The organism is Chelatococcus reniformis, assembly GCF_014640075.1.
In the GTDB taxonomy this organism is placed as follows: domain Bacteria; phylum Pseudomonadota; class Alphaproteobacteria; order Rhizobiales; family Beijerinckiaceae; genus Camelimonas; species Camelimonas reniformis.
The window spans coordinates 262,894-320,564 of record NZ_BMGG01000005.1 but is presented as its reverse complement, the minus strand read 5'-3'; the positions used below and the strand labels follow the sequence as shown (position 1 = coordinate 320,564).

Annotated in this window: 50 protein-coding genes (2 of these 50 only partly in view); 10 read left to right on the top strand and 40 right to left on the bottom strand. The window is 68.0% G+C overall.

The genetic code is table 11. The annotated features are described in order from the left end of the window. From IEW34_RS15255 to IEW34_RS15175, 17 genes are all read right to left on the bottom strand, one after another. Positions 1-575, bottom strand: the 5' portion of a protein-coding gene (locus IEW34_RS15255) for a leucine-rich repeat domain-containing protein (protein ID WP_188610063.1). It extends 253 nt beyond the left edge of the window; 575 of the gene's 828 nt are visible here — the first part of the coding sequence; its start codon is at positions 573-575; the stop codon falls past the left edge of the window. Positions 576-745: 170 nt separating this feature from the next. Further along, entirely contained in the window at positions 746-1,864 is a 1,119-nt protein-coding gene (locus IEW34_RS15250) for an amidohydrolase family protein (protein WP_188610062.1), read from the bottom strand. Positions 1,865-1,979: 115 nt separating this feature from the next. Beyond that, positions 1,980-2,987, bottom strand: a complete 1,008-nt coding sequence (locus tag IEW34_RS15245) for an NAD(P)H-quinone oxidoreductase (protein ID WP_244641999.1) — start codon at positions 2,985-2,987, stop codon at positions 1,980-1,982. A 10-nt stretch (positions 2,988-2,997) separates the two neighbouring features. Continuing rightward, positions 2,998-3,807 (bottom strand): SDR family NAD(P)-dependent oxidoreductase, encoded by an 810-nt coding sequence (locus IEW34_RS15240; RefSeq protein WP_188610061.1) that lies wholly within the window; start codon positions 3,805-3,807, stop codon positions 2,998-3,000. An 11-nt stretch (positions 3,808-3,818) separates the two neighbouring features. Continuing rightward, a complete protein-coding gene (locus IEW34_RS15235; RefSeq protein WP_210324507.1) occupies positions 3,819-5,192 on the bottom strand; it encodes an MmgE/PrpD family protein in 1,374 nt (457 codons plus the stop codon). 111 nt (positions 5,193-5,303) lie between these two features. Further along, a complete protein-coding gene (locus tag IEW34_RS15230; protein WP_188610060.1) occupies positions 5,304-5,996 on the bottom strand; it encodes an ABC transporter ATP-binding protein in 693 nt (230 codons plus the stop codon). Then, a complete protein-coding gene (locus IEW34_RS15225; RefSeq protein ID WP_188610059.1) occupies positions 5,983-6,795 on the bottom strand; it encodes an ABC transporter ATP-binding protein in 813 nt (270 codons plus the stop codon). Before IEW34_RS15225 ends, IEW34_RS15230 begins: the two co-directional genes overlap by 14 nt. After that, complete coding sequence (locus tag IEW34_RS15220) at positions 6,782-7,774, bottom strand: branched-chain amino acid ABC transporter permease (protein ID WP_188610058.1); 993 nt, start codon at positions 7,772-7,774, stop codon at positions 6,782-6,784. Before IEW34_RS15220 ends, IEW34_RS15225 begins: the two co-directional genes overlap by 14 nt. 2 nt (positions 7,775-7,776) lie before the next feature. After that, a complete protein-coding gene (locus IEW34_RS15215) occupies positions 7,777-8,643 on the bottom strand; it encodes a branched-chain amino acid ABC transporter permease (protein WP_188610057.1) in 867 nt (288 codons plus the stop codon). A 27-nt stretch (positions 8,644-8,670) separates the two neighbouring features. Further along, on the bottom strand, positions 8,671-9,894 hold the full coding sequence (locus tag IEW34_RS15210) for an ABC transporter substrate-binding protein (protein WP_244641998.1): 1,224 nt from the start codon (positions 9,892-9,894) through the stop codon (positions 8,671-8,673). A gap of 73 nt (positions 9,895-9,967) precedes the next feature. Beyond that, the gene (locus IEW34_RS15205) at positions 9,968-10,879 is read right to left on the bottom strand and encodes an HpcH/HpaI aldolase/citrate lyase family protein (protein ID WP_188610056.1); all 912 of its coding nucleotides are present in this window, start codon (positions 10,877-10,879) and stop codon (positions 9,968-9,970) included. A 25-nt stretch (positions 10,880-10,904) separates the two neighbouring features. Then, entirely contained in the window at positions 10,905-12,131 is a 1,227-nt protein-coding gene (locus IEW34_RS15200) for a CaiB/BaiF CoA transferase family protein (protein ID WP_188610055.1), read from the bottom strand. Then, complete coding sequence (locus IEW34_RS15195) at positions 12,131-12,607, bottom strand: MaoC family dehydratase (protein ID WP_188610054.1); 477 nt, start codon at positions 12,605-12,607, stop codon at positions 12,131-12,133. Before IEW34_RS15195 ends, IEW34_RS15200 begins: the two co-directional genes overlap by 1 nt. Continuing rightward, entirely contained in the window at positions 12,604-13,764 is a 1,161-nt protein-coding gene (locus tag IEW34_RS15190; protein ID WP_188610053.1) for an acyl-CoA dehydrogenase family protein, read from the bottom strand. Before IEW34_RS15190 ends, IEW34_RS15195 begins: the two co-directional genes overlap by 4 nt. Next, positions 13,761-14,258: a MaoC family dehydratase gene (locus IEW34_RS15185; RefSeq protein ID WP_188610052.1), complete on the bottom strand. Its 498-nt coding sequence runs from the start codon at positions 14,256-14,258 to the stop codon at positions 13,761-13,763. The genes IEW34_RS15190 and IEW34_RS15185 overlap by 4 nt, the downstream gene beginning before the upstream one ends. A 14-nt stretch (positions 14,259-14,272) precedes the next feature. Next, a complete protein-coding gene (locus IEW34_RS15180) occupies positions 14,273-15,637 on the bottom strand; it encodes an MmgE/PrpD family protein (protein ID WP_188610051.1) in 1,365 nt (454 codons plus the stop codon). Between the two features lie 113 nt (positions 15,638-15,750). Then, a complete protein-coding gene (locus tag IEW34_RS15175) occupies positions 15,751-16,593 on the bottom strand; it encodes an aspartate/glutamate racemase family protein (protein WP_188610050.1) in 843 nt (280 codons plus the stop codon). A gap of 317 nt (positions 16,594-16,910) precedes the next feature. Here IEW34_RS15175 and IEW34_RS15170 point away from each other — a divergent pair, with 317 nt between their 5' ends. Next, positions 16,911-17,948, top strand: a complete 1,038-nt coding sequence (locus tag IEW34_RS15170; protein ID WP_188610049.1) for a LacI family DNA-binding transcriptional regulator — start codon at positions 16,911-16,913, stop codon at positions 17,946-17,948. 70 nt (positions 17,949-18,018) lie between these two features. Here the strand turns inward: IEW34_RS15170 and IEW34_RS30915 are convergent, their stop codons facing one another. Next, positions 18,019-25,308: an autotransporter outer membrane beta-barrel domain-containing protein gene (locus tag IEW34_RS30915; protein ID WP_188610048.1), complete on the bottom strand. Its 7,290-nt coding sequence runs from the start codon at positions 25,306-25,308 to the stop codon at positions 18,019-18,021. 160 nt (positions 25,309-25,468) lie between these two features. Continuing rightward, on the bottom strand, positions 25,469-26,245 hold the full coding sequence (locus IEW34_RS15160; protein WP_188610047.1) for a response regulator transcription factor: 777 nt from the start codon (positions 26,243-26,245) through the stop codon (positions 25,469-25,471). Between the two features lie 233 nt (positions 26,246-26,478). Here IEW34_RS15160 and IEW34_RS15155 point away from each other — a divergent pair, with 233 nt between their 5' ends. After that, the gene (locus tag IEW34_RS15155; RefSeq protein ID WP_244642027.1) at positions 26,479-28,560 is read left to right on the top strand and encodes a sensor histidine kinase; all 2,082 of its coding nucleotides are present in this window, start codon (positions 26,479-26,481) and stop codon (positions 28,558-28,560) included. A 423-nt stretch (positions 28,561-28,983) separates the two neighbouring features. Here IEW34_RS15155 and IEW34_RS15150 read toward each other — a convergent pair whose 3' ends face one another. From IEW34_RS15150 to IEW34_RS15120, 7 genes are all read right to left on the bottom strand, one after another. Further along, a complete protein-coding gene (locus tag IEW34_RS15150; protein ID WP_188610045.1) occupies positions 28,984-30,009 on the bottom strand; it encodes an ABC transporter substrate-binding protein in 1,026 nt (341 codons plus the stop codon). Positions 30,010-30,022: 13 nt separating this feature from the next. Continuing rightward, positions 30,023-30,832: an ABC transporter permease gene (locus IEW34_RS15145; protein WP_188610044.1), complete on the bottom strand. Its 810-nt coding sequence runs from the start codon at positions 30,830-30,832 to the stop codon at positions 30,023-30,025. Further along, positions 30,829-31,680, bottom strand: coding sequence for an ABC transporter ATP-binding protein (locus tag IEW34_RS15140; protein WP_188610043.1), 852 nt, complete (start codon positions 31,678-31,680; stop codon positions 30,829-30,831). Before IEW34_RS15140 ends, IEW34_RS15145 begins: the two co-directional genes overlap by 4 nt. A gap of 189 nt (positions 31,681-31,869) precedes the next feature. Continuing rightward, positions 31,870-33,108 (bottom strand): flavin monoamine oxidase family protein, encoded by a 1,239-nt coding sequence (locus tag IEW34_RS15135; RefSeq protein WP_188610042.1) that lies wholly within the window; start codon positions 33,106-33,108, stop codon positions 31,870-31,872. A 9-nt stretch (positions 33,109-33,117) separates the two neighbouring features. After that, positions 33,118-34,680, bottom strand: a complete 1,563-nt coding sequence (locus IEW34_RS15130; protein ID WP_188610041.1) for a Na+/H+ antiporter — start codon at positions 34,678-34,680, stop codon at positions 33,118-33,120. A 24-nt stretch (positions 34,681-34,704) separates the two neighbouring features. Beyond that, positions 34,705-37,191, bottom strand: a complete 2,487-nt coding sequence (locus IEW34_RS15125; protein ID WP_188610040.1) for a FecR family protein — start codon at positions 37,189-37,191, stop codon at positions 34,705-34,707. Between the two features lie 7 nt (positions 37,192-37,198). Next, positions 37,199-38,539, bottom strand: coding sequence for a tetratricopeptide repeat protein (locus tag IEW34_RS15120; protein WP_188610039.1), 1,341 nt, complete (start codon positions 38,537-38,539; stop codon positions 37,199-37,201). Positions 38,540-38,952: 413 nt separating this feature from the next. On the opposite strand from IEW34_RS15120, the gene IEW34_RS15115 reads away from it, so the two are divergent. The 5 genes from IEW34_RS15115 to IEW34_RS15095 all read left to right on the top strand — a co-directional run bounded on the left by IEW34_RS15115 (position 38,953) and on the right by IEW34_RS15095 (position 43,603). After that, a complete protein-coding gene (locus IEW34_RS15115; RefSeq protein ID WP_188610038.1) occupies positions 38,953-39,933 on the top strand; it encodes an aldo/keto reductase in 981 nt (326 codons plus the stop codon). A 318-nt stretch (positions 39,934-40,251) separates the two neighbouring features. Further along, positions 40,252-41,286, top strand: a complete 1,035-nt coding sequence (gene exbB / locus IEW34_RS15110) for a tonB-system energizer ExbB (protein ID WP_210324505.1) — start codon at positions 40,252-40,254, stop codon at positions 41,284-41,286. A gap of 4 nt (positions 41,287-41,290) precedes the next feature. Next, on the top strand, positions 41,291-41,728 hold the full coding sequence (gene exbD / locus IEW34_RS15105) for a TonB system transport protein ExbD (protein WP_188610037.1): 438 nt from the start codon (positions 41,291-41,293) through the stop codon (positions 41,726-41,728). Next, positions 41,725-42,828: a cell envelope integrity protein TolA gene (gene tolA, locus IEW34_RS15100; RefSeq protein ID WP_188610036.1), complete on the top strand. Its 1,104-nt coding sequence runs from the start codon at positions 41,725-41,727 to the stop codon at positions 42,826-42,828. Before exbD ends, tolA begins: the two co-directional genes overlap by 4 nt. Positions 42,829-42,877: 49 nt before the next feature. Next, positions 42,878-43,603 carry an invasion associated locus B family protein gene (locus tag IEW34_RS15095; protein WP_188610035.1) on the top strand — a complete coding sequence of 242 codons (726 nt, stop codon included), beginning with the start codon at positions 42,878-42,880 and terminating at the stop codon, positions 43,601-43,603. 115 nt (positions 43,604-43,718) lie between these two features. Here IEW34_RS15095 and IEW34_RS15090 read toward each other — a convergent pair whose 3' ends face one another. From IEW34_RS15090 to eno, 5 genes are all read right to left on the bottom strand, one after another. Continuing rightward, positions 43,719-44,546 (bottom strand): alpha/beta fold hydrolase, encoded by an 828-nt coding sequence (locus IEW34_RS15090; RefSeq protein ID WP_188610034.1) that lies wholly within the window; start codon positions 44,544-44,546, stop codon positions 43,719-43,721. A gap of 176 nt (positions 44,547-44,722) precedes the next feature. Then, positions 44,723-45,505: a 3-hydroxybutyrate dehydrogenase gene (locus tag IEW34_RS15085; protein WP_188610033.1), complete on the bottom strand. Its 783-nt coding sequence runs from the start codon at positions 45,503-45,505 to the stop codon at positions 44,723-44,725. A gap of 237 nt (positions 45,506-45,742) precedes the next feature. After that, positions 45,743-46,426, bottom strand: a complete 684-nt coding sequence (locus tag IEW34_RS15080) for a hypothetical protein (RefSeq protein WP_188610032.1) — start codon at positions 46,424-46,426, stop codon at positions 45,743-45,745. Positions 46,427-46,434: 8 nt separating this feature from the next. Next, on the bottom strand, positions 46,435-47,346 hold the full coding sequence (locus IEW34_RS15075) for a hypothetical protein (RefSeq protein ID WP_188610031.1): 912 nt from the start codon (positions 47,344-47,346) through the stop codon (positions 46,435-46,437). A gap of 132 nt (positions 47,347-47,478) precedes the next feature. Beyond that, positions 47,479-48,771, bottom strand: coding sequence for a phosphopyruvate hydratase (eno, locus tag IEW34_RS15070; protein WP_188610030.1), 1,293 nt, complete (start codon positions 48,769-48,771; stop codon positions 47,479-47,481). A gap of 174 nt (positions 48,772-48,945) precedes the next feature. Between eno and queF the strand changes: the two genes are divergently transcribed. The 3 genes from queF to IEW34_RS15055 all read left to right on the top strand — a co-directional run bounded on the left by queF (position 48,946) and on the right by IEW34_RS15055 (position 50,564). Beyond that, positions 48,946-49,407 (top strand): preQ(1) synthase, encoded by a 462-nt coding sequence (gene queF / locus IEW34_RS15065; RefSeq protein ID WP_188610029.1) that lies wholly within the window; start codon positions 48,946-48,948, stop codon positions 49,405-49,407. A 91-nt stretch (positions 49,408-49,498) separates the two neighbouring features. Beyond that, on the top strand, positions 49,499-49,957 hold the full coding sequence (locus IEW34_RS15060; RefSeq protein WP_188610028.1) for a nuclear transport factor 2 family protein: 459 nt from the start codon (positions 49,499-49,501) through the stop codon (positions 49,955-49,957). Between the two features lie 19 nt (positions 49,958-49,976). Continuing rightward, positions 49,977-50,564: a TetR/AcrR family transcriptional regulator gene (locus IEW34_RS15055; protein WP_188610027.1), complete on the top strand. Its 588-nt coding sequence runs from the start codon at positions 49,977-49,979 to the stop codon at positions 50,562-50,564. Here IEW34_RS15055 and IEW34_RS15050 read toward each other — a convergent pair. The 9 genes from IEW34_RS15050 to IEW34_RS15010 form a co-directional block, all read right to left on the bottom strand. Then, on the bottom strand, positions 50,559-51,236 hold the full coding sequence (locus tag IEW34_RS15050) for an urease accessory protein UreF (protein WP_188610026.1): 678 nt from the start codon (positions 51,234-51,236) through the stop codon (positions 50,559-50,561). The two genes, IEW34_RS15055 and IEW34_RS15050, sit on opposite strands and share 6 nt — an antisense overlap. Next, positions 51,236-54,337 carry a proton-conducting transporter transmembrane domain-containing protein gene (locus tag IEW34_RS15045; protein ID WP_188610025.1) on the bottom strand — a complete coding sequence of 1,034 codons (3,102 nt, stop codon included), beginning with the start codon at positions 54,335-54,337 and terminating at the stop codon, positions 51,236-51,238. Before IEW34_RS15045 ends, IEW34_RS15050 begins: the two co-directional genes overlap by 1 nt. Next, entirely contained in the window at positions 54,331-54,705 is a 375-nt protein-coding gene (locus IEW34_RS15040) for a sodium:proton antiporter (RefSeq protein WP_188610024.1), read from the bottom strand. Before IEW34_RS15040 ends, IEW34_RS15045 begins: the two co-directional genes overlap by 7 nt. A gap of 11 nt (positions 54,706-54,716) precedes the next feature. Further along, positions 54,717-55,442: a hydrogen gas-evolving membrane-bound hydrogenase subunit E gene (gene mbhE / locus IEW34_RS15035; RefSeq protein ID WP_188610023.1), complete on the bottom strand. Its 726-nt coding sequence runs from the start codon at positions 55,440-55,442 to the stop codon at positions 54,717-54,719. Beyond that, positions 55,439-55,825: a monovalent cation/H(+) antiporter subunit G gene (mnhG, locus tag IEW34_RS15030; RefSeq protein ID WP_188610022.1), complete on the bottom strand. Its 387-nt coding sequence runs from the start codon at positions 55,823-55,825 to the stop codon at positions 55,439-55,441. Before mnhG ends, mbhE begins: the two co-directional genes overlap by 4 nt. Beyond that, positions 55,822-56,187, bottom strand: a complete 366-nt coding sequence (locus IEW34_RS15025; RefSeq protein ID WP_188610021.1) for a Na(+)/H(+) antiporter subunit B — start codon at positions 56,185-56,187, stop codon at positions 55,822-55,824. Before IEW34_RS15025 ends, mnhG begins: the two co-directional genes overlap by 4 nt. Positions 56,188-56,189: 2 nt before the next feature. Continuing rightward, a complete protein-coding gene (locus IEW34_RS15020) occupies positions 56,190-56,450 on the bottom strand; it encodes an MrpF/PhaF family protein (RefSeq protein ID WP_188610020.1) in 261 nt (86 codons plus the stop codon). Next, positions 56,443-56,970, bottom strand: coding sequence for a Na+/H+ antiporter subunit E (locus IEW34_RS15015; RefSeq protein ID WP_244641996.1), 528 nt, complete (start codon positions 56,968-56,970; stop codon positions 56,443-56,445). Before IEW34_RS15015 ends, IEW34_RS15020 begins: the two co-directional genes overlap by 8 nt. 206 nt (positions 56,971-57,176) lie before the next feature. After that, positions 57,177-57,671: the 3' end of a DUF1576 domain-containing protein gene (locus tag IEW34_RS15010; RefSeq protein ID WP_188610019.1), read on the bottom strand. 795 nt of this gene lie beyond the right edge of the window; 495 of the gene's 1,290 nt are visible here — the last part of the coding sequence; the start codon falls outside the window, past its right edge; it ends in the stop codon at positions 57,177-57,179.

Below are 57,671 nucleotides of genomic sequence, written 5' to 3'. Positions count from 1 at the left end.
ATATTCGGGTTATCTGACATCAGATTGACGGCTTCAATCTTCGCGTCGGCGATCTGGATGGAACAGACGCCGCCGCAATTGTTCACGACCTCCTCATCATATCCGGTAATCCCCAGGTGTTCCAACGAGGCGTTGTCGCCGACGAACGCGCAAAGCTTGCCACTACTGTCGACCCGGGCAGACAGGAAGCGCAAAGATGGAAAATTGACTCGCGTGAAATAGATCGGGTGCTTATCAAGCCAGATATAGTCCAGCCTACACGGCGTCCCATCATAGTATTTGCAGCTCGACTTGGTGCCGAACATCGAAAAGCCGAAAGCGATCTCAGGGAAAACGCTGCTAAGCTCAGCGCTGAGCTCGCTTTCAAAATTGATATAGTTCAGCCCGAATTGCTTGAATCTCTCAACCCAGGGCGCGACACGGCTCTTTTCTCTAACCCTGAACTGCACGTTAGCATTTGGGTGATGGTATTGCTCTGCCTCCTCTTCGCCATAGAAGGCAAGCCTTGAAGAGGGGGCCCAGCCCGGTGATGGGCCGATATAGACGAGCTCACTAGCCGCGGGGACCTCAAGCATTCTCCGGAACCTCCTAGCCCTGTGGAACCGTTACCAGATCAGCCCGTTTCCACATAGCCTCCACCCTCTTGCGACAGTCGGAATTTCTGCTGATGGGCAAGGCACCGGCGACCTTCCGCGAGCCGGAAGGACCGGGTCGCGGGCAGGCACCAAGCATTAGATTCTATCCACTAGTCGCGTTCCGACAGACGATAAATCCGCCGCGCGCTTCCACTGAACAGGGCGACCTTCTCGTCGGCAGAAGCGCCGGAAACCATTCTCTTGAAGCCGTTCCACATCGCCGCGAAGCCGATGCCCATCTTGTCGACCGGGAAGTTGCTCTCGAACATGCATCGATCTGCGCCGAACAGCTCGATGGTGGTCAGGACGTAGGGCTCCCAATAGCGCGCGAACTCCTTTGAGCCCGGCGGTCTTTCCAGCTTGAAGTAATCGTAGGCGGCCAGTCGCATCATCATGCCGCCGAGCTTGACGGAGACATTGGGATGCTTGGCGATGTCCTGCATCGCCGCTTTCCATGCGGTAAACACCTCGTCCTGCCGCCCGCCATAGGGGCCATAGCCGAGCGGGCCGCCGAGATGGCACAGGACGATGCTCACGTCGGGACAGGATCGCGCCAGATCGGTGACGTCGCCGAGCTGCGGATGGAACACCCAGGCGTCCAGGGAGAGGCCGAGCGCCGACAGCCGCTGCAAGCCCCGGCGAAAGTCCGACCTTAGGTAGAGGCCCGGTCCCGGGCTGGTGTGGCTGTTGCCGATGACGGGATCGGCATCCCACCCCGCCGCGTGCCGGACGCCGCGAAAACGGCCACCGCCGGCGGCGATCTGTGCCCGCAGCACATACTCGACCCCGTCCTTGGTCAGATCGGCAAACCCGACGATGCCCGCGGCGACGTGCGGCCTGCCGTAACCGCCGCTCTCGCTCATCGCGGCGATGCCGGCCATGAACTCCACCTCGCCGACGGGCGCCATGTCGTCGGGGCCGGCCGCGCGATACATGGCCCGGCACTCGTTGAAGACGGTGGCGACGACGTTGTGCCCGGTCTGGAGGTCGATCAGGAACTCGTCCAGCAGGTAGCGGAAGTTCGGGATGTCCCAGATGTGATGGTGCGTGTCGACGATCTCGAGGCCCGGATCGAGTATCTCCTCCGGTTCGGCCTTCGCCAGCCAGTCCGGCCGCGGCGGAAAGATGCGTCCGAACGGGGTGGGGCCCGGCCCCGGCCCCGTGCTGCTCACCAGCCCGGCGAGGCCCTTGGGGATCGCTGCATTGGTGGATTGACCGTGCCGCGTCATGTGCTCGTCCTTTCCGTGGATCGTCCGGCATGTCCGTCATCGATCCGGCGTTGCCGCCGTGCCGCCGGTCCCGCGCCGTCGCTGGTGTCGCTTCCGTCTCCGCCCCGTTCAAGGATCAGGGACGCAGGAGGATCTTTCCGATATGCGCGTTGCTCTCCAGGAGGGCATGCGCCTGCGCCGCCTCGGCCAACGGGTAGACGCGATGCACGACCGGTTTCAGCCGGTCGTCGGCGAACAGGGGCCAGGCGTGCCGCTCGAGCTCCCTGCAGATGGCGCCCTTCTCGGCTACCGTGCGCGAGCGCAGCGTTGAGCCGGTGACGGTCAGATGCTTGATGATGATCTGGTAGAAGTCGGCCTCGACGCGGCCGCCCGCCTGCTGGGCGATGAAGACGAGCCGCCCCTCGCGCTTGAGCAGATCGAGCTCTTTGGGAATATAATCCCCGCCGACGATGTCGATGATGACGTCGATGCCCCGCTCGCCGGCGAATGCCTCGGCGGCCTGCTGGAAATCCGTACGGCGGTAGTTGATGGCGAGGTCGGCGCCCAGCGCACGGCAGGCCTCGCACTTCTCGTCCGAGCCGGCGGTGGCGATCACGGTCGCGCCGAAGGCCTTGGCGAGCATGATGGCGGTGACGCCGATGCCGCTGGTGCCGCCCTGGACGAGCACGGTCTCGCCGGCCCGCATGCGGCCGCGTTCGATCAGATTGGTCCAGACCGTGCAGAACGTCTCCGGCAACGCCGCGGCGTCGACGAGGGCGACGCCGGCCGGCACCGGCAGGCACTGTTCGGCCGGCGCGACGGCGAACTCGGCATAGCCGCGGCCGAGCAGGAGCGCGCAGACCTCGTCCCCCACGTGCAGCGATGCGACCCCCTCGCCCACCGCCACGATGGTTCCGGACACCTCCAGGCCCGGAATGTCGGTGGGCGCATCCGGAGGCATCGGATAGGTGCCCTGGCGCTGCATGACATCGGCCCGGTTGACGCCGGCCGCAGCGACCTGGATCAGCACCTCCCGGCGCCCGGGGCGCGGCACCGGCACATCGCCGTAGCGCAGCACCTCGGTGCCGCCGGGCCGCTCGATCGCGACGGCTTTCATCGTCGCGGGCAAATTGGACGCGGTCACGAGCGCCTCCTCAGGACTTGTCCATGGCATTGTCGGCCACGAGGACGGCGCCGTTGACGTAGCCTGCCGCGCCGGAGAGGGCGAAGGCGATGAGATTGGCCAATTCCTCCGGCGTGCCCCAGTGCGTGTCGAGCATGCCCTGGTTGCTGGTCCAGCTCAGCCGCTCCGTCTCGGCCTCCTCCGCCGACAGCTGACGCTTGACGATGTCGCGCTCCCACAGCGCGTAGCGCTCGGGCGTGTAGACGTAGCCCGGCACGACGCAGTTGACGCGGATCTTGAAGGGCGCCAGCTCGCTCGCCAGAACCTTCGAGAACCGGATCTCCGCCGACTTGGCCGGCCCCGTGCACGACGACAGCATCGGCGCGCTCGTCACGCGAATGCCGGTGGCGCCGCTGACGTTGACGATCGAGCCGCCGCCGATCTCCTTCATCAGCGGCACGACGCGCTGGCATATTCTGAACTGGGCGAAGAAATTGATCGCCATGCCGTGCAGCAACTCGTCGTCCGTAACCTCGAGGAAGGGCTTGTAGATGCCCGTGCCCGCGTTGTTCACGAGCAGGTCGATGTGGCCGAGTTCCCGGCGAATGAAGTCGGGCAAACGCTCGATGTCGTCCAGCTTGGTTACGTCGAACGGCAAAGTCCGCACCTGGCGGCCGGTCGTCGCCGCGATGTCCGCGGCAGCCTCTCGCAGCGCGTCCGGCCGCCGCGCGGCGATGACCACGTCGACCCCTTCGCGCGCCAGCAGCCGTGCCGTTTCGAGGCCGATGCCCTTGCTGCCGCCGGTCACCAGTCCGGTCTTGCCGGAGAGCCCCAGATCCATGGTGTCACCTCTCAGTTTTGCGTCGTGACCAGGTCGAGAAAAGATCGCAGCGGCAGCTGCCGCTTACCGTCGGCGGCATCGAACGCGGCTTCGGCCAGGCGAAGGCCGAGGCCGGCCGGACGCCCGGCTGCGTCCATGCGCCGGGCGATCAGCGCCGCGCTGGTCGACCGGTCATGGAACAGCAGCGTGCGCGGTGCGTCAGATGCGTCCCGGCTGAGGCGGCGCCCGTCGGCCAGCTCGACCGTCACGGTCGCGTCGTAAGGCCCCCCGTCGTCGTCCGGAACGATCTCGATCAGCGGTACCAGCCTCAAGATGTCTGGATCCTGCCGGTGGTGCTGCGGCTTGTCGTACTCGAGCTCGCCGTAGACGAGCATGGCCGCCGTCGAGAAGGTCATGCTGGCAATTGCCTGAGCCACCCGCTCGAACGGCCCGGTGTAGGCGGTCCCGGGGTACTCTGCGTAATGACGCCAGATCTTCACCTCGACCCGGCGAATGGCGCCGACGTCGGCGATGTCCTTGCGGAGCACGCTGGCGGCGATGACCGCGGACATGTTGTCGCCCAGGGTCGCCCAAGGCTTGGCGCAGGTGTCGCAGATGGCGTCGAGACGAGGTGGGCTGGCCCATTCCGGCGGCTCGCTCTGCAAGCCGGCCAACGACCGCAGCAGACCCTTCGGCCCCTCCAGGCCGGCCGGCGCGCCCTTGACCCCCTTTTGCGCGAGCTGGGCAGCCAGGAGGCCGCCGCGGGCGGCATGGCCGTTCTGCAAGCGCCATTCGTCCGACCCCGCGCCCACCGGCTCCAGCACGCCACCCGTGATGCTCGAGGCGATGCCGATCGCGCTCGTCGCCTGCCCTTCGTCGAGACCCAGGATGGCGGCGCCCGCGGCCGCGGCGGCGACCGTACCCAAGGTCGGGCTGGTGCGGATGCCGCGCTCGATGAGGGCCCGCGCGACGCGCTCTCGGGCGCCGAGCCACTCCACGGCGCCATAGCCGATGGCGATCGCCGTCAGGACCTGCGGCAGCGCCGCATCGATCAGCTCCGCGCCGGTCACCGCAACCGGGATGACGAACGATCCGGGATGCGTCCACGAGGCGTTGTCGGAGTCGTCGTGGAACTGGGCATGGGTCGCGACGGCATTGGCGAGCACGGCGTCGGCCGCGGCGACGCGGGCACCGTCGTTCCAGACCCGCGAAGCCGGCGCGACGGCTGCCGGTAGCTCGGCCATGACCGACCGGGTCGCCACGGTCGTCGGCTCGTCGGTGGCGAGCGCCGCAAGCCCGATCGCATCGAGCAGGCAGAAGGCCGCCTTGTCGGCCGCCGGTCGTGTCATCAAGTTGCCGCCCGAGGCCGCAAAGCGGCCCAGTCGGCTTGTCGGTCCGTCGCTCACGGGCGTCCTCCTCGATCGTTTCGCGTTTCCTTGAATCGCAGAAACGCTCTATCTATTTGATTTGTCGCGCTTTCTTCACGCGCACCGGCGTCCACTTCGCTCGAAAGCGCTCTAGAGATATTCGTCGGCGAGAGCGGCGGCGCGGATCTCGTCGGCCGAGCCGCTTCGCCTGATCTCGCCGCCGCGCATGACGTAGGCCCGGTCCGCCAGCCGCAGCGCCGGGCGCGCCATCTGCTCCGTCATCAGGATGGTGGTGCCCCGGCCCTGCATCTGGCGGACGGCATCGCTGATGCGGTCGATCCATACCGGGGCCAACCCCAGGAACGGCTCATCGAGCAGCAGCAGCTTGGGAAAGGCGCTCATGGCGCGTGCCAACGCGACGATCTGCTGCTGGCCGCCGCTCAGTTGCCCGGCCGGCTGGCGAGCGCGCTCGGCCAGCAGCGGAAACGCACCGCACAGCCAGTCGTAGCGCTCGCGCTTGTCGGCGATCCCGGCGCCGATGGCCCCGGCGAGCACGTTCTCCCGCACCGAAAGAGAGGGAAACACGCGCCGCCCCTCGGGCGAATAGCCGATACCGGCGCGGGCGCGCATGGCGCAGGCCACATTGTCGAGGCTTCTGCCCTCGAAGGCGATGGTGCCGGCGGCCGCCGGCACCATGCCGATCACGGCGTTGATCAGACTGGATTTGCCGGCGCCGTTGGCCCCCACCAGCAACACCGTCTCCGAGGCATGCACCTCGAGCGACACGTCGCGAACGGCGACGATGCCGCCGTAGCGGACACACAGATTGTCAATGCGCAGCACGTGCCGTCCTCCGCGTCGCCGCATCCCGATCGGCTTCGTCTTCGCTCTGCCCGAGATAGGCTTGAATGACGTCGGAGCGCGCCAGCACCTCCTCCGGCGCGCCCTGCGCCAGCACCCCGCCGGCCTCGAGGACAATGAGGCGCGGGCACAGCCTGCGGATCAGATCCATGTCGTGCTCGACGATGAGAATGCCGCAGCCGAGGTGCTCACGCGCATGCAGCACCAGACGATCGATCCGTGTGCGCTCGCGGGATTCGAGCCCCGCTGCCGGCTCGTCGAGCAGCAGCATCTTGGGGTTCGCGGCGTAGGCCATCAGCAGCCCGAGAATCTTCTGGCTGCCGTAGGGCAGGCTGTCGCTCGGCTCGTCGAGCATGGGGCCGAGGCCAAACGCGTCCAGCAGCTCACCGATCTGCGCCCAGGCGACACCGCCGCTGCCGCTGAACCTGATGGCGCGCGTGAGGTTCTCGCGGACCGAAGCCGTGCGAAACGTGATGGTCTGCTGGAAGCTGCGCACGATGCCGAGGCGGCTGACCGCATGAAAGCTCCGGCCGCCGATATTGCCGCCGTCGAACTGGATCGTGCCGGAGCTGGGCCTGAGCATGCCGCAGATGACGTTGATGAGCGTCGTCTTGCCGGCGCCGTTCGGGCCGATCACCCCCAGCACCTCGCCCGGCTCGATGCGGAACGATATGCCGTTGAACACCTTGAGGCCGCCGAACGCCTTCGCCATGTCGCAGACGGCGAGCACGTTGCGGTCCTGCCGCCCGCCGCCCGGCCGGCTCCTGTCAGACGTGGGCATCGGCGACCTCCGGCCTCGGGCTGGCGCTGCGCGGCTTGACGCGCCCCAGCAGGTGTTGGGCGAGGCCGACCAGGCCGTTTGGCGCGGCGGTGACCACGATGATCAGGAGCAGGCCGAAGAAGCCGGCCGAATACTCGCCGTGGCTGCTGAACACTTTGGTCGCCCAGACCAGCAGGCAGCTGCCGACGACGGCCCCCAGGATGGTGCGGCGCCCGCCGATCAGCACGTAGGCGATGTAGAAGACCGAGGACATCGACGTGAACGAGGTCGGGTGCGCCGTCAGCAGCAGATTGACCAGTGCAAAGCCCGCCATTCCGGCGATGCCGCCCGCGACGACGAAGCCGATCGTGCGGTAGTGCCAGGCCACGAGGCCGAGGCTCTGCGCCAGCGTCTCGTTTTCCTCGATCGAGGCGAACTCCTGACCATAGCGGCGCGTCAAGCCCATGGTGACGACGGTGGCGATCACCGCCACGCAGATGCTGACCAGGACGATCAGATGATTGGTGTTGAGAACGAGCGGCCCGAGGGTCGGAGCCGGGATGCGAGGGATGCCGTTGGAGCCGCCGGTCAGCCCCGGCGTCTCGAAGATCAAGAGCTGTAGTATCTCGGTGAAGATAAAGGTCACCAGCACGAAGTAGACACCGCGTAAGCGCAAGACCAGCGCGCCGAGCGGCAGAGCGACGATCGCCGCCGACGCGAAGCTCACCGCAAGCAGGACGACGAGGTTGGTGGCGCCGGCCTGGGCCGTCATCGCCGCCGCATAGCCGCCGATGGCCATGAAGGCGGGCACCGCGAAGGACAGCAGATCCATGCGCAGCATGATGTGCACGCTGAGCGCCGCGGTGACGGCGATCAGGATCTGATTGGTGAGCGACAGGGTGAAGAAATCGCCCGTGAGAAACGGAACGATGGCGAATGCGAGCAGGATGGCGATGCTCAGCCAGTCCGTGAACGCGATGGTGCGAAGCATGTTGCGCATGGTCAAGCCGGCCTGCCGATACGGCCCATCAGCCCGTTTGGCCGCACCACCAGGATGATGAGAACCACCACGAACAGCGCCAGAGCGCCCTTCGAACCGCCGAGATAGACCCGGGAGTAGGCCTCGACGATGCCGACGATGAACGATGCGATCACCGCGCCGCCGAGGCTGCCGAGACCGCCCAGGATGACGATCAGGAACGACATGCCGAGAATCGAGTCGCCGAGAAACGGAGACAGCGTGAGCGTCGGCGTGACGAGCGCCCCGGTGAGCCCGGCAAGCCCCGTGGCCAGGCCGAAAGCGAGCGGAAAGTATTGGGCGGGCCGCATGCCCAGCGCCGTTGCCACCTCACGGTTGTCGGCCATGGCACGCAGGGCCAGCCCGAAGTCGGTTCGATACATCAGCAGATAGACCGCGGCGATGACCGTGGCGCAGACGAGAAGCACGATCAGATTGGCATAGGTGATGTAGATTCCCCCTGATCGCAGCGAGCCGCGAATGGGAAACGAGAAGTCCGCCGGTTCGGGACCGAACACGACGATCAGCGCCGTCGAGATGATCAGGTAGAGCCCGAGCGTGATCATCATCGGCGTCAGGTGATCGCTGACATAGCGATCGATCAGCAGCAGCTCGCACACGTAGCCCAGCAGGGCCGTCACCAGCATTGCCGTCGCCACGGCGGCTGGGAACGGCATGCCGGCGAAGTGCACCGCGGCATAGGCCGCGTAGCCCCCGATCATGTAGAAGCCGCCATGCGCGAAGTTGATCACGCCGAGAATTCCGAAGATCAGCGTAAACCCGAGACTGAGCAAGGCGTATTCGACGCCAAGACTCAGCCCGATGATCGCCGTGGTGACGAGGCCATCCATATGCACGCTCCGCAGCTCGCACCCTGCCTACTTGCTGTCGGCCAGATCCACCGCCGTCACGCCGAGCGACTTGCCGTCGACGATCAGCCCGAGCCCGACGGGAAACACCAGCTCCTGCTGAATTCCGAAGGCGGCCTTGCCCTTCCAGGTGCCCTTGCCGAGGTAGGGGTCCACCGGCTCCAGGTTGTGCAGCGCCTTCGCCACCGCCGGCGCATCGTCGGCCGTCCCGGCGGCGGTGACCGCCTTCAAGACCATGCGCGCCGCGGCGGCTGCCGTGTACAACAAGGTGTTATTCGGCGCGTCCGCCTTCATGACCGTCTTGAAGTCTTTCTGCAGCGCGACGATCTTTTCGTCCTCTGTGGGAACGAGCTCCAGCCAGTAGAAATTCTTGAGCTCCTTGACCCCGCCGGCAGCCTTGATGATCTCGAGCGTGCCCGGCCCGCCCAGGCGTCCGAACACCCCGCCGTAGCCGGCCTCGAGCAGCTGCTTCACCATGGTGGCGCCGTCCGCCGGCGGCGACGAGGCGGTGTCCACCGCGTCCGGGTTCTCGTTCATGATGCGCGTGACCAGGGGGGCGAAGTTGGTCGTCCCCCGCTGGTAGTATTCCTGCTTGGTGCGGATGCCGTCGGCCTCGTAGGCCTTGGCATTGACCGATGCGACGTCGGTGCCGCCCTGGTCGTTGGGCGCGACGACCACGACCGACTTGATGCCGAACTTCTGTTTCGCCGCCGCTACGATCTTCGGTGCCCATTGCGCCGGCCCGGCCAGTTGATGGAAGGCCAGCGGCGTCTCCGGCCCGATAGCGTCCTTGGCGTAGGAGCTGTTGAAGGTGATCTGGCCGTTGCGTTGCGCGACGGGCTTGGCTCCGGTCGCCTCGGGCGAGCCGACCGGCCCGATGATCAGCTTGATGTTGTCGCTGGCCATGGAGTTGGCGGCCGACGCCGCGCCCTCGGCGCTGTACTTGCTGTCGTAGGACATCACCGAGACGCGGCACTTGCGGTCGCCGACCTGAACGCCGCCGTCCGCATTGGCCTGGGCGGCGACAAACTCGACGCCCTGGCGCAGCGCCAGCCCCCACGCCGCGGCCCCCCCGGACATGGGCCCCATGGCGCCGAGCTTGACCTGGCATTCCTGAGCCTGGGCCGCGCCGGACGCTGCCGCGAGCGCGACGATGGCGGCGGCGACATGCAAGCCGTACCCGCCCACCCGCCGGTCGCGGTCGCACGTCTGCGAAAATTTCATCCCGGTCATGTTCCCCTCCCGTGTATTCGTTATGTATTCGAGACCGCTTCTCTTGACTTTCCGCGGCCGTCCGGACTGCCGCCTACATGCCGATGAGGTCCGCCTTCTCGACGATGTTGCGGACGATGCGCACGGTGGCGGCATCGATCATCTCGCCCTTGAAGGTGATCGCGCCGAGTCCCTGCCGTTCGGCCTCGCTGTAGGCGGCGATCATTTCACGGGCCGCGTCGACGTCGGCCTGCTTGGGCGAAAAGGCCTGCAGGGCCGGATCGATCTGCGCCGGATGGATCGCCCACTTGCCCACCATGCCGAGCAGCCGCGCCCGCCGGCACTCCTCGCTGTAGGTCTCGGCATCGTTGAAGTTGCCGAACGGCCCGTCGATCGCATCGATGCCGGCCGACCGCGCCGCGATGGTGATCTTGTGGCGCCCGTAGTGCCAGATGTCGCCGGGGTAGCCGTTGGGGCCGCCGATCGACGCCAGATCGATGCCCTGGGAGGCGGAGTAGTCGCCGACCCCGTAGATCAGCGCTTCCAGCCGCGACGAAGCCTTGGCTATCTCCTCCACATGGATCATCGCGTCGACCTCCTCGATCAACACTTCGAGGCCGATGCGTCGGTCGGTCTTCAGCTTCTTCTCAATCTGCGTCAGCAACGTATCGACGAACTCGACGTCGGTCGCCCGCATGACCTTGGGTATCATGATGAGATCGAGATGCGCGTGGGCATGCTCGACGACATGAATGATGTCCTCGTAGGCCCATTCGGTTTGCAGGTCGTTGATCCGCACGCACCGGGTCTTGCCAGTCCAGTCGAGGCCTTTCAGCGCCTCGACGATCTTCTGCCGTGCCGCAACTTTTTCCTTGGGCGCAACGGCATCCTCGAGGTCGAGGAACACCATGTCCGCCTTGCTGGCCGCGGCCTTGGCCATCATCTTCTCGCTCGATCCCGGGGTCGCCAGCTCGACCCGGCGCAGCCGCTTCGTCTTCCTCGTCATATCCTCGCCTTTCCGACAGTTTGCGTTAGCCGACGATGCCGCGGGACCTCAGGTCCTCGAGCCGCTCGCCGCCCAGGCCGATCGAATCCAGCACCGTCTCGGCATGCTCCGAGAGCATGGGCGCGCGTTTCCAAACCCCGCCGGGCGTCTCGGTCATGTGGACGGGGACGCCGGCGATCGCGAGCGGCTCGCTGCAGCCGGGATGCGGCAGCTCGACGATCATTCTGCGGGCGGCGAAGTGATCGTCGGCCCGGATCTCGGCGACGTCGTAGACCGGCCCGAGCGGCACCTTTCCCCCCAAGCGCTCCATGAGCTCGTGCTTGGTATGCCTGGTGGTGAACTCGGACACGATGGCGTAGGTGCCGTCGGCATTGCGGCGCCGTGCATCCTCGGTGGCGAAGCAGGCATCGGTCGCGCACTCCGGTCGTCCGATCAGCGCGCAGAAGCGGCTCCAGAACAGATCCGTGTGGCAGGCCAGCGTGACGTAGCCGTCCTTGCAGGGAACGATGCCGAAGGGGGTGAGGAAGGGATGACGGTGCCCTTCCGGCCCCGCGATCTTTCCCTGGTAGGAGTGCTGGTAGACGATGCGCTCGCACAGCGCGAGCACGCTGTCGACCATCGACACGTCGACGAATTGACCCCGCCCGGTCTCCCTAGCCCGGTAGACGGCCGCCAGGACGCCGAATGCGCAGAACATCGCCGGCACGATGTCACCGACGCCGGGGCCGACCTTGGCCACCGTGCCGTCGTCGGCCCCGGTGATGCCCATGAGGCCGCCCATGGCTTGAGCCACGACGTCGTAAGCCGGCCAGGAGACGTAGGGGCTTTCGCCCGTGCGATGATCGCCGAAGCCGCGCACCGCGCCGTAGACGAGGCGGGGGTTGGCCTTGCTCAATGTCTCGTAGGACAGATCGAGCCGGTCCATCACGCCGGCACGGAAGTTCTCGATCAGCACGTCGCTGGTCGCAGCCAGATCCAGCAGGATCTGGCGCCCCTCGGGTTCCTTGAGGTTCAGCGCAATCGATTGCTTGTTGCGGTTGACGCTCTGGAAATAGCCGCCGAAGGCACGCGTGCGGTCGTCGGGATGGTAGGGGCCGACGCTGCGCACATAATCGCCCTCGAGCGGCTCGACCTTGATGACGTCCGCACCCTGGTCGGCGAGCATCATCGCCGCATAGGGGCCGGCCAGCATCAGCGTCAGGTCGAGGACGCGCAGACCGGCCAGCGCGCCGGATGAACCCGGATCGGCCATCATCGCCTCCAGTGGCTCCGCCGCTTGACCAGCACGGTGCGCTCGCCCTCGAAGACGACGTCGTCGCGCTGGTTCACGCCCCAATGCCGGAAGGTGACGACCCCGGCGTCAGCGCGGTCGGCCTCCTCTTTCGAGACAACCTGGGTGTAGGCGTACAGCGTGTCACCGTGGAACACCGGCACCTTGAAGCGGATCTTGGTCAGCCCCAGCTCGGCCAGAGCGTTCTCCGAGGTATCCTGGCTCGCCATGCCGACAATCAGCGACGCGGTCACGCCGCCGAACTGAAGGCGCTTGCCGAACATGGTGTCCTTCATCACCACGTCGTCGAAATGGCTCGACGCGGTGTTCATGACCATGTTGGTGATGAGCACGTTCTCCAACGGCTCGATGGTCTTGCCGCGGCGATGCTTCAGCACCTCGCCTTCGGTGAAATCCTCGAAGTAGTTGTTGTTTCCCGTCAGGGCCTGCATGCTCATTTGCTCGGCTTCCCCAGCAGTCTGTCAGAAATGATGCGCAGCTGAATCTCAGACGTGCCTTCGAAGATCTTCGTGAGGCGGGCATCGCGCCAGTAGCGCTCGACGGCGTACAGCTTGGTGTAGCCGGCGCCGCCGTGGATCTGCAGCGCATCGCTGGTCACCCGCTCGGACATCTCGGCCGCCAGGTATTTGACCATCGCGGCTTCGACGTCGCAGCGGCCGCCGTCGTCGATCTGCTCGCAGACGTGGTACATGAGCTGGCGCGAGGCCTCGATCTCGGCCGCCATATGCGCGATCTTGAACCGGATGGCCTGAAATTCGGAGATGGGATTGCCGAACTGGACGCGCTCCTTGGCGTACTTGATCGCGTCTTCCAGGCCGCCGCGGGCAAGGCCGATGGAGCGGGCCGCGGTGTGGACGCGCGGGATCTCGAGCCCCCTTGTCGCGTAGAAGAAGCCCTTGCCCTCCTCGCCCACGAGGTTCTCGGCGGGAACGCGGCAGTTGTCGAAGGCCAGCTCCCAAGTCTTGAATCCGAAGTAGCCGATCTTCGGTATGGGCGCGCCGGACACACCGGGCGGCAGCTCGCCCCGCTTTTTCGGGATGATGAACATGCTGATACCGTTGTAGCGGCGCTCCGGCGTCAACGGCGCGGTTCTCGCCATCACCATCAGATAGTCGGCGCCGTCGGCGAAGGTGCACCAGTACTTGTTGCCAGTAATCAGGTAGCTGTCGCCATCCTTCACCGCGCGGCACGACAAGCCGGAGATGTCCGAACCCGTCCCGGGCTCTGACATGGCGAAAGCACCCAGAAACTCGCCGCGGGCGATGCGGGGAAGATACTGGCGCTTCTGCTCCTCCGACATCTGCTCCCAGCCGATCATGCCGTTGCCGCGCGCCATGATGCTGGCGACGCTCATCCAGCCGCGCGAGAGCTCTTCGGCGACGAGGCAGTATTCGAAGGCGCCAAGGCCGAGGCCGCCATACTCCTCCGGCATCAGAATGCCGAAGTAGCCGAGTTCGGCCATCTTCTCGCGCAGCGCCATCGGGATGTCGCCCTGCTCGGGATCGAGCCGGTTGGCGACCGGCAGGACCTCGCGCATCGTGAACTCGCGGGCCGTCTCCTGGATCAGCCGCCGCTCCTCGCTCAGAATGGTCATGCCGACGCCCCCGCTGGCTTCAATGACACCAGGTTGGTGCGCTTGAAGTCGATGACTTCCTCGCCCCGCTGATTGAACCCGCGGGTGTGCCACGTGCAGATGCCCTGCTTGGGGTTCTTCTCCGACAGCCGGCGGGCATGAACCGAAGAGCGGGCCGTCACCGTGTCGCCGGGATAGACCGGGCGGCGAAAGCTCAGATCCTCGACGCCGAGAAAGGCGCCGCCGTTTTCACTGAGATCCTCGACCGACAGCCCGAACACGGTGGTGAAGACCAGCATGGGATTCACCTGCTCGCAGGGGTGCCCATGCTCGCGCGCGAACTCGACGTTGTAGTACAAGGGATTGAAATGCAGCGTCAGCGTCGAGAAGAGCGAATTGTCGCTTTGGTTGATCGTGCGTCCCCAGTGGTGCACGAACTCGGTTCCGACTTCGAAGTCCTCATACCAATGACCGCGCGGCCGCTCGATCGCCTGCGATCGAAAGTCTATGCTCATCACGATTCCTCAAACTATTGGGCTGACATCAAGGACATCATCTCGTCCAAGCTCTGTAGGCTGCCGACCTTCAGGGCGAGCTCCGCAAGCCGTGCGGCGCGGTCGCGACCAAGGCGCGGCTCGACGAGCGACATGAACTTCGCGCTGAGCCGGGCCTCCTGACGGGCGAGATCCGCGTCCGGAATGCCGCTATCGTGCGCCGCCGTCAGCGTTCGGCCATCCTTGAGGAGCACCGCGGCCTCGCTTCTGGTGATCGGCCAGTCCGGGGTGAAGCGGACCTCGACCCGCTCCCTGAGCGCCACGAGCTCCGGCGCCGTGACGTTTTCTTCACTGAAGTTCTCGGCGCGCGCCGTATCGATGCCGGCGAGGGCGAATGCCGCAAGAATTCGCAGGCTGAACTTCGCCTCGAGGCCGGAGCGGGGCTCGTGGATATTGCACACCGTGTCGGCGCCGGCGTCATGCATCAAGACGATGCCGGCGACGTCGGCCGGCTGTAGGCCGTGGGCGTCCTTGATCGCGCGCAGCGCCTCGATAGCCGCATGCGTCTGGTAGCAGGACGCATGATACTTGAAGAGATTTTCAGTGATGTGGAATGCGCCGGGCGGCCAGATCCGGTCCGGCGCGAAGTCGGACGACTGGGTCGCGGCAAATCCCTGCTCGCATTCGATGACATCGGCGCGGCTTTCGAAGCCGCGCGCCGCAAGCTGCGCGGCGAGTAAGCCGTTCTCATTCGCCTTGCCGGCATGGAACGGCTTGCACATGGTGCCGAACATCGACTTCAGCCCCGCCGCCTGCGTCGCGGCGATGCCCAGGGCCTGCGCCGTCTGTTGGGACGAGAGCCGCAGCAGATTGGAGCAGCCGGCAGCCGACCCCAGGCTGCCGACGGTCGCCGTCACGTGAAAGCCACGGGCATAGTGCCCCGGCGACACCATGTGGCCGACGCGGCAGGCCGCCTCGTAACCGGCAACGAAGCCTGCCACCACATCGGCGCCGGTCGCGCCCCGCGCTTCGGCCAAGGCCAGGACCGACGGCATGACCGCCACGGTCGGATGCCCGACCATTGTGACGTTCACGTCATCGAAATCGAGTGCGTGAGAAGCCGCGCCGTTGATCAGCGCGGCCTGGCGCGTCGACACCTTGCCATTGTGGCCGGCAAGGGAGGCTCGCGGGAGCGCCCCTTCCTCGCGCGCCTGCTCGACGAGGATACGCACGGCCGGCTCGTCGGCCGCCGCGATCGAGACCCCGATCCAGTCCAGCAGGCATTGGCCCGCCAAGGTTACGACATGCTCGGGCAGATGCTCGAAACGCAGCGCCACCGCAGCGGCGGCGATTGCCGATGTCGGCGCCGTGCGCTCGTCCGGCCTGGCCTGTAGGTTCACAGAAGTCTCCCGACGATGAGGTCAAGTGTCGTGCGCGGCCGTGGTGGAGCGGCGCACGGGATTATTCGCACCGCTCCAAGCGTGCGTTGAGAAGTAGTTCTAAGATGTACAGATCACACTAGCGCAGCGTCTCTTGCGCATTTCATCAATATATCCGAGGTCAGCCTTCCGATACCATCTACGATCTGGGGCGATGGCCGCGCATACGCTCCGGATCGGCCCGTTCGCAAGCCGGTGAGCTCCCGCATTCGGGCGAGCAGGTGGGCGAAGCGCAGAAGTGACCCGTAGGAGTCGAGGACTGGCGTACCGTCGATATCGCGCATCCCGTTTCGCACCAGCACGGTGTTGAGCACGCCTTCGGCGGGAATGATCACATCGGCGCCCGCAGCGATCGCGCGTCGTGCCAGCTCCGTGAAGCGGTCGATCAACGCTCTGGATCCCTTGAAGGCTCCGTCGAGCTCGAATTCATCGACCGGCGGATCGAAAGCGGACAGGAAGACGACCCGGTCGGCATAGCCGTAGCTCCGGACCAGCGTAGTCAGGATCCGGACCATCGCACGATCCAAGGTGATGAGCCCGAAGGAACGCCCGACCGCACTGGCGACGATGAGGGAGGTCTCGCAAGAGCTGACCACCGGTATGTCGACGACGCTCCGCGCAAGCTCGAGACCGGGATCGACGAAGCAGCTGATCGCGACTGCATCATAGCCGGCGCGCTCGGCCGCCATCGCATTCTCGACGATCTGCACGTCGGCTAAGTGTTGAAACCACGGGTAGCCGCACATGGCGACGGGCGGAACGCCGTCCGCATAGGTACGTGCGTCGAGGCCATGGAGATCGACGCGAAGTTCGCCGTCGCCGACGCGCAGGGCGTGCTCGCGCAGCATGCCGCTGTATCCCGGCAGGCGGGTCAGATCGGTCATGCTCTGGTGCCAGATGCGGACGTCCCGCTCCATCAATTCCTCCCAGTGCGCTTCTTGAATGAAACGTTACATGACGAAATCGCGCTGTCAATCCGGCAAAGCCGTCGGCTGATCTTCTCTGTCATTCCCGAGACGCCAGCCGGTCTTCTCCAGCCTGTGGCATCGCACGGGCCTGTCGGGCAGGGCCGCGGATTCGCCTAATCAGGCCCCTGATGCGAATTTCGTATGAAACGTTCCCGCACTCCATTGCGTTTCCGGCGCGCCTTTGCTTGTAAGGCTTGTCCCCTTGCACGGGACAACCGAGGCGCACAGGACTGGAAGCGAGCTTATGGAAGGCCTGACGTTCATCGATGGGGGATCGCGTGCCTAAGCCGACAATCAAGGATGTCGCTCGGGCCGCGGGAGTATCACTGGGCACTGCCTCGCGGGTCATCAACAGCAACGCGACAGTCAATCCGAAACTACGCGTGAAGGTACTCGAAGCAATTTCGATCCTTGGCTACAGTCCTAATGCCGTTGCGCAAAGCATGCGTCTCAAGACGACGCAGGCGATCGCCATCATCATTCGCGACATCACTGTTCCCGGATTCTCGCACTTCATCAAATCCGCGCAGGAAATCCTCTATGATGCCGGCTACGTCCTGATGCTTGCCGCCTCCGAGGACAGCAAGGATCGCGAACTCGGCATCCTAAACTCCCTGGCGCGACGACGGATCGACGGTCTGATCATGAGCACGATGTCCGAGAACGACGAGGATCTCGTGGCCGCGCGCGAGGAGGTTGGCGTGCCCATCGTCCTGCTGGACCGCGAGCCGACCGGGACCGCAGACGCGATCATTCTCGGCTACCGGGAAGGCACACAGCAGGCTGTCGAATATCTGCTCAACCTTGGTCACGCACGTATCGCGCTGATCACCGGCAGCCTGGAGACACGTCCCGGTCGGGAACGATTTCTCGGATACGAGGACGCCTTCGCAGCCGCCGGCCTCGCCGTCGATCGTCGCCTGATGCGGGCGCGCAACTTCACGCCCGAGTACGCCTTCGTCGAGTCGACGGCCATGCTGAATGGTCGCGATCCCCCAACCGCGATCATCGCCGGAGGGGTCGCCATGCTTCCCGGCGTCATGCGTGCCATCGCCGCAAGCAACCTGCGCATTCCGGCGGACATCTCGGTGATCGGATCCATCAACTCCGAACTGTCCGAGCTGGCGACCCCACCGATCACCGTGGTGAACGTCGACTACCGTGCGATCGGCATCGAGGCGGCCCGGCTTCTCTTGGATCGCCTGGACAACGCGCTGGAGGATCCGCCCCGTCGTCTCAAGTTCGGCACCTCCCTCATCATCAGGCAATCGTGCGCGCCGCCGACTGCATCCCGCCTGCGCTGATCCTTCTCTCGCGGAGGCGCCACGATCGCCGTGTATCGACCCGCGCAGGCCGCACCGGCCGAAGCATGCCTCAAAACCGCCAGGCCAGCCGGGCGGTGCCCGTATGGGCGAGGTAGTCGCGCCCCGTATGAGCCTGGTACTCGGCGGTGAACTCCAGCCCCGTGCCGGAAGCGATCTGCACGCCGAGCCCCACGTCGAGCAGCCGGTCGGGGACGCGCGAGGTCGTCGCGAAGGCCCCATCCACATTGCCTTGGAGCGCGGCGAGGCCCACGAAGCCGTCGTCCGACAGGAGCGTGAAGCCCACGGTGCCGAAGGGGCGCAGCCAGTAGCCCGAGGCGAGGTCGAAGCGGCCGCCGATCTCGACGTTGGGGCTGACCGAGTAGAGCGTCTTGCTCTGGCTCAGGACGTTCAGGTTGAGCCCCGGCGCGCCCCACTCGGTGTAGGACGGCGTGCGCAGATAGAGCGCCGCCAGGTCGACGTACGGCCTGATGTACCAGTTGGAGAAGGTGAGTTCATAGGCCCCTCGCACCTGGGCGCCGAGGGTCAGGATCTTTGATTTGCTCAGGGCCGTGGCGCCGGTGCTGCCGATGCTGATCGAACGGAGGTTCCGCTGCCAGCCGTAGCCAGCGGTCGCCGAAGCCGAGAACAGCCAGGGGCCGATCTGGTGCTTGACCGCGATCGAGCCGTCATAGGCGTCGCTGCCCGTTCCGGTGATGCCGTCCGGATCCTTCATGTCGCCCCGGGTGTATGACCCGGAGGCGCCGATGAACCAGCCCGGCCGCACCTCCGTCTGGGCGCCCATCCTGTAGGTGGTGTCATTCTGGCGGTAGCCGCCGTCGTCCCGCGAGGGCGACATGCGCGCGTAGCCGCCGCTGATGCGACCCCACACGCACTCCCCCTCCTCCAGCAATGTTCCCGCCCCCGCGAAGGCGGGGCAGCTCAGCGGCGCCCGCAGCGCGGCCTGCACGCCGAGGACCTTGGTCGTCGCGGTGTACTGGCTCGACTCCTGGTTCAGCTCATCCAATGCCGCCGCATATTGCGCCGGCGCGGCGACCGACAGGAAGCGCGGAAAGGCGGTGCCCTGGGCAAGCGAGCCGGCATCCCAGGCGCTCTGCAGCTGCTGCGCCGCCGACTGCTGGTCCGTGGTGAGGCTCACCCCGCGCGGATTGGCGAAGTCCGCCTTGGGGATGAGCGACAGGCTGGTGCCAGCATTGACCAGATCCCAAGTGATCGGCACGGCGACCGGCTGCGCGCCGGCCACGACGGGTGCGCCACTGACGCCGCCGTCGGCCTTGACGATGGTGTAGGCCCCGGGCAGCAACCAGGTGATGGCATTGGGAACGATCGTGCCGTCGACGGCCGCGCTGCCGGTAACCTCGAGGAGGTCGCTCGCGCGGAGGGGCGCGATCTGCACCGGCTCCGGAGCCGGGGCCGAACCGCCGAACAGGTTTGCGAAGAAGCGAGCGACTGGGTTGCTCGGCCCCGACGGCGCCGGCGACGGCCTGGTCAGCCAGGGGCCGGCCTGCCCCGCGAGCTCGGCGGCCGTCGCCGGCGGCGAGATGTCGACGAGCAGGCGGCCGGCCGCGGTCTGCGTGAAGTTGCCGGTGAGCGTCGTCGTTGAGATGACGCCCGTGCCACCGATGTTGACGACGCCGTCGTTGACGAAGCTGATGCCGTTCAGGGGCCGGCCGAGCCGGATCATCTCGCCGGTCTGGAGAACACCGGTCGCCTGGTTGTGGAAGCTGTTGACCTCATAGACGCCGAGGTTGAGCGTGGCGCCGCTGGTCAGATCGACGTTGCCGACGATGGTACCGGAATTGTCGACCGCCTCCCGCCCCCAGGTGCTGACGATGGCAGTGCCCGACGCCGCGGCAACCGTCGAGCCCTGGTTGATGGTGATCGTGTTGCTGGCGCCGCCGTCGATGCGGATCGCGGCGCCGGAGCCCGAGCCGCCGATGATGTCGCCGATGTGCTTGATGGTGATGTCGCCGCCCAGGTGGTCGTAGGTCGTGCGCGAGTAGATGCCGACGTGGGTCGAGTGCGGCACCGGCACCGAGATCGAGCCGTCGGCCGCCTGCACGCCGCTCTGGGCGAAAATGCCGTAGGAATCGGCGCCGGTCGCCGAGATCGTCCCGGCCGTAGCGACAGTGATCTTGCCGCCGTGGTTCTCCGAGCCGCCGCTACGATCGGAGACGGTATTCGCCACCGGAATGGCCGGGCCGGCGAGGCTCGCCAGCATGCCGCCGCCGCCGCCGAGCGACTGGGCCAGGATGGCGTGGGCGCGCGCGCCGGTGGTGACGATGGCGAGACGCGACTCGCCGCCGCCGGGCGTCAGCGACAGCGTGATCGCACCCCCGGCACCGCCCCCGCCGCTGCGGTTGACGAAATTCGGCAGGATCTGGTTGAGCGCCGTCCCGCCGTAGCCGCCGCCGCCGCCGATCGATTGGGCGAAGATGGCGTGCGCCCCCGCGCCGGATGTGGTGACGCTGGCCTCGCGCCCCAGCGACACGGTGACGGCGCCGCCGTTGCCGTAGGCGCCGCCGGCGCCGCCGATGGCGACGTTGACCGGCAGCCAGCCGTTGGTGGCGTCGCTGCCGAAGCCGCCGCCGCCGCCGATCGACTGCGCCAGGATGCCGAACGCGGCGATGCCGCTCGTCGTGATATGGCCGGTGTGGGTGATGCCGACGGCGCCGCCGTTGCCGCCGGCCCGCCCGTTGCCACCGATGGTCAGCGAGGCCTGCGGATTGGGCAGGATCGTCGACCAGCGGTCGACCCCGGCCGTGCCGCCGGCATCCATGCCCAGACTCTGCAAGAAGGTCTTGGTGGCCTCGATCGCGGCCTCGGCCTGGCGGGCCTGCTCGGTCTCGGTTGGCGTCAAGGTGTTTCCCGTGAGGGTCGTTCCCTTGGCTTTGGCGTCCGCTTCGGCGGCGAGCCGCTGCTTGCGCTCGAGCTCGAGCTCGCGCGGGCTTTTCAGGTTGTTGAAGTAGACGCCGCCACCGCCGCCGACCGACTGCGCAACGATTGCGTGCGCGTCGCGCCCCGCCGTCGCGATGGTGCCGCTGTTGGTCACGGTGACGGTGCCGCCGGCCCCGCTCGTGCCGCCGTTGCCGCCGATCACGGTGTTGACGGAGAAGGAGAGCGAACTCTCGGCGCTCGATGCACCGCCCACCCCGCCGCCACCGCCGATCGATTGCGCGAAGAGCCCGTAGGATGCGGCTCCGTCCGTGAGGATCAGTCCCTTGTTGTCCGCCACGACGGCCCCGCCGTTGCCGCCCTTGCCGCCAGAGCCACCGACCGACACGTCGACGTTGAGGATGTTCTCGCCCGTCGCCAGGCCGCCGCCGCCGGCCCCGCCACCCCCGCCCACCGACTGCGCGAACACGCCGTAGGCAAGGCTGTCGGCGGTGGTGATGCTGCCGTCGTTCTTGACGGTCACCGCGCCGCCGCTGCCGCCCTCGCCGCCCCGGCCGCCGACGCTGACGTTCACGGCCACCGAGGGGTAGTCCTCCTGCCAGGAGCCCCAGGTGGTGCCCTTCAGCTTGTCCTTGGCCGCCTGGCCGATGCCGGCTTTCTTCAACGCGTCGCCGACCTTGTCGCCCAGCGCCGTCACCGTCGTGGCGAGGAGCGCGGCAACGCCGGCATCGATCTTCTCGCCCACGGTCTTCTTGGGATCCACCAGGCTTGTCGCCGCCTTCAGGATGGCGGTGATGGCCGGGGCCTTGTCCATGATGTTCTGGAGGGACGAGCCCTTGTCGAACATCGGGTCCTTGAACATCTTGAACTCGTTGGCCTTGGCCTGGCGCGCCCGGTGGTCGGCATCGCTCTCGCCCGGCAGCCGTTCGACCGGGGTGGCGGCGAACACCATCTTGCCGACGTCGTTGGCACGCGTGAGCTCGCCTGCGAGCATGTTGGCGATGGGCAGCCACGTCGTCCAGTCGCTCGGATTGGCAGTCAGGCGGTCGACGGCCGCGCTCTTGCGGGTGCCGGTGAAGGTGCCGCCGTTGCCGCCGCCACCGCCGACGGATTGCGCGAAGATGCCGTGCGAACCGCTCGCCAGCGTCGAAATGGATGCGTTGCCCGCGTTGGTCACCGTGACGGTGCCGCCGTTGCCGCCGTCACCGCCGCTGCCGCCGATACGGACGTTGGCGGCGATCGTGCCCGAGCCGCCGCCCTGGAAGCCGCCGCCGCTGCCGCCACCGCCGCCGATGCTGTAGGCGGCGATGGCCGTGGAGTTGCTGCCTTCGGTCAAGATCGCGCGATTGTTGTCGACGATGACGGCGCCGCCCGCCCCGCCCTTGCCGCCGCCGCCGCCGATGGTCACGTCGGCGGTGATCGACTTGGCGATGGGCAGGGCGTCGACCAGCGTGCCGATGGTGGCGGCGCCCGGTCCCTCATAGCCCAGACCGGCAGCGGCCGCGCTGTCGGCACTGCCGCCCTTGCCGCCGCCGCCGCCGATGCTGCTCACGTCGATGGCGTTCGAAAATTGCCCCAGCGTGTGGACGAAGCCGTTGTTCACCACCTTGGCCTCGTCGCCGGCGCCGCCGCCGCCGCCCTTGCCGCCTATGGTGACGGGAACGCCGATATTGGCATAGAAGCTGGCGAGCCCCTCGACGCTGCGGGCCGTGCCGCCGCTGCCGCCGCCGCCGCCGACGCTCAGCAGGCTGATGCCCTTGGAATCGTTTCCAAACGTCTCGATCAGGGCGTCACTCTCGGCGGCGACCTTGCCACCGGCGCCGCCCTTGCCGTTGGAGCCGCCGACGGCGACGTTGACGTCCACCGACGGCAGCGCGCTGGTCTGCACCGCCAGCGCATAGGCGAAGGCGTTGCCGGCACTGCCGCCGCCGCCGCCGATGCTCTGCGCATCGATGGCGTTGGCGCTCGCCCCCTTGGTGGTGATGGCGTTGAAGTTGTGCAGGGTTACTGCGCCGCCCACACCACCGTCACCGCCCTTGCCGCCGACCGCCACGGACACCGCCACCGCCGGGATGTAGCCAGCCCCGACGGCGACCGCGTAGGAGCGGGCGCTGCCGGCGTTGCCGCCGCCGCCCCCGATGCTCTGGGCCTCGATGCCCATGGCACCCGCGCCGGCCGTCGTCACGGCCGAGGTGTTCCAGATGTCGACCGTGCCGCCGGCACCGCCCTGGCCGCCCGAACCGCCAACGGACACAGAGACCGCCCCGAGCACACCGCCGGAGGCAGCGATCGCCGAGCCGCCGCTGCCGCCGCCGCCGCCGATGCTCTGCGCCAGGATGGCGACCGCGTCGGCCCCGGACGTCTCGATCGACGGCGATCTGGCTTGTCCCGCCGCGGTCGCGGCGACGTACGCCTTCGCGCCATCCTCGCTCCCCACCTGGACTGCGCCGCCCGTTCCGCCCCCGCCGCCATGGCCGCCGAGCGACACGGACAGAAATGCGCCGGCAGCAATCGCGTCGCCGGCTGCCCCGCCGCTGCCGCCGACGCTCTGCGCCAGGATGCCATAGGCGGAATCGCCGCCGGTCGTGATGCGCCCTTCGTTCAGCACCTTGACGAGGGCACCGTCGCCGCCGGAGCCGCCGTCGCCGCCGCGGGCGAAGAAGTAGCCGAGGCTGTCGCCGCCCTGGCCGCCGCCCGGCCCGGCGGTCACGTCGATCGCGCCGACGCCCTCCTTCGCTTTGACGCCCTTCGGCAGGATCGCCTGGGACTGGAACGCATCCAGGGCGGAGCCACCGCCGACGCTCTGGGCGACGATGGCCGTCGCCCCCTCTCCTTGGGTGGTGATCGCCCCAACGTTGGCGACGGTGACCGCGCCGCCGTCGCCCGCCCGGCCGCCGGGGTCGCCGATGAACAGGCCGCCGGAGCCACGGCCTCCGGTGCCGCCGATCGATTGCGCGACGATTCCGAACGAATAGGGACCGATGGTGCTGATCGCACCGTGCTGGATCGCCACGATCCGCCCCGCGGCACCGCCGGCGCCGCCCTCGCCGTCGCCGGAGCGGCTCGATCCGCCGTTGCCGCCGACGCTCTGGAGCACGACTGCGGTCGCATTGGCGCCGGACGTGCTCACCACGCCGTCGTTGACGAACCGCACGGATGGCGTCGTCGGGGTATCGACGACGCTGCCGCCCGTGCCGCCTTTGGCGAAGTAGGCGGCTGCCGCGTCCGTGCCTTGCCCGGCGCGCGCCTCGGCAATCACGGCCGGCGCGTGCGCGCCCGTGGTGGCGACGGTTGCACGCGCCGCAATCGTCACCGAGACGGTGCCGGCGGCGCCGCCGACGCTGGCCGAACCGGACGCCCGACCCTTGACGTTGCCGTAGCGGCCGCTGGCGCCGCCTTGCGAGGTCGCGCGCACAGCCGCGAAATTGTCGCCCCTGGTGGTGACGTTGCCCCCGAGGTCGGCCGCGACCGAGGACGCGGCGCCGCCGCTGCCGCCGCGCCACACGAGAATCGGTGTGCTGTCGGCCTGCGTTGCCGTGCGGCCGTCGCCGCCCTGACCTCCCTGGGACACCAGCCAGATGAGCGGTACGCCCGCGCTCGCCTGGGTGCCGCTCGCCTCGATGGGCGCGCCCGACTGGGTGAAAGCGACCGCCCCACCGGTTCCGCCGACGCCACCGTCACGGGTGCCTGTATCGCCGCCCTTGCCACCGGCCGACTGGAGCGAAATCAGCGGCAGGCCGTTGGTCTGGACCGCGCCGGTCCTGATCGCGCCGGACTGGATCAGGCTGACCTTGCCGCCGGCCCCGCCGCTGCCCGTGTTGACGCCGCCCTGCCCCCCCACAGACCGCAACACGACAAGCTGGCCCCCGGCACCGGATGGGCTCACGATCGTGCCGTACTGCGCCAGGCTCACATCGCCGCCGCGGCCTCCGCTCTGCCCATTCGTGCCATCGAGGCCGCTCGTCCCGCCGCCGCCGTTGCCACCCTGCGAGAACAGGCTGATCAGCCCACCCGGCGCCGAGGCTCCGGCGACCATCCCGAATTGGTTGAAGGTGATGGCCCCGCCATCGCCGCCGGCCCCCGGCGGCCGCGAGCCCGACCCGCCGCCTCCGTTGCCGCCACTCGACTTGATGTCGATGACGGGGCCGTTGAGCCCGTCCCGGCCGATCCGTCCCCTGGCGCGATAGATCAGGGCGGCCGCCGCCCCGCCTGCCGTGGCTGCGAACGAGGAGCCTGCATCGTGGCCAGGATCGCCGCTCGTGGCGCGCTGCAGCCGTTCGAGTTCGCCGCTGACATCCTCCGCTCGCGCCGCCCGCATTCCGCCGGCGAGGCCGCAGACGAGCGCCGCCAGGCCGATGCCCCCCGCCAGGCACGTCACCCACCCAGACGGGTGCCGTTCGCGATCCCCAACCGGCCTGGCGGCCGGCCGACGCGCCGTATGGCTCATCTTGCCCCCTCGCCCGCGCGCAATACTGCTGCGCTCCCCATCGGGCTCGGACCGGAAAGTAGATGAGGGAAACGAATACTGGAAGAATCAACTTGTGACGAGTTGTGGCGCCCCAATACCATATGGAACGATTTGGAACGCCCGGCCCCGGCAGCGACGCTCAGCCGCCGCTGATGTCGTGCAGCATGACGAGCGGCGCGGAGAAGCGTATGCCGACGGCATGGACCGTACGCAGCGGCATCTCGATGCCGCGCTCGCTCGCCTTCTGCCGCAAGCGCCGCAGGACGGCGTCCAGGCTTCGGCTCTCGGCGCCAACGTCGGCATAGCCGAGGTGCTTGCCGAGCTCCGCCCGAGACACCGTCGTCGCATTGGCCTGGATGAGGTATTCCAGCAGCAGAAGCTCTCGTCCCGAAAGGTGGATCGGATCCCCGCCGGGCGGCAGAAGGCGTTGGCGGACCACATCCAACCGCCACGCGCCCGCGAAAGCCGGCCCGACACTCGCGGCCCCGGACGCCGCGCGGCGATCGTGCACGCGGCGGGCCAGGTTCCGGACGGCGAGAAGCAGCTCTTCGCCGTCGACCGGCTTGGTTAGATAGAGATCGGTTCCTTCGGCGTAACCGCGCACGCGATCGTCCCGTCCCGTACGCGCGGTCAGCAGAATGACGCCCATGCGGCCCTCGGACGCGAGGTCGCGCGCAAGCTCGAAACCGCTCGTATCCGGCAGATTGACGTCCAGGATCGCAATATCGAAGCGTTCCGAGCGCAACGCCCTGTAGAAGGCCAGCCCCGAGCCCACGTCCGCGACGATGATGCCGCTGAGCCGCAGGTAATCGGCGACGCCCTGTCGCAGGTCGAGATCATCCTCCACCAGGATGACGCGCAGAGCCTGCTCGGCGGCCCGGTCACCGGCGGCGGAGCGCTCGACATCTGATGTCATCGGGCTCTGCGGGACATGTGCGCACCCCTTGCCTCGATCACGCGGTGGACGCTCCGGAATCGGGGCAGCCGCAATGTCGCTTTATCTTAGCATCGCTTCATCCCACAACGGGGCCCGCGTCGGCGTTCGATGTCCTGAAGCATGTCCTAGCCGATCGGGTGCGCCACCCGATCGACACGCGCTCCAGCGTGCGCTCGCGCGGCAGCGCAGTGGAAGGAGGCGGCCGGTTGACCATGCATCGCTCGGAGAGCGGCGGCCGCGTCTCTCTCGTCGCAGCCCTCGTAGCAGCGGCTGCCATCGTCGCGCTGATCGTCATCGTTCGCCTCGGCGGCGCAGGCGCCGTGCCTTCGCTCTCGTGGACGGCACACCTGGGCGACCAATGGCCCTTCGCCATGCAGATGCTCGTCGATCCGTCGCGGTCGCTGACGTTGCAGGAGGTCATGGCGGCAGACGCGGACTTTACGCCCGTCGGCGGCCGCGGCGTGAACCTCGGCTATACCCGCAACGCGGCCTGGCTGCGGCTCCATGTCGAGACCACGCAATCGGAACCGCTGCTGCTCACGCTGACGCCGAATTTCGTCGATTTCATAGACGTCTACACCGCCGTTCGGCATCCCGGCCTGACCGCCGGCGACTTTGCTCACTATCGCATGGGCGACCATCGACCGTTGCCCACAGACGGCGTGTCAGGCCTGGACAACGTCGTTGCATTGCCGAGGGGCGCCGACGGCGGCACACTGATCTACATCCGCATCGCCAGCGTCAACTCGTCGCTCAACATATCCGCGTCGCTCTACCCGGCGCGCCTGCACACCTTCTGGATCAGCCTGACGGGCCTGGGCTCGGGCGTCTGGTTCGGCGGGATGGGCGTGCTGCTCGCGATCCAGCTCGTCTTCTTTCACTTCGACCGCAAGCCGTTCTATCCGCTCCTGGCGTTCAGCATCTTCGGCGCGATGCTCGTCTATGCGGGCAATCTGGGGCTCTCGCGCATGCTGCTGTTCGCCGACGGCGGCGTCGGGAACGACATGTTCACGGGCGGCTCCGTCTGGCTCGGGCTATGTGCCAGTTCCTTGGCCACGGCGAGCATCCTGGAGCTGGCCGACCGGGCGCCCTGGGCGAACCGCCTGTTCCTCGCCGGAGCCGTCGTCGGGCTGCTCGGCATCGTCCTGGTCGCCTTCAACGCTAATCTGGTGTTCGCGCCTTTCGGCAACATCCTTATCGTGCTGCTGGCGACCGCAGCCGCGGGGCTCAGCCTGCGAGGCGTCGGGCACGGGGGCAGCGGCACGCGTCTGCGCGCGGCCGCCTACCTGATCCTCTGGATCGGCCTCGTGGCCACCCTGGCACAGCGTTCCGGCGTGTGGGCTTTGCCCAACTGGATGGCGCACGGCTATGCGGTCAGCTCTCTGTTACAGACGTTGCTGTTGACCGGGGCGCTGGCCGTGCGCCTGCGCGATGCCGAGGCGATGAACAAGACCATGAGCGCCGAGGCGCTCATGGCCGCGCAGGCGGCCGAGCGCCGGGCCAAGGCCATGGTGGAGGAGAAGACCAGCGAGCTCGCCGCCGCCAAGAGGACAGCGGAGGATGCGCTGCGCGCCGAGCTGCTCTCGCAGGAGCAGCAGGTGCGGTTCATGGAGGTCATCTCCCACCAGTACCGCACGCCGCTGGCTGTCATCCGCTCCAACGTCGACAGCATCGGGCTCAGCCTGCCCGCGAGCGACCAGGCCAATCGCGGCCGGCTCGACCGCGTCCGCCGCGGCATCGTGCGGCTGGTCGAGACGCTCGAGGTCAACCTCGCACGCAGCCGCCTTCAGGGACCGACATTCGCGCCGCATCTGCGGCCGACGTCGCTGGGCGAACTGGTGGCGGCAGCGGCGGCGCGTGGCAGCGACCTGCTGCAAGGGCGGATCCTGGTCGAGATCACGGCCCAGGCGGAGGCCGCCGACGTCATGGCAGACGCCGAGATGCTGGGCATCGCGATCATCAATCTCCTTGAGAACGCGGTAAAGTATTCAGCGCTTGCCGGAGATCTGCCGGTGACGCTGTCCTGCTCGACCGAAGAGGGCCTCGGGGTCATTGCCGTCATCGACCGGGGCATGGGCATTCCCGCCGACGAGGTCGCGGGCATCATGGGACGGTCGGTCCGCGGCTCCAACGTCCGCAGTATCGAGGGGTCGGGGCTCGGCCTGTCGCTGGTGTCGCGCATCGCCGCCGCCCATGGCGGCTCGATCGAGATCCACAGCGTGAGCGGCGGCGGCACGACCATCCGCCTGATCGTGCCCTTGATGACCGCCGACGTTGCAGCCACCCGGTCATAGCGCGTTTTCGAGCGAAGCGGACGCCGGTTCGCGTGAAGAAAACGCGACAAATCAAACAGATAGAGTATTTCGGCGATTTGAAGAAACGCGGAAATGCTCTAGCTCCGCGAGCGCCTCAAAGACAGAAGCGAACTGGAACGAAAGGGAACGCTTCGAAACAAATGGGAGCGCCTGGGCTCGCGGCGCCCCGGCAAACGGTCATGCGCGCCGGCTTCAACCTGAATTTGCTTGTCAATTTAGCCGGTTTAGGTTTTAATTTTCCCGGTTCGATCGCCGGCATGCCCGAAGCTATCCCTGCGGATCGGATCGAGGGCTGGCATCGGGCGAGGCTCGATGCCGGCCCTTCGCGTTCAAGCCGGCCGCGAGGCTGGCACCGGCTCCGCCGGGCCGGAGCTTGAGCGGCTCACCCGTGCCCCGCGGTCCTCACTTTGTCGCCTCCGTCGCCCTTGCCACGAAGCGACCGTCGAAGGTGCGCGCCAGGTCGATCGCCGCGCCGGCCAGTTCCGGGTCGAAGGCGGTGAGCATGCCGAGCGCATTCTTCATGCCCGCGTCCGAAACGATCCCCGTCACCGAATAGGTTGGCTTCGAGGCCTTCACCGCGGCCACGTAGAGCGCCCGGTCGCCGAGCAGGTAGTCCTCGGGCACCACCCTGGCCACGTCCTCGGGTGTCGCCGCATGCAGCCACTTCAGCGCGCGGTAGAAGGCGTTGACCAGCTTCTGCGTGGTCACCGGGTTGGCCGCGACGAAGTCACTCTTCATGTAGAGCACGGCCGCCGGATTGGTGCCGCCGAAGATCCTCGCGTTGCCCTCTTCCGTGCGGCTGTCGGCCAGCACGGTAATGGCCCCGTCGCTCTCCAGCTTGGTGATGACCGGATCGAGGTTGGAGATGGCGTCGATCTGGCCATGGGTCATCTGTGCCACGGCGGAGAGGCCGCCGCCCACACCGACGAAGGACACGTCCTGCGGCTTGAGACCGTTCTTGGCGAGCAGGAAGTCGACGAAGAAATTGGTGGACGAGCCCGGCGCGGTCACACCGATCTTGGCGCCCTTCAGGTCGGCGATGGTCTTGTAGGTATCGGCCCTCTCCTTGCGCACGGCGAGCACGATGCCGGGATAGCGCCCCAGCTCGATCACCGAGACGATGCTCTGGCCCTTGGCCTGCATGCGGATGGTGTGCTCGTAGGCGCCGGTCACCACGTCGACCGAGCTGCCGATCAGCGCCTGCAGCGATTTGGCCCCGCCGCCGAAGTCGTTGATGGTGACCGTAAGCCCCTCGTCCTTGAAGTAGCCGTTGCGCTCGGCGATGGTCAGCGGCAGATAATACAAGAGCGTCTTACCGCCCACGCCCAGCGTGAGCTTAGGCATTTCGGCCTGCTGCGCCCCGGCGGGCGAGGCCACCGCAAGTATGCCGAGCATCGTCAGCGCCGCGGCTTTCGCGAACAGTCTCATGGGAGCCTCCCTGTCATGGCCGCTCGGCGACGGCCGCCGGCCGCCACGCCAGCAGCCTGTTCTCGATGGCGCTGACGCCGGCATCGATCAGGATGACGAATACTGCCAGCACCAGCATGCCGGAGAACACCCCGGCGACATCGAACACGCCTTCCGCCTGCTGGATGCGGTAGCCGAGCCCGGCGGCCGATCCCAGATATTCACCGACGACGGCGCCGACCAGGGCGAAGCCCACCGCCGTGTGCAGCGAGGAGAACACCCAGGTGAGCGCCGACGGCCAGTACACGTGGCGCAGCAGCTGGCGCTCGCTCATGCCCAGCATGCGTGCATTGGCGAGCACGGTGGGGCTCACCTCCTTCACGCCCTGGTAGACGTTGAAGAAGACGATGAAGAACACCAGCGTGACGCCCAGTGCCACCTTCGACCAGATGCCCAGGCCGAGCCACAGCGCGAAGATGGGCGCCAACACGACGCGCGGCAGGGCGTTGGCCGCCTTCACATAGGGGTCGAACACCGCAGCGACGGTGTGCTGGCGGGCGAACCAGAAGCCGATCAGCACGCCGCCCACCGCCCCGATGACGAAGGCGAGCACGGTTTCCAGCAGCGTGACACCCAGGTGGTACCAGATGACGCCGCTGGCGAAATCGCGCCAAGTCCGCTCGAAGACGGCGAGCGGCGTGGAGAAGAAGAACGGGTCGAGCGGAAAGACGGCCTTGGCGGAGACAACGCCGGCGGGAATGCGCACGGTGCTGCCCACGTGCCACATGGCGATCAGCACCACGGCCACGGCGACCCGCAGCGCGAGCAGCTTCGGCCGGGTCATAGCGGCCCCTCCCCGCGCGCGTAGGTCTTCGCCACCTCGTCGCGCAGCGTCGACCAGATGTCCCGGTAGAGTCGGTGAAAATCAGGTTCCAGGCGCACTTCGGCAATGTCGCGCGGGCGCGGCAGCTCGACACGCCATTCGCCGATAATGCGCGCGGCGGGGCCCGCCCCCATGATGACGACGCGATCGGCCAGCGCGATCGCCTCCTCCAAGTCGTGGGTCACGAACAGGACGGCCTTGCGCGCGGCGCCCCACAGCTCGAGCAGCAAGTTGCCCATGAACTGCCGGGTCAGGGCATCGAGGGGCCCGAACGGCTCGTCCATCAGCAGGATCTCGGGGTCGCGGATCAGCACCTGGGCGAGCCCGACGCGCTTTCTCTGACCGCCCGACAGCATGTGCGGGTAGCGCTGGAGGAAAGCCGCGAGCCCGACACGGTCAAGCCAACCGCGAGCGCGTGCCCGCGCCTCGCCGGTGGGGACGCCCGCCACCTCGAGGCCGACCGCGACGTTGTCGAGCGCAGTCCGCCACGGCAGCAGCGCATCGGCCTGGAACAGGTAGCCGGCCCGGCGGTTCAGCCCGGCGAGCGGTTCGCCGAAGATGGCGACACGGCCGGCGCTCGGTACCAGCAGGCCGGCGGCCGCATTGAGCAGGGTGGACTTGCCGCAGCCGGTGGGCCCGACGATGGCCACGAACTCGCCGGTAGCCACCTCGAGGTCGACGCCGTCAACGGCCGTGAAGGGCGGCTCCCGCCGGCGCGGCGCCGGGAAGGCGATGCGCAGCCCGGCGAGCGTGACCGCGGACCCCGTCAGCGCCGTCCCGAGCGGAACCTGCGCGGCGACCACACCCATGCTTCCTCCGCCACGCCCGACCCGGCTTGCTCTGCCGCAGCTTAACGCCCCGGCTCCGCCATAAGAACCGGGCCGAGGCGCGTCAAGGCCGGCAGCGCCGCCATCCTGCGCACGTCAGGCGGGTGGAGCTTCACCTCGATCCGGCACGGGCGATGCTCTCGCAAGGCGGCCGTGTCGCTCCCCACCGCCTCAGCCGGCCCGGGCGGCAATGATGGCCCTCGCCGCTGCCACCCCGGTCCGATAAGCGCCGTGGGCGGTCGAATAGTCGTGCCGTGAGCAGGCCTCGCCGGCGAAGTAGATCCGCCCGTCGATGTCGGCGGCCAGCACCTGGCGGTCGTCCGCATGGCCCGGCAGCGCGTGCGAATAGCTGCCCAGGCTGAACGGATCGCGGCTCCATGCGGTGGCCACGATCGGTTCCAGCTTGGCCCGGATCTCGGCGCCGAAGAGCCCGGCCAGTTCGTCGAGGGCGAAGGCTGTGAAGGCGGCAATGCCGCCGCGCTCCAGCTCCTTGGCAAGCTCGCCGCCGTAATATCCTTCCACGGTCGGCCGGCCGAGCGGCCGCAGATGGTAACTGCCGGTGGCGACACGCGTGGTCGAGCCGAACACATGCGCATCCTGTGGCAGGTGCTCCGGCACCTTGACCCGGAGCATCAGCTTGTTGGCGACGCCGAGCGGCAGGCCATGCGCGGCCGCGAGCTTGTCGGGCCGCGCCGGCAAAAAGGTCAGGCGCTCCGTGGCGAGTACGGTGGTCGGCACGGTCACGACGACGGCGCGCGCCAGGATATCCCCGTGCGGCGTCGCCAGGCGAATACACGGGCCGCGGCTGTCGACCGTGGTGACGGGACAGTCGAGCGTCAGCGCCAGCCCGTGCCCCATCGCGGCAACGGCAGTGCCATAGCCCTCGCGGACGCGCCAGTTCGCCTGGGTGTCCGCATAGCGCTCATGGTCGATGATCGAAATGCGGTCGAGTTCGGCCCCATCGATATAGGTGCCGATGGCCCCCAGCAGGGCGTTCCAGCGGCCGCCCGGGTCGAGCAGGCCGGAGGCGCGCCCTTCGGCCCCCGCGTGTGCCGCCGCCCCCAGACGCGCGTAGAAGGCGGTTGCCGCCTCGTGAAACGCCTCTTGCTCGGCAGGTGAGAAGCCGAGCCCATGGTATTGCTCGCCCCAGCGCGAGGGCGTGCGGTCGACCGTGAAGCCCATCCGGCGGGCCATCGTCGTCCACGGATTGACCTCGGCGGAATGCAGCCAGCCACAGCCGAGATCGAGCGGCGTGGCCACGTGGAGCGCCGTCCAGGCGCGGCCGCCGACGCGTGGCCGGGCCTCCACGACGAGCGTGTCGATGCCGGCGTCGACGAGCGTGCGCGCCGCCGCCAGCCCCGCCGCCCCGGCGCCGATCACCGCCACATCGAGATCCATGCCCTCAGCCATGGGTCGCCATCAGTTGCGCTCCGCGCTCAATTCGGCCCAGTCGAACTCCTCCTCCAGGGCATGGTAGGCATCGTCGCCAATCTCGCCCCGCCGCCTCATGTCATAGGCCCTCTGCCGTGCCGCCCGGATGGCGCGGCGACGCAGTGGGTCGCCCGGCAATTCGCCGGGCGCCAGACCATGCGGGTGGCGATCAGCCTGCTCGATCAGTCCGGAGTATTCCTTGCGCAGGACGTCTGCCTCCAGGGAGTGGTCTGCGTCGATGGCCGCCAGCGCCGCACGATAGGCTTCGGCCCGCGCCCGGCCAATCTCGTGCCCGACGGGATCGTCGTCGCTCATTCTCAAGGCTCTGATCAGCGGCTTCAAGGTCAGACCTTGGATCACCAGGGTGCCGAGCACGACCACGAAGGCCGTCAGGAGGATCAGGTCGCGGTGCGGGAATGGCGAGCCGTCGCGCAACGTCTCGGGAATGGCGAAGGCGGCCGCCAGAGTGACGATTCCCCTCATCCCGGACCACGACATCACCAGCGCGTTGCGCGCGCTCGATACCTCCGGCCTCCTCCCCGCGGGAGAGCCGCGAAGCGCCATCTTCAAGCGGATGGCGCCGCCGTAGCCGGCAACCCAGACGAAGCGGATCGCCACCACCGTGGCCAGGGCCGCCAGCGCGAACACTCCGTAGGCGGCGTGCTCTGAGGGATCGAGACGCCGCCAGATCGGTCCGATCTGCATGCCGATCAGCACAAACGCAAATGCGTTCAGGACGAAGACGACCGTTTCCCAGACGGCATAGGCCGGAACGCGGAGCCGCGCCGGGGTGCGTATCGGCGAGGTACGGGCGATGACGATGGCGTAGACGACGATGGTGAGGATGGCGGAGAGCCCCATTCGCTCCGCCAGGATCCACACCCCGAAGGTCGTCGCGAACTGGACGATGATCGCGGTCGGAGCGTCCTCGAACAGGCCGATGACCCACGACAGCAGGCGTCCGAGAGCCCAGCCCGCCAGCACGCTGCCGACCACGCCGAGGGCGAGGGCAGGCGCTAGGGAAAGGTCCGAGAGGCCCTGCGCCACCGCCGTGCCGATCGCCAGCCGATAGATCAGCAGCGCCGTCGCGTCGTTGAGCAGGCTCTCACCCTCGATGATCTTGAGCAGACGGTGGGGCAGGCCAACCTGCCGCATCACCGCCGAGACTGCGGCCGCATCCGGCGGCGCGAGAATGGCGCCAAGCGCGATCGCAATCGCCCAGGGCATCTCCGGCAGCAACAGCCGCGCCGTCACCGCGACGGCGAGTGTGGTGAGACAAACGGCACAGATGGCGAGACCGGCGATCGGCAGCCAGTTGGCGCGCAGGTCACGCGTCGACGTGTCGTAGGCGGCATCGAGCAGGACGGGCGCGACGAAGAGCGCCAGCGCCAACTCGGGCTCAAGCGTCCAGTTCGGGCTTTGAGGCAGAAGCGCGAGACAGGCGCCGCCGAGCGCGAGCAGGGTCGGATAAGGGATCCCCATCCTGCGGGCGAGGACGGCCAGCAGCGCGGCCGCCAGCAATAACGCGATGATCCACTCGAATGTCGCCATGGCGGTCCGCGCGCCGCCGAGGGGTCAGCGGCGACCGACGAAGATGCCCTGCCCCATGTAGTTCTGGCCGTTGATGGCAATGAAGCCGCCCATCTCGGACGCCGGGCCGGCAGTGCCCTTATAGAACTGGCCCACCAGGAGGGCGCTCGGGCCGCCGTCGGCGGTGCCGCCTCCCAACGGCGTGCCAGCGAGCGGCTGAGTGCTGCTGAAGAGGTTGGCACCGGGCTGCAGCATCACGTTCGGCGTGACACCGCCGCCGTAGCGGTAGCCGTCGAGATTGTCGATGGTCACAGTGCCCTGGCCCTGCGCGAAATCGACCCGGTTGCTGAAGTTCGACGCGGCGACATATTCGCTCTCGCCGTTGCGGATCGATGCGACCGTGTGGCCGACGTAAGTCGCCACACCCTGGGTGGGAATGTCGACCGCCGCCGTCGGCTCGCCGGCAACCCAGGTGCCCAGGTGGAGCTTGTCAGTCGGGCCCGCCGTCAGGCTGCCGCTGCTGCTGTCGATCGACCAGAAGCCCCAGCGCGTGTAGTCGCAGGCGCATTGCGTGGTCACCCCCTGGGCCGTGAGGAACTGAGCGGCGTTGACCGCTTGCGAATTGACGAACAGCCCCTCGGCAGAAGCGCTGGCAGTGTCGCTCCGGCGTGCGGCGAAGTTGTTATAGTCGACGTAGCTGCCCTTGTTGTTGTTCGAGTAAGTAATTGCGCTCGAATCGCCCAGGCTCTGGGCTTGACCGAACGTATAGTTCTTTTCGGCGTCGGAGGCTTCCGTGGCGCCGAAAAAGAAGGCCCCGACCTTCGAGGTCAGCGCATCGAGCCCGACCGCGACGCCGCCGATGTATGCCGAGGTGGTGGCCCCTCCGTCCGCGTTCGTCGACGTCATCAGGCCGGTGCCGTAGCCGATGAGCGTCGTCGACGGTCGGTTGTCGCCGAGACCAGCAGATGGATTCGTCCGCGTCGCCCGCTGCGAATACTGGTAGTTGGTGGGCGCTCCGTCGAACGTGTAGTTCGCCGGAGCCTGCACCACCTGCCCGTTCACGACAGGGTTCTGTGTGATCGACAGGGACGCCGGGAAATTGGCGGCGTCGAGCGTGGCGGCGCCGCTGACGCCGCCGGAGGCCCGACCGATCGGCCCGTTTGCCGCCCGCCGGGAGGTTGCCGACACGCCGCCGTCGATCCCCTGGTAGGTGACGGTGCCGCCGTTATTCGGGTTCACCGTCCCCGTCATGACGTAGACTGTCGAGACTTGGTTCCGGCCCGAGCCCGTAATGTTGAGCCCGGTCTGCATGACGCGCGACGTGGTGGAATCGGAGCCACCTCCGAAGCCGACGACGTCCGAGTTGGTGAAGGTGCCCGCGGCGACGAAGCCGGCTGGCATATACGGCACCCCCGAGCCCAGCGCCGGATCCGGAGCCATCGTCAGCCGGAACGCCCGCGGCTGCCGGCTCGGGGGGGGTGGTGGTGGTGGCGGGGGCGGCGGCCCTGGAGGCGGCGGCCCCGGCGGCGGCGGCGGCCCGGGCGGCGGCGGCGGCCCCGGAGGCGGCGGCGGCCCGGGAGGCGGCGGCCCGGGCGGCGGCGGCGGCCCCGGAGGCGGCGGTGGACTGGGCCGGTTCTGCTCGGCGAACTGCGCCGCCGCGACCTCCTGCTGCTGCGTGCCCGCCTGCTGGAAGATATTGGTGATCGCCGCCAGCAGGGGATTGCCGGTCCTGAACTGTGCGGCGGCGGTCGGAACCGGCTGCGGCTGGTTGGGTGGCCGCACGTCGCCCGGGATGGTGCCGGCGTTGGCGCGCCCGACACCGGCAGTGGCGACACTGGTCTCGGTCGGCTGGCGCTTGGCACCACCCGTTTGGCCGCTCCCGCTGGTGAGGGCGGCCGTCGCCTGGGCCATTTCGGCCGCGCTCACCCGCGTGGGCGCGCTGGCAGAACCCGCCGTGCCACTGATGGCGAAGCCCGGCCGGGTGATCGTCTGCGTCCCAGCCGCGGTGGTCACCGTCAGCCGCCCGAACATGTTGATGGCACGGAACCAGCGCGTCGCCGGATCATACTCCAGATTGAGGACCCCGCCGCGGATGCCGATCGTGGCGACGGGCGTGCGGATGGTCACCCCTTCGGTGTGACTCGTCTGGCCGCCGACGAAGCGGAGCGCGCCCTTGCCGAGCGTCGCCGCCATGTGGCCGGTGCCGCTGGCGGGATTGAAGACGAATTCGTCGATGACGAGGTTGCTGTTGGGGCCCACGTTGAGCGTGGTCTTGTCGACGAACAGCAGCTGAGCGGTACCCACGGCCGAAGTCTGGACGCGCTGCTTGAAGATGATGTCCTGGCCGAGCTCGATGATCCGGGTGCCGCTCTTGACCGACGGGTTCACGGCTCCGGCCTTGCCCACCACCCTCTCCGCCTGCGCCGGTCCGGCGCCTGTAAACAGGGCGGCGACGATGGCGAGCGACGAGGTCGCGCCGCGGCCGAGGCGGGCGAAGGTGCGGATCGGCCGGGGCCTCGCTAGCTCTTCCATGGCGCCCTCAGAAGCGGAACGTCGGCCCGCCGGAGACCACGAAGTCTCTCAGCGAGTAGTTGGGAATGTTGGCCACGTCGCGCAGATAGGACACCTGCAGGCCGATGCCGAGCCACTTGTTGATCGGCATGTCGAGAATGGCACCGACCCGCCACTCCTTGTCGACGCGTGCGCGGTAGGGGTCGATCAGCCAGTTCGGCGCATCATACTGCGTGTAGGCGAAGCCGAACGAGGGCGTCAGCGTCCAACGCTTGGCGTAGCCCCACGCGGCCACCTCCACGTCGAACTCGTACGGCAGAAGGATCTCGAAGCCGCCTTGCTGGTAGGTGTAGTAATTGGCCTTCGCATTGGCGTTGCCGTAAAAGGCGCGCGTCTGCCAGCGCCAACCCGGCGCCAGAACGCCCGCCGTGGAGAACGCCGCCAGCACCAGATCACCGCTCTGCTCGGACGACAGCGGATAGGTCCGCGAATTGCGGTAGTTGCGATTGCGCCATTCGAGGCTCACCTCCATGTCGGCCCCCCAGAGCCGCCAGTTGAGCGCCGCGCCGGCACCGCCGGTGGTCTGATAGGGCGCGTTGGCGAGCGAGACGACGTTGGCGATGGCGTAGGGGCGGAAGGTCAGGCCCGGCAGGGTCTCCGGCGCCACGGGCAGCCGCGGACCGGATTGAATCTCGGCGAGGGCCAGATTGAAGCGGCCCAGGTCGAACTGGCGCGCACCATAGAAATAGACATTGGTCTCCCAGGTGTCGCCGCGCTGGGTGCCCAGATCCGCCACCCAGCGGAAGCCGCCGAGCGCGAAGCTGTTCCAGTCCGGCTTCTGAGCATATTGGCGATCAAGGAACGCATCCTGCCCCAATGCCTTCACCAGCATGGTGGAGGGTGAGGCGTTGGCGTTGGTCTGATAGCGCAGGCCCATCTGGCCGAAGAACGAGAACTGGTTCACCTCGAGCCGGCGGTCCACTTCCACCAGGAAGGTGTTGAGCCGATCACGCACGTCGGGCGGCACGTCGGGGGCGCTGATCGCCGTGTTGAGATAGCTCTTGGCCATCTCGAACGATCCGAGCTTCATGTAGAGGATGCCGAGCTCGAGGCGCACCCGCGGCAGATTGGGGTTGTAAAACAGCATGCGCTCGAGCGCGCCGATCGCCGCCTCGTAGTCGCCCAGCTTGGTTGCCACCTCGGCAAACCGGAACGAGGCATCGAGGTCGGCCGGATTGCGCAGCGTCTGGGCGAAGAGGATGTCGAATTCCTGCTTCAGCGCGTGGGGGCCGGTCTGTGCAGCGGCGGCGTTGCCGAGCAAGGCCGCGAACAGCCCCGCCAGGACGCAGGAGCTGCGCTTTGGGCTCACGAACCGGCTCATGAACGCGCGCACCGCGCCGCATATGCGATCTGACGCGCTGCTCAAATCAGCGCGTGATTGCCCCGAACCCTGCACCCCTGCCCCCGCCGACGACCTCCGACTCCATGGCCGCAGGTTCAAGTATCTCACTGGCGCCTCTCCCCCTCGAGAACGCCGCGATTTCCCCTGCGAGCATGACGGCTTGCGTGGCGCGCAGAGTCAATGGACATGCGGCCTAGCGGCCCTTGCGCCTAGTGAGTTTCGACCCAGCGTTGCAGGCGCGCCACAGGGGCTCATCGACCACGATGACGCGAGCGTCCGGACAGCCTACATGCGCTCGGCAACGCGGAGGAATGTTCTGCGCGCCCTGGCGCGTCGCCGCGGGCTGTGGCCCGATGGCGGCCGACACTGGGAGAGATGCCATGGAATACGTGAAGTTCGGCTCGACGGGCCTCGAGGTCTCGCGCCTCTGCCTCGGCTGCATGAGCTTCGGCGAACCGCTGCGCGGCGCCCACCCCTGGACGCTGCCGGAGGACCAGAGCCGCCCGCTCATCCGACAGGCCATCGAGCTGGGCATCAATTTCCTCGATACGGCCAACGTCTATTCGGACGGCACGTCCGAGGAATTCGTCGGGCGCGCCATCAAGGACTTCGCCAGGCGCGACGAGATCGTGCTGGCCACCAAGGTGCACGGGCGCATGCGCCAGGGCCCCAACGGCCAGGGCTTGTCGCGCAAGGCGATCATGGCCGAGATCGATGCCAGCCTTCGCCGGCTGGGGACCGACTATGTCGACCTCTACCAGATCCATCGGTGGGACTACGGCACGCCGATCGAGGAGACCCTCGAGGCCCTGCACGACGTCGTGAAGGCCGGCAAGGCCCTCTATATCGGCGCGTCATCCATGTTCGCCTGGCAGTTCGCCACGGCGCTGTTCACGGCCCGGCTAAACGGCTGGACCGAATTCGTCAGCATGCAGAACCACCTCAACCTGCTCCATCGCGAGGAGGAGCGGGAGATGCTGCCCCTGTGCGCGAACCAGGGCATCGCGGTGATGCCGTGGAGCCCCCTTGCCCGCGGACGCCTCACCCGCGACTGGAACGAGACCAGCGAGCGCCAGGAGACGGACGCCTTCGGTGGCCGGCTCTATGCCGCGGCCATCGAAGCGGACCGCGCCATCGTCGACGCCGTCGCCGCGGTGGCGGCGGCCCGCGGCGTGCCGCGGGCCCAGGTGGCACTCGCCTGGGTGACCCGGCACGGCGGCGTCACGTCGCCGATCGTGGGAGCCTCGAAGCCGCACCACCTCACCGACGCGGTGGCAACCCTGTCGATCGAACTCACGGGCGAGGAGGTCGCGGCGCTCGAAGCGCCCTACGCTCCCCGTTCCGTCGTCGGCTTCCAGTAGTGCGGGGATGGGCGCCGCCGCGGACGGGATCGCTCCCCTTGCGATAGGACGACGCGCGCAGGGCATTCTTCTGTGACGCGAATGCAGTAGCGGATACATTGGAATCGATCTAAATCATTGAGTTTGCAATGCGATTTCCGAACGGCTAGGGGTTCCGGCATCTCGTCGGCGCCGCCGCCGAGGATGATGCCGTTCGCCTCCAGGTGTGCGGTCCGACGCCGGGCGTGTCGGAATGCACCGGGTATCGGGTCGATGCGGCGAGCGGCGCGCGCTTTGCGCCCCGGCCCTGGTGCCGGCCTGCAATCGCTTCAGGAGCCCATGCCCGTGCCGGCACTCTTCTGTTCAATTTCACCGTCGCCTGCGGTCGGCGCCTCGCGGCTGCCGCGCCTTGCCAAGGCCCTCCTGGTCGCACTGCTGATGTTCGGTCCGGCGCAAGCCTGGTCGCAGTCGGCCGCACCCACCGGCGAGCCGGCACCCGTTGTGCAGCCGACTGCCCCCACGACGGCGTCCGAGACGCCCGGCGCGGCCGCGGCACCGCAACCGGCCGCGAGCAACGACGGGGCGGCCGCACCAGCTCTCGAGCCGCCGGTGCCGACGCTCGCCGGCTCCGAGGTGGAGCCCGGGCAGCCCGGCGCCAACGCGCTGTTGCCGCATGATCTATCGCCGTGGAAGATGTTCCTGCAGGCGGATGTAATCGTGAAGGCGGTCATGATCGGCCTCGCCTTCGCCTCGCTCGTGACCTGGACGATCTGGCTGGTGAAGGGCCTCGAGTTGCTTGCGGCCCGCCGCCGGGCGCGCACGGCACTGCTGCGGCTGGAACGGGCCGGCAGCCTGCAAGAGGCGGCCGACCAGCTTTCCCGCAACGCGGCGGCCCGTGGGGCGGCCGCCGAGTTGGTGAACGCCGCCGTGGCGGAGGCCCGGCGATCGGAGGACCTGGGCGCCGAAGGCATCAAGGAGCGCGTCTCGATCGCCCTCTCGCGCATCGAGGCAAAATCCGGCCGCTCGATGGCGCACGGGACCGGCCTGCTGGCAACGATCGGCTCGACCGCCCCGTTCGTCGGCCTGTTCGGCACCGTATGGGGCATCATGAACTCGTTCATCGGCATCTCGGTCGCCAAGACGACCAACCTCGCCGTCGTCGCGCCGGGCATCGCCGAGGCCCTGCTGGCGACCGCCATCGGCCTGGTCGCCGCCATCCCGGCCGTGATCATCTACAACGTCTTCGCGCGCGGCATCGCTGGCTACCGTGCCCAGCTCTCCGATGCGTCGGGGCAGGTGCTCCAGCATCTCTCACGCGATCTGGAGCGGCGGTCGCGGACCGGCGGCTACGCCGTGGCACGGGCGGCGGAGTAGTCCGATGGGCGTCAGCCTCAAGGAGCCTCAGGACGGCGACCTGGCAGAGGTCTCGGACATCAACGTCACGCCGTTCATCGACGTCATCCTCGTGCTGCTGATCATCTTCATGGTGGCGGCACCTCTCTCCACCGTCGACGTGGCGGTCGATCTGCCCGTGTCCAACGCCCAGCAGCAGCCCCGCCCGGACAAGCCCCTGTTCCTGTCCGTGAAGGGCGATCTGACGCTGGCCCTCGGCAACGACGAGGTGCCGCGCGGCGGCCTCCAGAGCGTCCTCGACGAGCGCACCCACGGCGACCGCGAGCAGCGGGTGTTCCTCAGGGCGGACCAGTCGGTGTCCTACGGCGAGATCATGAAGGTGATGAACCTTCTGCGCGAGAGCGGCTACCTGAAGATCGCGCTGGTCGGATTGGAGGATACCCAGGGCGGCGCCAGACCATGAGCCTGGCAGCTTCGAGTTCGGCCTGGCGAGGCGCGGCCCGCTGGGGCGCCGCTGCTGCGGTCGTGCTCGCAGCCCACGCGGGTGCGGCGTGGGTCGCGCTGCATTGGCACAAGCCGCACGAGCCGAACTCGCCCCCGGCCGCGGCCGTCATGATCGAGCTCATGCCGATCACCGTTCCTTCAACGCCCGCGACGGAGGCTGCGCCGGCGCCCGCCGCCGAAGAGGCTCCGCCGCCGCCGGCCAGCGCCGAGGCGCCGCCTCCGCCGGAGCCCCCGCCGGAACCGCAGCAGCAGGCCAGCACCGAGCCCCCGCCGCCGCCGGCAGAGGCACCGCCTCCTCCGCCTCAACCGTTGCCGGCGCCGGAACCGCCAGCCCAGCCGAAGGTCACCGCGCCCGAGGTCGACGCCAAGGCCGAGGCGGTGCTGCCCAAGCGCAAGCCGCAGGAGGTGGAGCGCGACGAGGACGACGAAGCGGAACGCGAAGCGGCACGGCGGGCCGCTCGGCAGCGGCAAGCCAGGATCGAGGCACAGCGCCAGGCGCGCGAGGAGGCCCGGGAACGCGAGCGCGAGCGCGAGCGGATCCGTGAACGCGCGGAAGCCCGCCAGCAGGCCATCGCGGAGGCCCGGGCCAAGGCTGTGTCCGATGCGCGCCGCCAAGAGCGGGCGGAAGCGGCGCGGCAGGCTCAGGCCGAGGCCCGCGCGGTCGCGGCAGAGCGAGCCCGAGCGGCTCGTGCCGAAGCGGCCGAGCGAGGCAGAGCCAATGCCCAGGCCGCCGCCCAGGCCCAAGCGCGCGCCCGGGCGGCGGCGACCGCCCAAGCCGCCCAGCGCGCGGCGTCGTCGGGGGCCTCGCTCGGCGCCTGGCGGAGCGCGCTGTTCGCGCATATCAGCCGTTACAAGCGGCCCCAACAGGGCGCCGCCGGCACGGCGGTCGTATCGTTCAGCGTCTCCGCCTCGGGTCAGGTCGTCAGCGCCGGGCTCGCCCGCTCGTCGGGCAATCCGCGCATCGATGCCGAGGCCGTCTCGATGGTGCGGCGCTCGAGCCCCGTGCCCCGGCCGCCCAACGGCGGCTCCACCGTCACCGTGCCTGTTCGCTTCAACTGACAGGCATCGTAGGTACAGCGACAACTGTATGTCCATTGCGACCGAGCCAATGACAACGATCCGCTCCAAGGCCAGCCCACCGCCCCTGCGCTCCAGGTTCACGGTACTTGCGATCGTGACCACCGCCCTGGCGTGCGTCCCGATCGGGACGCCACCAGCGCTGGCGCAGACGGCGCCACAGCCAGCCCAATCGGCGCCCGCCAGCCCCGCACCCGCCAAGCCTGCACCCGCCAAGTCCGCGCCCGCCAAGCCCGCGCCCGCTAAACCCGCGGCGCCGCAACCGGCCTCCGCGCAACCGGCCTCCGCCGCGGCGACGGCGACGCTGCCGCGCGGCGCCAGCGTCATCTCCGAGACCTATGGCGACTGGACCATCGAATGCCGGGTCGTGCAGGGCCGCAAGGCCTGCACGCTGTCGCAGGCCCAGGGCGATCCGAACACGGGCCGGCGCGTGTTCGCCATCGAGTTCCTGCCGACGCGCGATGGACAGACGCCCGGGACGATCCTGGTGCCGTTCGGGGTCAATCTGGAGCCTGGAATCAAGCTCAAGCTCGACGAGACCGACCTCGGCCGCGGCGCGATCTACTCGACCTGCATCTCCACTGGCTGCCTGGTGCCGATCAGCTTTCCGACGGTCGCCACCGACGCCATGAAGAAGTCGAAGACGCTCGTCGTCATCGCCACGCGGCCCGGCCAGACCGAGCCGGTGACGTTCTCTGCCCCATTGCAGGGTTTCGGCGAGGCGCTGACGCGCATGACGGAACTGTGGACGAGCTGAAACGCTCGCGTCACCGGCCCCTGACCCACTCGTGAGCGCAGGCCGCGGCCGACCGGGCTTCCCGATCGAGAGGGGCGCGCGCTATGTCATGTCATAGCCGCGGCCGACCCCATCCTCACTGCTGCTGCTTGGCCTGATCCGGCTGCTTTGCCCCGAGGGCCGCCCCGGCTTCCTCGGCAGCCTGCGCGATCACCGCGGCGACCTTCTCGGGCTCCGACAGCATCGGCACGTGACTGCTCTCGAGTTCGGTCGTCCTGGCCTTGATCTCCTTGGCGAGAAACGCCTGCAAGCCGGGATCCAGCATGCGGTCGTTCTTGGCGACGATGTACCAGGACGGCTTCGACTTCCAGGCGGCGTTGGTGACGCGTTCCTCGAAGCATTTGCCGAAGATCGGGCCCTGCACGGCCGCCAGCTCGGCCGCCTCGGCCGCGGGCAGGTCTGGCGCGAAATCACGGGCGAAGCCCTCGGGCGTCAGGCTGACGAAGCCCGAGCTGTCGGTTCGCAGGCTCTCGACGCCCGGCGGCTTGGGGTAGCCTTTCGTGCGGTCGATGAACGACTGGCCGGCGTCATTGGCCATCGCGGCCACGTAGACGAGGCCTGCCACCTTGTCGTCGGTGCCGGCCTCGGTGATGACCGTTCCGCCCCAGGAATGTCCGACGAGGAGAACCGGTCCGGTTTGCAGCGCGATCGCGCGGTCCGTCGCGGCGACATCCGCTCCGAGGGAGCTCAGCGGGCTCTGCACGGCCACGACCGTGTAGCCCTTCGCCTGCAACAGGGGAATCACCTTGTGCCAGCTGGAGCCGTCGGCGAAGGCGCCGTGAACCATGACAATGGTCTTGACCGGATCGGCCGCGGCGGAGCCGGCGGCGACAAGCGGACCGACCAGGGCCAGCGCGGCGACCGTCGCTGCAAGCCCACTGCGGACCTTCGATCGAAACGACATGAGCAGCTCCATCGCTGGCAGGCTTGCCGGCGTCGGCGGATATGCCGCGAACGCCAGCTCCTGGCCTTCCGATGCTTAGCGCGTCGCCGGCCGAACCTCCATAGAAACGCAGCCCTGCGCCGCCGTTGCAGGGCGGGAGGCGGGACTGGCCGCCTCCCTGCCCCCGCGCTGAACGGCTACTGCATGAACCAGCCGTGGCTCACCACCAGCGACTGCCCCGTGAGCGCATTGGTCTCCATGCCGGCGAAGAACAGCACCGCCTCGGCGACATCGTCGGTCGTCGTGAACTCGCCGTCGACGGTGTCCTTCAGCATGACGTTCTTGATCACCTCCGCCTCGGAAATGCCCAGCTCCTTGGCCTGCTCGGGGATCTGCTTGTCGACGAGCGGCGTGCGAACGAAGCCGGGGCAGACGACATTGGCCCGCACGTTGAACTCCGCCCCCTCCTTGGCGACGACCTTGCACAAGCCGATCAGGCCGTGCTTGGCGGTGACGTACGGCGCCTTGAGCTTGGAGGCTTCCTTGGAATGGACCGACCCCATGTAGACAATAGAGCCGGACTTCGCGGCATACATGTGCTTCAGGCAGTATTTGGTGGTGAGGAAGGCGCCGTCGAGATGGATCGACAGCAGCTTCTTCCAATCCGCAAACGGAAAATCGACCAGCGGCTTGACGATCTGGATGCCGGCATTGCTGACCAGGATGTCAATCTTGCCGTACTTCTGCACGGTGTCGGCGACGCCCTTCTCCACGGCCGCCTCGTCGACGACGTCCATGGCGACGGCGAAAGCGTCGCCGCCCTTGGCCTTGAGCTCCTGAGCCGTCGCATCGGCGGCCTCCAAATTCAGGTCCGCGATCACGGGGATGCCGCCCAGGGCCGCGAAGCGCAAGGCGATCTCCTTGCCGATGCCGCTCGCCGCGCCGGTGATGATCGCGACCTTTCCGTCGAACTTTGACATTGTCGTCTCCCGTACGTTGCTGAAAGCGATGGGATGCTACGAGACAAGACGAGGCGCACGATTTGGAAGCCGGTGCGCGCGGACGTGAGCCGGCTCTTCGATCGAGCCGGCCGCCAGCTGAAAACGCGATGGATCGGGGCTTTTTTGCGCGGGCGGTCTGCGCCGCCGCAGGCAGCGCTTTAGCGCGTTCCTCGGGCGGTGGGAAGCACCGGCGCGACCAAAAAGCGTGCTCGCGAGCTACGGCGCCCCGTCCGGCCGCGCGAAGAGGAAACTGAGCGCAAGATCGCCCGCCAGCCCGTCCCCATCCGGGCGAGCGGCGACGAGCGCGTGCTCGTCGCTGCGAAACGCCGGCAGTCCGGGGGCGCCCTCGGCCGCCAGCAGTTGAGGCGCGTGCCGCAGCAGTGCCGCCGTCAGCAAGGCGGTCAGCAACCGGCCGAAGCGATCCGGCGCCAAGGCCGCGGCCGATGGCATCCCGGAAAGTCTGATCTGGGGTGAAAGGCGATCGAGCTTCAACAGGGTCGTGTCTGGGCACGCGGTCGGCGGCGACGGCTTTGTCGCGCCGCGAAGACAGGCGAGCCCCTCGGCCAAGGCCGCCGCAATGGCCGCGGCTCGCGTGTCGTCGACGAGCGGCTGGCCGCCCGCGTCGGCACGCACGACCGCGTCGAGGGGCACGACCAGAGAGGCGTTCGCCGCATCCACCTGGACCGTCTGGGCCGCCGTCCGCATGCGCCCCGCCACGTGCTCGAGGAAGCCCTTCACCTGCGCGCGCCACGTGCGCTCGGCCAGCACGGCCGCATCCGGCTGTCGATCGGCCTCATCGCCGTGGCGGATGAAGAACATCTGGGCGCTGATCAGAATCAGAAAGACGAAGAGAACGCCGACGAACAGGTCGAGAAACGGCTTGTAGTCGACCTTCTCCATGGCGCCGCCTAAGTCGCGTCGAGCGGCTGGCGCACACCGGGTGGCTCGATGGCCAATCGATCGGCGAGCGTCTGGATGCCGGCGATGAGCCGATCGAGCCGCTCGACCACGTCGGTGAGAGTCGGCTCGGCCGCCGGCGGCGCCTGCGTGGCGCGGAGCGCGTCCAGATGCTGATCGGCCGCCTCGATGGTCCGCCGCGCCGCGCGGCGAACAGCCGAGTGGCTCAGGTTGGCGACCAGGCTGATCAGCAGGGCGCTGGACAATGCGGCAACGGAGATCAGGAACTTGAAGGACGATGCATTGAGCAGGCGCAGAATCGCCTCGCGAGCTTCGCCGACGTCGCCCGATTGGAAGCCCTTCCCGGCGAAATACAGCGCCACGACGAGTCCGACGAAGGTCAGCACCAGGCCCGCCGAGGTGTAGTAGCCCGGCAGCGCCTGCATCAGGCCGCCGCGCGTGCCTTCGATTGCGCCGAGATCGTGCAAGGCCAGCGGCGCATAGGGAGCGGCCGGCACGCGGCCGGTCCGGCGCGCCTCACCATGGTACGCCGCCCAGCTCGGTCCGAAGACGGCGGCCGGGCCCAGGACTCGCCCGAGCTCGGCCAGCGCATCCGCGCCGTCGTGGCCCCGCTGCCGCGGCCCTGCAAGCGACCGGATCGCTCCCTCCAGGCGGCGCAAGCGGCGCAACTCCGGCCGGGCGACCCGCAGCCAGTAGTAGATGCAGACGCCCACCGCCGAGAGAAGGATGAAGATCGAAACGACGTAGACGAACGACGGCTTGTTGATGAGGTCGACGAGCGGGACGAGGAGCGGCTTGGCCACGCCGGCCATGCTCCCCCCGATCGCATCCTGCCATTCGGGGGCAACGGCCAGGCGCCATGCGAGCAGGACGATGAAGGCCGCAGCAACGAGATAGAACATCAGCCTGCTTGGGTCACCGGCATGCGTAAGAGGTGACCGGCGCGGGCGCGCCTGTCAACGCGTCCCGCGGGATGGCAGCCGCCGGGGTAGCTGGCGCCGCCGGCCCGGGCCGGCGGCGGATGCGACCGAAGGTCAGCCCTTGCGGCGCAACGCCTTGAGCGCGGAGCGGCCGGCATAGACGGCCTGGCCGCCGAGCTCTTCCTCGATGCGGATCAACTGATTGTACTTCGCCGTGCGGTCCGAGCGGGCGAGCGACCCGGTCTTGATCTGTCCGCAGTTGGTGGCTACCGCGAGGTCGGCGATGGTCGCATCCTCGGTCTCGCCGGAACGGTGCGACATCACGGCCGTGTAGCCGGCGCGCTGGGCCATGTCGACGGCGGCGAGGGTCTCCGTCAGGGTGCCGATCTGGTTCACCTTGACCAGGATCGAGTTGGCCACGCCACGGTCGATGCCGTCGGCAAGGCGCGTCACGTTGGTGACGAAGAGGTCGTCGCCGACGAGCTGGCAACGGCTGCCGACGAGTTCGGTCAGCACCCGCCAGCCCTCCCAGTCATCCTCGGCCATGCCGTCCTCGATCGAGGCGATCGGATAGTCGGCCACCAGCTTGGCAAGATACTGCGCCTGCGCCTCGCCGCTGCGCGTCGTGCCCTCGCCTTCGTAGACGTAGGCGCCGTTCTTGAAGAACTCGGTAGCCGCGCAATCGAGCGCGATCATCATGTCGTCACCGGGCTTGTAGCCGGCGCTCTCGATCGCCTTCACGACGAAGTCGAGCGCCGCCTCGGCGGACGGCAGGTTGGGTGCAAACCCGCCCTCGTCCCCGACGTTGGTGTTCTGGCCGGCCGCCTTGAGCGCCTCCTTCAGCCGATGGAACACCTCGGCCCCGGCGCGCACCGCATCCCCCAGCGTCTCGGCGCCGACGGGCATGATCATGAATTCCTGGAAGTCGATCGGATTATCGGCGTGCGCCCCGCCGTTGACGATGTTCATCATCGGCACGGGCAGCACCCGCGCCGTCGGGCCGCCGACGTAGCGGTAGAGCGGTAGGCCGGTCGCATCGGCCGCAGCCTTGGCCACAGCGAGCGAGACGCCGAGGATGGCGTTGGCGCCGAGCTTGGCCTTGTTGGGCGTACCGTCGAGATCGATCATGATCTCGTCGATCTTGACCTGGTCCTCCGCATCGAGGCCGCCGATCGCATCGAAGATGTCGCGGTTGACCGCATCGACCGCCTTCAGAACGCCCTTGCCGCCGTAGCGCGACTTGTCGCCGTCGCGTAGCTCAACGGCTTCGTGCGCGCCCGTCGAGGCCCCGGAGGGAACCGCGGCACGGCCCCTGGAGCCGTCGTCCAGCACCACATCGACCTCCACGGTCGGGTTGCCTCGGCTGTCGAGAATCTCGCGGGCGAGGATGTCGACGATGGCGGTCATGGATGGTGGCTCCGGTGCGATGGTCGTACGGACATGAAGGGGCCTCCCCGCTCGGCGGGAAGCCGCTAGCGCGCTTTTGACCGCTAGCAGCCTCCCTGGCAAGACGGGCGTGGCCGGGATGCCTTGCGCATGCGCATTGGCGCCCCGGCCGACCACAGCATGGATGACGGGCCAATGAGCGATCCCACCTCACACCTCCATCACCTCGGCCAGGGCAGCGCCATCCCGGCGACGCCCGAAGCCGCGATCCTCGATCGGGTGCCCAATCCGCACGCGGACACCGACTATGTCGCCCGCTTCACGGCGCCGGAGTTCACCTCCCTGTGTCCGGTCACCGGCCAGCCGGACTTCGCCATCCTGATCATCGACTACGTGCCCGACCGGTGGCTGGTCGAATCCAAGTCGCTGAAGCTTTACCTGCACGCCTTTCGCAACCACGGCGCCTTCCACGAGGATTGCACGGTGGCGATCGGCAAGCGGCTGACCGCGTTGCTCCAGCCCCGGTTCCTGCGCATCGGCGGCTATTGGTATCCGCGCGGCGGCATCCCGATCGACGTCTTCTGGCAGAGCGGCGAACTGCCCAAAGCGGTCTGGCTGCCCGACCAGGGCGTCGCGCCTTACCGCGCCCGCGGCTAGACGAGCTCGATCACCGACTGGAGCGGAGGTCTTGTCCGTCTAGACCAATCAGTCTACTGTAGACATCTTGGTCTAGACGGAGATGCACCGGATGGCTCTCACGCCCCCTTTCACACGGGACACCGCGATCGCGAAGGTCCGCATGGCGGAAGACGGCTGGAACAGCCGCGACCCCGAGCGCGTGGCTTTGGTCTATACGCAGGACAGCCGCTGGCGGAACCGGGCCGAGTTTCCCGTCGGGCGCCAGCAGATCGTCGCGTTCCTCACCCGCAAGTGGGCCCGGGAACTGGACTACCGGCTGATCAAGGAGCTGTGGGCGTTCGACGGCAACCGGATCGCCGTGCGCTTCGCTTACGAGTGGCACGACGACAGCGGCCAGTGGTTCCGCTCCTACGGCAACGAGAACTGGGAGTTCGCGCCGGATGGCCTGATGCAGCGGCGCTTCGCCTCCATCAACGATCTGCCCATCAAGGAAGCGGAGCGCAAGTTCCACTGGCCGCTCGGCCGGCGCCCGGACGATCATCCGGGACTGTCCGACCTCGGCCTGTGAGCGCGCCGTCGGCGATGTGATGGTGCGCGTCGTCAATGAGAAGGCGGATGTGGTTCCGCTCGTCGCCGAGGTGTTTCGGGAGCTCGGCTACGAGGGCGCGTCGATGAGCGCCATCACCGCGCGAACCGGGCTGTCGAAGGGAAGCCTCTACCACTTCTTCCCGGGCGGCAAAGAGCAGATGGCGGCGGACGTCCTCGCCCATGTCGATGCCTGGTTCGTGCGCGAGGTGTTCGAGCCCCTGGAGAGGGACGAGCCGCGGACGGCGATCGCGCACATGTGGACGACGGTCGATGCCTACTTCCGCTCCGGCCGCCGCGTCTGCCTCCTCGGCGCCTTCGCCCTCGACGAGACGCGCGACCGTTTCGCCGCCCCGATCCGGGCGTATTTCATTCGCTGGATCGGGGCGCTTGAGGGCGCCCTCGTTCGCGGCGGCGTGGAGCCGGCCATCGCCCGGCGGCTCGCCGAGGCCTCGGTGGTCGCCATTCAAGGTGCATTGACGCTGGCTCGCGCGCTCGACGACGACACCATCTTCGGGCGGACCCTGGCGGAGTTCGAGGAACGGGCCGACGCTGCGCTCGCACGAGCCGTCACGCCGGCTCGTCTATGAACGGAACAGCCGCGAATACTGCGTCTCGTGCCAGGCGCTGGCCATGGCCATCGCCACCGAGACATTGCCGATGGACTCGTCCTCGATCGTCCGTGCGATCGCCGCGCTCCGCTCGATCACCGGGACCGCCTCGATCAGGATTCGCTGGCCGGCCGTGTGACCGAGGCGCACGAGTCGAATGGCAGCCATTACCTGCCCCTCGACGATCGTCCACATCAGCCCCTTGAGCGCTGCGGCTGACCCCACCTGCCAATGGTCGGCGGCGATGGCGAAGGCGGCCGGATAGGTCAGCATCTGCCCGGCGGCTCGGAGTGCGCCGGGCACTTCCAGGTCACGGAGCAGTCGCAGCAGCGCTTCCCCCGTGCGGCGATCCTCGAGCTGCAATTCGCGGCTCTCTCGCCCGGCCGCGAGCCAGCCGTCGAGCTGTCGAAACTCATCGCCATCGCCGATGGAAAGGGCCGCCATCATCCGCCAGAACAGAGCGCCGTCGAGGCGGGCGTAGCTTTGCTCCAGCGTGCCGAGGATCCACTCGCGCGCCGTCGCCTCATCGCGCACCCAGCCGGCTTCGGTCGCGAACTCAAGGCCGCGCGAATAGGAGAAGGCGCCCACCGGCAGGCTGGGGCTCACCAGCCTCAGCAGGTGCAGCGGAACGGCATCGTCCGATGGCGACATCAGCTTCCGACCCAGAACCCAGCCGGCCCCAGGCTCGCGGCATAGAGGGCGAGGAAATAGACCAGCACGTAGAGCGCGTAAGTCTGGCCGTTGCCGGTATAGAGCAGCCGCACGGTGGCGGCCGCCGCCAACGTGGCGCCGGTGACCCCGTTCCAGAAGCCGGTCGCGACCGGTGGCAGGGAGCGCTCCAGCACCGAGCGGTAGTAGCCGTAGAAGCGCGACAGGCTGCCCGTGCGCCGGCCGGCGCCGCCGCGATAGACGAGCCAGGCGGCGATGCCCAGCACGGCGGCCGCCGCCACCGCGGCGATCATCACCGGTGTCGGGTTCCAATAGCCGTAGATCGTGTAGAGCGACTTGCCCTCCCAGACCAGCGTCGCCGCGAACTGCGGATCGATCGCCGCCGACACCGGGTCCATCAGAAGCTTGGGATAGAGCGACAGGACCAGGATGCCGGCGGCCAGCAGGAGCTGTGGCGCGATCAACGTCGGCGGCACTTCACGAGCCCTCGCCTGCCCGGCGGGCGGGACGCCGAGGAACAGGCCGGCGACGAGGCGGATCATGTAGAGGAAGCCGAGGAAGGTGGCGACGAGACCGGCGAGGGCCAGCCAGGTCCAGCCCTTCTCCGCCATCGCTGACAGCAGCAGCCACTTGCCGCCGAAGCCCATGAGCGGCGGCAGGCCCGACATGGAAAGGATGGCGAAGGCGACGAGGACGAAGCTGACGGGCATGGCGCGGGCGAGGCCGCCCGTGCCGGCAAAATCCCGCGTGCCGGTGCGCCAGATGATGCCGGCCACGGCGAGGAACAAGATCCCCTTCACCATCATGTGGTTGGCAACCAGGTAGAGCGCCGTCACCCAGCCGAGGTGGCTCATCAGCGCGATCGCGGTGACGATGTAGCCGAGTTGGCTCATGCTCGAAAAGGCGAGCAGGAGCTTGAAGTCGCTCTGGCGCAGCGCCAGCAACGCGCCGGCGATCGTCGTCAGCATGCCGACCCAGGCCATGCCGTGCGCCATCTCGATGGAGACCTCGGACCGGGTCGCCAGGTAGGTGCCGATCAAGAGCCCGAACATCGCCACCTTGCTGACCACGGCCGACAGCATGGCGGTGAAGTCGTCGTCAGCCTCGGCATACGCGCCCGGCAGCCAGACATGCACGCCGATCGCGCCGGCCTTGATGAGAAAGCCGACCGCCAGCAGCACGAAGGCGACGGTTGCGTCCGGCCCGCTGGTGACGAGCGCCGACAGGCTGGTCGTGCCGCTGAGCGCGGCGATCCCGGCGAAGCCCGCCAGCAGGAAGAAGGCGGAGACGAGCGAGAACAGAAGGAAGGTCAGGACATGCGGCCCCGCGCCCCTGCCTTTGGCGATCAGGAAGCAGGACGCCAGCGTGATGATCTCCCAGCTGAAGAAGAATTCGAGGCTGGTCGAGGAGCGCAGCAATGCCGGAATCGAGATCAGCAGGATGGCCAGCATCGGGTAGTAGCCCGGCCGACGATCGCGGCGATAGAGCCCGGCAGCGGCGATCACCAGACTGCCGGCGAGCAGCAGCGCGGCAAAGAGCCAGGCGATGCCCTCCGCGCTCCAGGCGAGCCAGCCGCCAGCCAGCGCCACGGCAACGAGCGTCAGCACGCCCTCCACCCGGCCCGGCAGCCGGTCGAGCGTGTAGAGCGCGAGGCCGACGAGGAGCGGGGCGAACAGCCAGGCCTGCCCGGCGCCCGACATCCGCGCCGCGAGATAACCGGCGCCGACGAGGAGCAGCGCGACGCCGTAAACCGGCAGCAGGGCGATGAGGTCCGGCCCTTCGCCCGCCCGCTCGTCCGAGGGGCGCAGCGCTCGGACGAACCAGTTGAACATGTAGGCGGCCTCGAGCAGGGAGCCCGCCAGTATCAGGGCGACCCACGGCAGACGGCCCATGCCGGTGAGCTGCATCACCAGCTCCCATTTCGCCCAGAAGCCCGGGAAGGGCGGCAGGCCTGCGATGGCCACCATGAAGAGCGCCAGGAGCCCGAGCAGCAGCGGCCGCCCCCCCAGGCTCGCGTGTGCCTCGACGTCATCCTGCCTGAGCACGCCGGCGAGCCAGAACAGGCCCGCCTTGGCGAGGAGATGGTTGATGAACAGGCCGCCGACGACCAGCGGGATCGAGGCGCTGGCGCCGATCTCGGTCAGGAGCGCCAGCGCCAACAGCATCAAGCCCATCTGGCTGATCGAGGAATAGCCAAGCAGGCGCTGCACCTTGGTTTGCGTGCAGCCGATGAGGTTGGAGAACAGGAAGGTGATGCCGCCGCAGATGGCAATGAGGCCGAGCTGCGCCTCGAATAGCGGCAGCAGCTTGACGAGCGCGAAGAACACGCCAGCCGAGACGCCGACCGAGACCAGCGACGCCACGCCGCTCGGCGCCGTCTCGTAGACGTCGAGACCCCAGCCATTGGCCGGGAACGGCTTCAGCTCGATGATCAAGCAGCCGAGGACCATGAGCAGCGCGGTGGCGCCGATCGGCCCGGTGATCTGCTGGCGTTCGGCGATCAGCGTGTCGATGTTGAGCGTGCCGGTGACGTAGTAGAGAAGCACCGTGCCGAGCAGGAGGAAGGTCGAGGCGATCACCGTCGCCATGATGAACTTGAACGCCGCGGCGATCGCCGCCGGCGTGCGGTCCAGCGCCAGCAGGCCGTAGGTGGCGATCGAGACGATCTCGAGGAAGACGAAGAGATTGAACAGATCCCGCGTCATCACCATGCCGTCGATGCCCATCACCAGGATGAGGTAGAGCAGCAGCGCGCCGTAATTGCCCTTGAGGCGGTCCCACAGATGCAGCGCGCCGAGCATGGCGACGAGGCCGACCGGGACGGCGAAGAAGCCCTCCCACAGGCCGAAGCGCAGATTGATCGAAAGCGGCGGCGCGAAGCCCGCGGTCAGCACCTCGATCGGCGTGCCGCTGCGGTACACGTCGAAAAGCGACACGCCGCTCACGGCGACGATGCCGGCCAGCGCCAGCCAGAAGCCCGCATGCAGCCACGCCTTGCCGAGCCTGTAGAGCAGCGGGATGACGAAGCCGCCGCCGAGGCCGAGCAGGAAGATGTTCAGCGGGTGAAACAGCGACGCTACCATTTCGACTCCGTGAATGCGTCGATGGAGAGCGTCTTGCGGGCGGCGTAGAGGCGGATGGCGAAGCCCAGCATGACGGCCGTCACCGAAAAACCGATGACGATCGCCGTCACCACCAGCGCCGAGGGAATCGGGTCGATGGCCCGCTCGGTCGCCGCCGCCGTGGTGAGCGCGCGGTCGATGATCGGCGCGGTGCCGCCGGTGATGTAGCCGGTGGCTACCATGACGATGTGCAGCCCCGTGTCGATCAGGGCGAAGCCGATGATGATCCGCATGATGTTGCGGTGGGTCAGCATACCCCACAGCCCGATCAGCGCGAGGCAGAAGCCGGTGATCAGGAGGATGGTGGAAACCGGAAGCCCCGTCGTCATCTCGCCTCCGCTCAGCCCCTGAACCGGTCGATGATGACGCTGAGCTCGGCCCCGACCTTGATGCCGAGCAGGGCCGAAATCAGCGGGATGGCACCGGCGCTGACGAAGGCGCCGAACTCGCCCTTCGGCAGGAAGCGCGGATCGAGGAAGCCGGCCGCGAAGACCAGGCCGACGAGGCCGAGCGACACATAAAGGACGCCGGCAAAGGACTCGATGACGCTGAGGAGCGCGACGCTCAGCCTCGAGCCCGGCCGGGCGAGCAGCATCAGCATGGCCCCGGACGCAACGATGGCGCCGCCCTGGAAGCCGCCGCCCGCTGACAGATGGCCATTGACGATGACATAGGCGCCGAAGACGAAGATAAGCGGGAGCAGGACGTCGGTTCCGGTCCGCACGATCTCACTCGGTTCGCGCAGCGGCGCATCGTCGGCCGTATGCTCGCCGATCCCGGCCGCGGCAGCCTCGCTCGCCGCATTGGGCTCGTCCTTCTTCAAGAGCAGGCCAATGCTGGCCGCCACCATGAACAGCACCGCCACCTCGCCGAGCGTGTCGAAGCCGCGAAAGGTGATGAGGATGCCGGTGACGATGTTGGGCGTGCCGAGCTCGAGCGGCGCCTGCGTCACGTACTGAGCGGCGAGCGGCCGCAGCGCGCTCAGCTCGGCATAGCCGCCGACCAGCCGGACGAAGACCAGTCCGAACAGGGCGACGACGAGCGCGACAATGACATGGCGCGTCATCGCCCCGTCCTTTCGCCGGGCGGCCCGCCCCTCGCCGACCCCTCGGGCGGCGCACCGTCGCCGCCCGCATCGTCCTCGGCCAGCGCATCGGCCATGGTGGCCGAGGTCATCGGCGTGCGGATGCGGTAGGCGGCGCGCGAAAGTGCGTGCGAGGAGACGGGATTGGTCATCAGCACGAAGTAGATCACCAGGATCAGCTTGAAGATCCAGCCTGGGTGATAGAAGGCGAGCCCGGCCAGGACGAGCATGTTGCCGAGCGTCGTCGCTTTGGTGCCCGCCTGGATACGGGTATAGGCGTCCGGCATGCGCAGGAGCCCGAGCCCGGCCGAAAACAGGAAGACCGCGCCGGCGAGGATGAAGAGGCTGCCGATCAGTTCGATCATGCGCCGCCCCTCGCCTTGTCGGGCTTGCCGCGGGCAGAGCTGCCATGGCCGGTCTCGTCGCCCGCCGCCTGGCCGGGGTCGGGCCTGCGGCCATCCGTGTTGCCGCCCACCGTGGCGCCGTCGGTCTTGCCGCCGTCGGTCTTGCGGATGGCGTAGAGGAAGATGAAGGTGGCGAGGCCGGAGCCGATCGCGGCTTCCGCCATCGCCACATCGGGCGCGGCAAGCAGCAGGAACGACACCGCCGCGAACAGGCTGGCGAGGCCCGAGCTCACCATCGCCGGGAGAAGATTTTCGAGGCAGATGGCGAGGAGCCCGGAGATGAGGATGCTGGCACAAACCAGCAGGAGCAAGAGCTCGAGCATAGCTAAAGCCCCCTTTCCAGGAAGCGCGCCAACGCCAGCACGGCCAGGAAGCTGAGCAGGCCGTAGACCAGCGCGACGTCGATATAGACGAAACGGCCGGACACATGCGCGTAGAGCGCGATCAGCGACAGCGAGATGACCGTCAGCGTATCGACCGCGACGATGCGGTCGACCAGCGTTTTGCCGAGCACGAGGCGGATGATCGCGAAGAGGATTGCGAAGAAGATCAGCACCGCCGCGATCTGGATGAGGATCTCAGCCAAAGATCTGCTCCAGATGCTCTTCGAACGAACCGGCCATGGCCGCGCTCACGACCTCGACATCGGTCGACCTGACATCGATCCAGTGGATGTAGAGGACGTCGTCCTTCAGATCGAGGACGAGGGAACCGGGCGTCAACGCGATCGTATTGGCAAGCGCCAGCCGCCCGATGGGCGACCTCAGCCGGGTGCGGACCCGCACGATGCCGGGCCTGATGTCGATGCGCGGCGAATACACGATGCGCATCATCGCCAGGTTCGCTTTGACCAACTCGACCAGGAAGGTGCCGGTATAGGCGAGGAAGTGGTAGAAGCCGGCCGGCGTCCAGCGGATCCGCCGCCACGCCTCGCTCGATGCGGCGAAGGCATAGGCCAGGGCGAAGGTGACAGCCGCGCCGAGCAGCGCGACCTCGATCGCCGGCGTGGAATTGGCGGCCATCCAGACGACGAACAGCACGACCCAGAGACTGACCATGCCTTGGGGGGGAAAGCCGGGCCGGTTTTCCTGGCCGTTCACGGGCATGACGCGATCTCCGGAAGGACGCGCTCGGGCAGGACGTCATAGCGTGAGTTCGCCTGGGAAACACCTTTGCGCCACCATGGTGGCGCACGGCCCCATGACGTGCGCGAGAGAGCTCGGCTCGGCCGTCCCGTCACCCGACTGCTCCGCGACCGTTGAAAGGTCCCGCACGACAAGGGCCGGCACGCTCCATCCCGCGCAGAGCCATGCTATGGCTCGTCCGTCGCATCGGTCGAAGCGCGCGATTGGATGGCGAGGATCACCGGCGCCACGACCGATGCGACGATGCCGGCAGCGAAGCCATTGTTGTAGAGGTTGAGGCCCCCGTGCAGCGCGCCGACGGTCAGGACGGTGGACGAGTGCACGAACCCGGCGACGATACCCCACCCCCAACCGAAGCGGCCCGCGATCGGCGCCAGCGTCGTCCCGAACAGGGCCGCAAGAACGATGGAGGGGTCCGCCGCCCCCCAGGGCTTGGAGAGAGACGCGAGGAACACCCCCGCCATGATCGGCACGAAATTGCGCGGATGCTTGCCATACGCTGCAAAGCCGACGACTGAGAATATCGCCCCGATCACCGGGCCGTTCAGGTCCCCTCCGATGGCGATGACATAAGCGGTGGTGAGCAGGCCGCTGACGCCCATGTTGACGAATGTCGGGGCGACGCCGGCGATGGCGATGAAATCGCAGGGCGAGCGGCCGTC

Coding starts and splice junctions, on each gene's coding strand:
- IEW34_RS15250 (WP_188610062.1), bottom strand. CDS start 1,864: ATGACGCGGCACGGTCAATCCACCAATGCAGCGATCCCCAAGGGCCTC.
- IEW34_RS15240 (WP_188610061.1), bottom strand. CDS start 3,807: ATGGATCTGGGGCTCTCCGGCAAGACCGGACTGGTGACCGGCGGCAGC.
- IEW34_RS15225 (WP_188610059.1), bottom strand. CDS start 6,795: ATGCCCACGTCTGACAGGAGCCGGCCGGGCGGCGGGCGGCAGGACCGC.
- IEW34_RS15220 (WP_188610058.1), bottom strand. CDS start 7,774: ATGCGCAACATGCTTCGCACCATCGCGTTCACGGACTGGCTGAGCATC.
- IEW34_RS15215 (WP_188610057.1), bottom strand. CDS start 8,643: ATGGATGGCCTCGTCACCACGGCGATCATCGGGCTGAGTCTTGGCGTC.
- IEW34_RS15210 (WP_244641998.1), bottom strand. CDS start 9,894: ATGACCGGGATGAAATTTTCGCAGACGTGCGACCGCGACCGGCGGGTG.
- IEW34_RS15205 (WP_188610056.1), bottom strand. CDS start 10,879: ATGACGAGGAAGACGAAGCGGCTGCGCCGGGTCGAGCTGGCGACCCCG.
- IEW34_RS15200 (WP_188610055.1), bottom strand. CDS start 12,131: ATGGCCGATCCGGGTTCATCCGGCGCGCTGGCCGGTCTGCGCGTCCTC.
- IEW34_RS15195 (WP_188610054.1), bottom strand. CDS start 12,607: ATGAGCATGCAGGCCCTGACGGGAAACAACAACTACTTCGAGGATTTC.
- IEW34_RS15190 (WP_188610053.1), bottom strand. CDS start 13,764: ATGACCATTCTGAGCGAGGAGCGGCGGCTGATCCAGGAGACGGCCCGC.
- IEW34_RS15185 (WP_188610052.1), bottom strand. CDS start 14,258: ATGAGCATAGACTTTCGATCGCAGGCGATCGAGCGGCCGCGCGGTCAT.
- IEW34_RS15175 (WP_188610050.1), bottom strand. CDS start 16,593: ATGGAGCGGGACGTCCGCATCTGGCACCAGAGCATGACCGATCTGACC.
- IEW34_RS15170 (WP_188610049.1), top strand. CDS start 16,911: ATGGGGGATCGCGTGCCTAAGCCGACAATCAAGGATGTCGCTCGGGCC.
- IEW34_RS30915 (WP_188610048.1), bottom strand. CDS start 25,308: ATGAGCCATACGGCGCGTCGGCCGGCCGCCAGGCCGGTTGGGGATCGC.
- IEW34_RS15160 (WP_188610047.1), bottom strand. CDS start 26,245: ATGACATCAGATGTCGAGCGCTCCGCCGCCGGTGACCGGGCCGCCGAG.
- IEW34_RS15155 (WP_244642027.1), top strand. CDS start 26,479: ATGCATCGCTCGGAGAGCGGCGGCCGCGTCTCTCTCGTCGCAGCCCTC.
- IEW34_RS15150 (WP_188610045.1), bottom strand. CDS start 30,009: ATGAGACTGTTCGCGAAAGCCGCGGCGCTGACGATGCTCGGCATACTT.
- IEW34_RS15145 (WP_188610044.1), bottom strand. CDS start 30,832: ATGACCCGGCCGAAGCTGCTCGCGCTGCGGGTCGCCGTGGCCGTGGTG.
- IEW34_RS15140 (WP_188610043.1), bottom strand. CDS start 31,680: ATGGGTGTGGTCGCCGCGCAGGTTCCGCTCGGGACGGCGCTGACGGGG.
- IEW34_RS15135 (WP_188610042.1), bottom strand. CDS start 33,108: ATGGCTGAGGGCATGGATCTCGATGTGGCGGTGATCGGCGCCGGGGCG.
- IEW34_RS15130 (WP_188610041.1), bottom strand. CDS start 34,680: ATGGCGACATTCGAGTGGATCATCGCGTTATTGCTGGCGGCCGCGCTG.
- IEW34_RS15125 (WP_188610040.1), bottom strand. CDS start 37,191: ATGGAAGAGCTAGCGAGGCCCCGGCCGATCCGCACCTTCGCCCGCCTC.
- IEW34_RS15115 (WP_188610038.1), top strand. CDS start 38,953: ATGGAATACGTGAAGTTCGGCTCGACGGGCCTCGAGGTCTCGCGCCTC.
- exbB (WP_210324505.1), top strand. CDS start 40,252: ATGCCCGTGCCGGCACTCTTCTGTTCAATTTCACCGTCGCCTGCGGTC.
- exbD (WP_188610037.1), top strand. CDS start 41,291: ATGGGCGTCAGCCTCAAGGAGCCTCAGGACGGCGACCTGGCAGAGGTC.
- tolA (WP_188610036.1), top strand. CDS start 41,725: ATGAGCCTGGCAGCTTCGAGTTCGGCCTGGCGAGGCGCGGCCCGCTGG.
- IEW34_RS15095 (WP_188610035.1), top strand. CDS start 42,878: ATGACAACGATCCGCTCCAAGGCCAGCCCACCGCCCCTGCGCTCCAGG.
- IEW34_RS15090 (WP_188610034.1), bottom strand. CDS start 44,546: ATGTCGTTTCGATCGAAGGTCCGCAGTGGGCTTGCAGCGACGGTCGCC.
- IEW34_RS15085 (WP_188610033.1), bottom strand. CDS start 45,505: ATGTCAAAGTTCGACGGAAAGGTCGCGATCATCACCGGCGCGGCGAGC.
- IEW34_RS15080 (WP_188610032.1), bottom strand. CDS start 46,426: ATGGAGAAGGTCGACTACAAGCCGTTTCTCGACCTGTTCGTCGGCGTT.
- IEW34_RS15075 (WP_188610031.1), bottom strand. CDS start 47,346: ATGTTCTATCTCGTTGCTGCGGCCTTCATCGTCCTGCTCGCATGGCGC.
- eno (WP_188610030.1), bottom strand. CDS start 48,771: ATGACCGCCATCGTCGACATCCTCGCCCGCGAGATTCTCGACAGCCGA.
- queF (WP_188610029.1), top strand. CDS start 48,946: ATGAGCGATCCCACCTCACACCTCCATCACCTCGGCCAGGGCAGCGCC.
- IEW34_RS15060 (WP_188610028.1), top strand. CDS start 49,499: ATGGCTCTCACGCCCCCTTTCACACGGGACACCGCGATCGCGAAGGTC.
- IEW34_RS15055 (WP_188610027.1), top strand. CDS start 49,977: ATGGTGCGCGTCGTCAATGAGAAGGCGGATGTGGTTCCGCTCGTCGCC.
- IEW34_RS15050 (WP_188610026.1), bottom strand. CDS start 51,236: ATGTCGCCATCGGACGATGCCGTTCCGCTGCACCTGCTGAGGCTGGTG.
- IEW34_RS15045 (WP_188610025.1), bottom strand. CDS start 54,337: ATGGTAGCGTCGCTGTTTCACCCGCTGAACATCTTCCTGCTCGGCCTC.
- IEW34_RS15040 (WP_188610024.1), bottom strand. CDS start 54,705: ATGACGACGGGGCTTCCGGTTTCCACCATCCTCCTGATCACCGGCTTC.
- mbhE (WP_188610023.1), bottom strand. CDS start 55,442: ATGACGCGCCATGTCATTGTCGCGCTCGTCGTCGCCCTGTTCGGACTG.
- mnhG (WP_188610022.1), bottom strand. CDS start 55,825: ATGATCGAACTGATCGGCAGCCTCTTCATCCTCGCCGGCGCGGTCTTC.
- IEW34_RS15025 (WP_188610021.1), bottom strand. CDS start 56,187: ATGCTCGAGCTCTTGCTCCTGCTGGTTTGTGCCAGCATCCTCATCTCC.
- IEW34_RS15015 (WP_244641996.1), bottom strand. CDS start 56,970: ATGCCCGTGAACGGCCAGGAAAACCGGCCCGGCTTTCCCCCCCAAGGC.